This is a genomic window from Echinicola salinicaeni (genome assembly GCF_014280965.1).
Taxonomy (GTDB): domain Bacteria; phylum Bacteroidota; class Bacteroidia; order Cytophagales; family Cyclobacteriaceae; genus Echinicola; species Echinicola salinicaeni.
This window is the reverse complement of record NZ_JACODZ010000007.1, coordinates 288,356-346,026: the sequence shown is the minus strand read 5'-3', so window position 1 is coordinate 346,026 and position 57,671 is coordinate 288,356. Positions and strand designations below refer to the sequence as shown.

The window sequence follows — 57,671 nt, the reverse complement described above, 5'->3', positions numbered from 1 at the left end:
TGAGAACCTGATCTCAGGAGAGAATTTGAAAAACTTAAAATAAAAATCAAAGCCCATTCCCATTTCAATGGCAATATCCTGCCCATTGATGACCAGTGGGTCTGCGTTGGCTTCATCTTGGGATTTTGTTCTGAACATGGGATTAACACCTCCTGTAAAGAACATTCTGGTATTATTGAACCTTTGGGATTTATATTTCAATAATAGTGGGAGTTCGATCATAGTGGCCTCTGAAACCAATGTTTCTGTTCTAATTCCTAGGCCAGACTGCTGGAATTCATCATCTTCTAGGTAGTTGATGTCTGTGTGGTATTCGTAGAAGCCTACTTTGGGAGTTGCCAAAAAGTTGAGCTGGTCATGAAGCCTGAGTTTTAATAGAAAACCCAAGGAAAAGCCTGGAGAGAAAATAGGCATGATACTTTGAATCTGCCCAAATTGACTTTGGTTGGGGTCCATATAGGCATCACTGTATTTAAGACGGAGCGACGAAGTGTGCCCCGCCAAGAAGAAGCCATAGGTCATGAACTGCCCATCTTGCCCAGATTTGTTCAAAGGTCTAAAAGAAGATCCTTGTCCAAAACTCTGGAGCGTAAACAAGGTGATGAAAAACAGGGAAAACCCTATTTTTCTCCAATGTAAATTGAGCTGATGCCGAATGTAAGCGGTTTGCATTTCGTTTGGGTAAAGCCTACTTTTTTTAATACAGCCAGAAAGTCATCACCATCTGGGAAAGCCTGAACGGATTCAGGTAGATAGGTATAAGCTGATTGGTCTTTAGAAATCACTTTACCGATCTGCGGTAGAATATACTTGAAATAAAAATTATATGCTTGCTTAAAAGGAAACTTTTTTGGTTTGGAAAATTCTACAATGACTGTCTTTCCTCCGGGTTTGAGTACACGATGCATATCTGCAAGACCTTTTTCCAAATTTTCGAAGTTCCTTACGCCAAATGAAACGATGACTGCATCGAATTTATTATCTTCAAAAAGCAACTTTTCTGAGTCGCCCATTTGCAATTCAATGAGGTGGTCCAGCTTTTTGTTTTTGATTTTCTTTTTGCCTTCAGCCAACATGCCTTCAGAAATATCAACACCGATGACTTTGTCAGGATTCAGTGCCAATGCCTCAATGGCAAAATCCCCAGTACCTGTGGCAATGTCCAAAATTATTTTTGGCTGGTCTTTTTGGAGCATTTTGATGGCAGTCTTACGCCAAATAATATCAATTCCCAAACTCAGAACATGGTTCAGAAGGTCATATCGCTTACTGATATTATTGAACATATTAGCTACTTGAGCTTTTTTACCATCATTTTGATTTTTGTAGGGTACTACTGACATGGAGTTTCACTGTTTAGATGCGCAATATTACTAAGGAAACATGAGCAATGGAAAAATGTTAAAGATTAATTGGTGCAAGGGTTTTACTAGGAAAGGTTTACCTTTGTAAAAAATGAGAGAAAAATGATTAAAAAGGCTACATTTTTAACCAGTAATTCGGACTTTAGAAAATGTCCATCTGCTCATAAGCCAGAGTTTGCTTTTATTGGCCGATCTAATGTTGGCAAAAGCTCCTTGATCAATATGCTGACCAATAATAAAGGACTGGCCAAGATCTCCGGAAAGCCTGGTAAAACCCAGTTGATCAATCACTTTGAAATAAATGATAAATGGTATATCGTAGATTTACCTGGTTATGGTTTTGCTCAGGTGAGTAAAACACTTAAAGCAGATTGGGAGAAAATGATCAAGGGTTATCTTACCAACAGGGAGAATTTGGAGGCTACTTTTGTGTTGATTGATAGTCGGTTGGATCCCCAGAAAAAGGACCTCGACTTTATCCTATGGTGTGCTCAGAATGCTGTGCCGATCGTACTTGTGTTTACCAAAGCAGATAAACTTTCTGTAAGTAAGGTAAAGGGTAACGTGCAGAAGTTTCTTAAGGCATCCAATACTATATTTGAAGAAGCGCCACTTTATTTTGTGACCTCTTCATCCACGGCTGTTGGTAGGGAAGAGCTTTCAGGTTTTATGGAGGAGTTAAGTGAAGAATTTTACGCACAACAATGATTCATCTTGAGCTTTTGAGGTGAAATCATATATTTGCAACTTGATTAAAAAGAAGAGATATGGAATTTAATGAAATAGCTACCGTAGCAGGGAAACCAGGATTATATAAAGTGCTTAAGCCAAGCCGAAGTGGGGTGATTTTGGAATCTATGGATGCCAAAAAATCCAAGTTGGTGGTTGGTGCTAACCATAGGGTGTCTATCCTTAGCGAAATCTCCATCTATACCCTGACAGAGGAAGGATCTGAACCTTTGCAGGATGTGATGATTATTATCGAAAAGGAATTTGAAGGGGATACTGGTCTGGCAAAGGGTGCTGACAATGATGAGTACATGGCTTTTATGAAGCATATACTTCCTGAGTTTGATGAGGAAAGAGTATACCCTTCTGATATCAAGAAATTGATTTCTTGGTATAGGATAATCCGTGAACATGCGCCTGAGGTGCTTGAGGAGAAAGCCACAGAAAGTGAAGATGCAGCTAAAGAAGGAGAAGCATAAAAAAGGAATTCATTGACAAAAAATGTAGCTACCTAATGAGATAGAAATGCCTGACTCATTAGGTAGCTTTTTTTATTATGGAGCATCAATATATCCTAGAAAGTGTCAAGCTGCTGCAAAAGGACTTTGACCTACCCAGTCCACCAGAGGTAATAAGCAAGGAGGAGCTTATTGATTTATTGGAACCAGTAGTCCAGCAGCTGCTAAACCGTGATTTTGAACGTCTGCTCCAGATATGTTATCGGGTAGATCTGGGAGAGTCAAGGCTAAAGCAGATTCTCCATGAATCCAATCCTGAACAAATGTGCAGGGATCTCAGTGAAGCCTTGGTCAATCGTCAAATACAGAAAATTGAGATTAGGAAGAAATATCAATGAAAGAACTGAGTTTAAAAGGGTTTATTTCTGAAAGGGTGTTTCTATTTCTTCATTGATGTGCTGGTGTACTTCCTCTACCATTATTTTAGAACCAATATATAATGGGGTCCTTTCATGTAGAGAGGTAGGAATGATATCCAGAATTCTTTCTTTACCATTAGTGGCGACAGCGCCTGCTTGTTCTGCAATATAGGCCAGAGAGTTTGCCTCATATAACAGTCGAAGTTTTCCCTTTGGTGCTTTTTTAGTTTTAGGATAAATATAAATTCCCCCTTTAAGAAGATTTCGGTGAAAGTCGGCCACCAAACTGCCTATATATCTTGCGCTAAAGTTCCGCTCTTTGCAAGATGTAATATAGCTTTTATCTCCATCACTAATCTGGGAAGTTAAGCCTTCGTTGATGCTGTATATCTTTCCATCATTTGGGGCTTTCATATTTGGATGGGAAAGAAAAAACTCTCCTAGGGATTGTTCGTAGGTAAAGCCGTTTACGCCTTTCCCAGTTGTATAGACCAACATGGTTGAAGAACCATATAGTACATACCCTGCTGCCACCTGCTTATTACCTGGTTGCATAATGTCCTCAGGCTGAATAGGGCTTCCAATTGGGGTTACTCGTCTGTAGATGGAGAATATGGTGCCTATGGATATGTTTACATCAATATTAGAGCTGCCATCTAATGGATCCATAGCCACTACGTATTTGCCCTTACTGTTTTGGAGATCTATGACTTCATCATCTTCCTCTGAAACCACGGCACATACTTCGCCTCCCTTTGTCAAAGCACGAGTGAATCTGATATTGGCAATGACATCCAGTTTTTGTTGTTCTTCGCCCTGTACATTGGTGCTGCCAAATGCTCCGCCGATTTTTGAAAGCCCTGCCCTGTTAATCTCCCGATTTACTATCTTTGAAGCCAAGGCGATATCCCTAAGGATTTGTGATAATTCGCCGGAGGCAAAGGGGAAGTCGTCTTGTTTGATTTTGATAAAACGATCAAGTGTTACTCCTACAGAATAGCCCAGTGCTGAATGGTCTGGTTGATATGGTTTTGTTTTCATGTTTGTATTGGAAAAGTACAATTTATTATATAACCCACTGAAAAATACAACTTAAATTTTTATGACAAAAGCAATTGTATATAAATTTGGAGGCGCTTCGGTCAAAGATGCCTCTGCTATTAAAAACCTTCATAGGGTTTTGTTAAATCGATTGCAAAGTAAAATGGTGGTAATTATTTCTGCAATGGGGAAGACGACAAACTCATTGGAAGAAATCCTAAGGCTCAAATATGATCAAAAAGATTATTATTCGAATTGTGCAATTTTAAGAAAAAACCATTTAGCAATATGTTCTGAGCTTTTTGAGGAACAGAATCCAATATTTTCGATTGTTGAGAATTTGTTTTTACAATTAGAGAGAGATTTGGAACAAGCTCTTCATAAGGATAATTATGATCAATATTATGATCGTATTGTGAGTTATGGGGAAGTGTTATCCACAAAAATTATTCATGCTTATCTCTGTGAACAAAATTTTTTCTGTATTTGGCAAGATGCTAGGGAATTAATTGTGACAGATGAAAGTTTTCGGTCCGCCAAGGTAAACTGGTCGCTGACGGCTAAGGAGTGTAAGAGGCAGCTGGAAGAAAAGTTGAGGAAGTTTCCTGTCATCACTCAGGGGTTTATAGGAGCAAGTGCTTCAGGTAAGTGCACAACGCTGGGTAGAGAAGGATCAGATTTTTCTGCAGCTATTATTGCCCATAGCTTAAGGGCGAAATCTGTTACAATTTGGAAGGATGTTCCTGGTGTTTTAAATGCCGATCCAAAACGCTTTGCGGATACAGTTAAATTTGATAGGATAGATTATAGGGAAGCAGCTGAAATGACCTACTATGGAGCTTCGGTGATTCACCCCAAGACCATAAAGCCTCTAGCTAATTTAAAAATACCATTACATGTTCGGTCATTTATTGAGCCGGAAGGGAAGGGGACTATTATTGGAGATTTCCCAGAGGAAAGGCATGCTGTGCCTACTATTGTGGTCAAGGGCCAACAGGTTTTGGTGACCTTTGAGGTTACCGATTTCACCTTTATTAGTGAATCGCATATCCATCAAGTTTATGCGGAATTGGAACGGCTACGCTTAGGGGTAAATATGTTACAAACCTCCGCTATATCTATCTCAATCTGTGTAAATGAAGAGTTGTTTAAGTTAGAGCAACTTGTGGATGAAATGAGTGTTCATTTTAAAGTGAGATATAATGATGGTTTGCAATTGATGACGGTTAAGAATTATAATGAAAGCGCTAAAAATCAGTTTTTGGGTAGGGAAGGGATTCTAATGGAACAGACAACACGCAGCACTATACAGCTGGTGTATAAGGCTTAAGTTTAAAGGAATTTTTTGAGCACCTTCTTGATGCCTGGTAGATAGCTTTGACCAAATAGGTTGAGGTGAACCAGAAGGGGGTAAAGGTTGTGTATGTCAGCCCTGGTTTCAAAGTCAGGTTCAAGGGGAAAGATGTCGTTATATGCTTCGTAAAAACGACTTTGGAATCCGCCAAATAATTTCGAAAAAGATAGGTCTATTTCCCTATGGCCATAATAAACGGCAGGATCTATCAGGCAGGGATTTCCCTGTTGGTTGACGATGACATTCCCAGACCAAAGGTCGCCATGAAGTAGAGCGGGTTTTTCGTTAGGGATAAGATCTGGAAGCTTTGGGTATAATCTTTGAAATTTTTTATAAAAATCCTTAGTGATTGATCCTTCGTAATATGCTTTGCCCAACATGGGTTCTAGGCGCTGCTCGGCGTAAAATTGTGCCCAGTTATTACTATAGGTATTGCTTTGTGGGAGTATTGCAATATAGTTGTCTTCATCTAGCCCAAACTTAGGGGAGGTAGCCATATGTAGTTCTGCGAGGCCATGTCCTAAAGTTTCCCAATATTGAGGGTTGGGATATCCTCCATGGATCCATTCGATCAAGAGGTAGTTTTGGTCCTTTATTCTTCCTGACCCAATGGTTTTCGGAATTTGTAGAGGGGTGTGTTTGTGTAATAATGTCAGCCCTTTCAGTTCTTGATGGAAAATGTTAGCGGATTCAAAATGGTTGGATTTCAAAAAAAGCGCACCCTTGTCAGTATCCAAGAGTACGCTTTGATTCATGGTTCCGGCTGATATTAGTCGGACTGATTTTATTTTTGTAGGTTCAAGTATGGCATCGTATAAGACTTCTTCATAAAAAGAATTTGGCTTATTAAGCATACACTTGATGTTCTTTTTGTAGTTTGGCAATTAATTCTTTGATAGATTCATCCAAGATTTGATATACTTTTTCAAATCCGTCCTCACCTCCGTAATATGGGTCCGGTACCTCTTCAGATTCTGAATTATTGGGTTGGAAATCCCTCATCAAATGAATTTGATCATGAGTCTGGCTATAGGTGTCCATTAACTTGTAAATATTGGACCTATTGGATTTATCCATGGCGATGATATAATCAAAATCACGGATATCTGCATGGGAAAGTTGTCTTCCTCGGTGAGAAATTTTTATGCCATGGTCATTTGCGCACTTGATACTACGTTCATCAGGAAGTTCGCCAATATGATAATCAGAAGTGCCACAACTGTCACTTTTGAATTTATGTGGCAAATTCAATTTTTGGATTTGATGATTAAAAATGGCTTCCGCTAAAGGAGACCGGCAAATATTTCCTAAGCAAACGAATAATACTTTGATCATTTTTATCTGATTGATACTCCTAATCCTACATTGATGGTATTATATTCCTGGAAGGTATAGTCTCCATTTAGGAATATTGGTCCAAATTTAAACCTTAGCCCTAAGGTGCCCATTGCTCCAGCTATTTCATATTTCAAGTCTACAGGGTCAGTCAATGGTTCTGATACTCCTTCAACATAATAATCACCCAATACGCTATAAGCAGACTTGCCAGTATTATAACCAAATGCACCATAAAAGGTAATGATAGATAGCTTTTTACTGATAATCCCTTGGAAGGTCCAGGATTCTACATTCATTTTACCATGTTGATTTTCAGTCTCGTCAATAATATAGCTGGACTTTAGATGGTTATAGGCAGCAAGTGCCGAAAGATCAAAAGGTAATAATTTCAATCCTGGAATATGCTGTTTTATATCATGTTTTATGCCTAGTCCCCATTGGGAAACTTTGGCGTCATCTATTTTTAATTCTGGAATAAACCTTCCCACCAATTCAAATCCTGCTGGTAAACCCAAGGCAGCTTGGATGGTTGGGGCAGGAACATATTTTACTGGAATGTCTATTCCCGGAGGAACTTCTACCTCCGCAATTAATTCTCCATCCTCATAGATGCCGAGTGAGGAATTGGTTTCTGTGGCTCCAAAGAGCGTTGGGAGTTCTGTTGGTCCATTAGCATTTATAAGCCTAAGCTTATCATATTCATTTGGGTCAAAAGTGAAACTTTCATGTTTGCTAGGTACAGATGCAGCTCCTAAGCCGAATTTAATATCAAATCCTAAAGTACTGTGAGGTTTGGCCGTTTGAGCCCAGCCGCTTCCCATGCTGTAGATGAAACCTTTTGCAGCGGGTTCCACGTAATAGCCCATATAGGTGTTTAAGTCTTTCGCTCCAGCACGTAGTATTTGCTCAACATCTACATCGCCTTGTCCAAAAGCTTTGGAACTCATCAAGATGAGCCCAAATAAACAAAAATGTAATATTTTCTTCATTGATATTGGTGGTTTTAAAAGATAAAGGTAAGGAAATTTAGAGTAATCTTTTAGGGTAAAAAGTACCTGAAAAAAATAATTTTTGAAAAATTAAAGATCTTTTATAGTTTTGCGGAACTATTACTAAGTAAGAATGATTCTTAGTACGGAATGGATATTGAAGATATAAAAAATAAGATTTCAAGCGGTGGACTTAAGTTTACCCATCAGCGCATGGTGATATATGAAGCGGTTTCGCAGACACATAGTCACCCCACTGCTGAATGGGTTTATGAACAGGTCAAGGAAAATAACCCTAGCATATCCCTTGGTACGGTCTATAAGACATTGGATACTTTTGTAAATGCAAAGATCATCCAAAAGTTCATAGATACCAATGGTGTCATGCGCTTTGATGCGGTATTGGAAGCGCACAGTCATTTATATGACAAGGAAACCAATGAAATCAGGGATTATCATAATCACCAATTAGAAACCTTGATCAAAGAGTTCTTTGAGAAAAATAAAATCAAGGATTTTGAGGTTGAAGACATAGAAGTGGTTCTAAAAGGCCACAACAAACAGAAAATAAATTAAACATAACTAATCAATTAAAATTAAAAAGTATGTCATTAGTAGGAAAAAAAGCCCCTTTATTTAGTGCACCAGCAGTGGTTAACGGAGAGGAAATCGAAGAAAACTTCTCATTGGAGCAGTTTATCGGTAAGCAAGAAGTTATCTTCTATTTTTACCCAAAAGATTTCACTTTTGTTTGCCCTACTGAAATCTTGGCTTTCCAAGAAAAATTGGCTGAGTTTGAGAAAAGAGGTGTAGCTGTTGTAGGAGCTTCTTGCGACACTGAAGAAACTCACCTAGCATGGTTGGCTACTCCTAAGGCTCAAGGTGGAATTGAAGGTGTTACTTATCCATTGGTTGCTGATCCAGCAAAAACTATTGCCCATAACTTCGGTGTTTTGGCAGGTGAGTGGAACTATAATGAAGAAGGTGAGCTTACTTACGAAGGTGCTCCAGTAGCATTCAGAGGTTCTTTCTTGATTGATAAAGAAGGAGTAGTAAGACACGAAACTATCAATGACCTTCCTCTTGGAAGAAACATCGACGAGATGATCAGATTGGTAGATGCTCTTCAGCACGTAGAGAAGCATGGAGAAGTTTGTCCTGCTAACTGGGAAGAAGGAAAAGAAGCAATGAAAGCTACTAAAGAAAGTGTATCTGAATACCTTGCTAAAAACTAATTCTTAGAGAAGAATTTCAATAATGAAGCCCTGGAAATTTTCCGGGGCTTTTTTTGTAGCAATTTTTGAATTTATTGCGTCCTAGTAGAGCGTATATTTTTAACTAAACAATTTCAAGATGAATGCTTTCAAAATTACTACCTCCATTTTATTTGCCTTGTTTCTTCTTTCTTGTGATGGTAATGACCAGCAAAATCAATTTGAGAAAAGTGAAAGAAATTGGCAAGTTCTTAAAAATCAGAACGATGAATCCTATCGTTATCAAGTAAGTACTTCTTCATGGACAGGTTATAGTTCGATTACCACCATTACCGTAATAGATGGCTTGGTCACAAAAAGAGCGTTTGAAAGTTATAATTTAAAAGATGATGGCGGTAAGGAATTGGTGTATAGCTATGTGGAAGAAGGTGAAGAAATTGGGGCTGATGATAACGGAGCCGATCCACTTACCTTGGATATGCTTTATGATGTTTGTAAGGATGAGTACCTGACAGTAGATCAAAAATCAAATACAATTTATTTCACCGAATTTGATAATGGACTGGTTAAGAGCTGCGGGTATGTGCCAGAAAACTGTGTTGATGATTGCTTTTTTGGTTTTAACTTGAAAATCATCGAATGGTTAGAGTGATTTTGGAAGAATGATCAAAGAAGGAGCTTTACAGGATGGTTGTAAGGCTTTTTAATTGAGGGATAATGAAGGAGGTTTGTTCCGATCTTGTTAATTTTGGGCATGAAGGTGTTATATGATTTTTCTGTTTGGGCAATGTCCGGGATGTTGCGGTTGACTAAAGGAGGGAAGTCCAAGTTGGCTAGATTAGTAAAGGGAAGAGAGGGCGTTATTGATCAGCTCAAGACTTTTAGAGAGGGATTTTCGGGCAAGATAATATGGTTTCATGTGGCTTCTTTAGGGGAGTATGAGCAAGCAAAGCCTGTTATTGCTGCCGTGAAAAAAACATATTTCGATAGTGCTGTATTGGTGACTTTTTTTAGTCCCAGTGGCTATGAGAATGTAATAAAGAAGGCTCAGGCCAATGTAGATTTGATTACTTATTTGCCCTTTGATACCAAGTCAAATGTTCAGCAGTTTTTAGACATTGTGAAGCCCCAGATGATTTTCTTTGTAAAGTATGATTTATGGGCCAATTATATTCTGGAGGCTAAAAAGCGCAAGATTCCCCTGTTTTTATTTTCTGCTTCTATGCGAAAGGAGCAGGTTTATTTTCAGTCTTATGGCGGGTTTTTTAGGGAGGTATTGAATTCATTTGATCATATTTTTACCCAAAATCAGTATACATTAAGTTTGTTGAGAAAAATTGGAATAGAACAAGTTTCCATTGCTGGGGATACTAGGTTTGATAATGTTCAAGCAATCAGTGAAAGCCCCAAAAAGTTTCCTGAGCTGGAGGGATTTGTAAAGGGAACTCCTGTTATTGTCATAGGAAGTGCCTGGCAAGAAGATATGGAATTGATCATTCCATTTATCAATAAGTATTCTCAATATAAATACATCATAGCGCCTCATGATATTGATGAAAAAGTGGTCGATAAATGGTCAAAAGCGATTAATAAGTCAAGCATTAAGTATTCAAAGATTGATGAAGCTGGACAGGGAGAGCAAGCTGTGCTATTTATCGATAATGTCGGTATGCTATCTTCTCTTTATCAATTTGCCCATATCGCATATGTTGGTGGTGCCTTTGGAAAGGGCTTACATAATATTTTAGAGCCTTTGGCTTTTAGAGTTCCGGTAATTTTCGGAAAGTTGAGGAAGGTCAGTAAGTTTCCCGAGGCGGTTATCAGTCAAGGGGCAGGCTGTGGATTTGAAGTAGAGGATGCAGCCTCATTTGAGAAAATATTGGTAGATTTGGAAGCGGTTAATGCATATAAAAAAGCAGTAGAATCTGCTGATGTTTTGGTGATGGAAAATCTGGGAAGTGCTCAGAAAATCATCGATGGTGTGAAAAAATCATTCAATGAATAATAAAGGAAGGGTAATCCGATCGACGGGTAGCTGGTATACAGTTGAGCTGGATGGTGAATATATTCAGGCGAGGCTAAGGGGGAAATTTAAACAAAGTGATTTGAAGTTGACGAACCCAATTGCTGTGGGAGATTATGTCTCTTTGGAAAAAGAGGAAAATCAGGATACAGCAGTAATCGCAGAAATCCTGCCCCGAGAGAATTATATTATTAGGAAGTCCACAAGGAAAACTAATTTTTCCCATATTTTGGCTTCCAATATCGATCAAGCATTTCTGGTGATTACACTCATGCAACCTAGAACTTCTTTGGGGTTTATTGATCGATTTATAGTCAGTACAGAAAGTTTTAGGATTCCCACTACCATTGTTGTCAATAAGATGGATTTGATATCTAAGGCAAAGGATAAAGAGTTTTTGCAAGATATCCATGAAATTTATGAGCCATTGGGCTATCCTGTATTGGAAATTTCAGCTTTAAATGATGAGGAGTTGGAAAAGGAGTTTTTGGGGAAGCTTCAAGGTAAAACTACCTTGCTTTCCGGACATTCTGGTGTAGGCAAATCTACTATTTTGAATAGGCTAATTCCCAACGCTCAGCAATCCACCAAAGAAATTTCCAATTTTACTTCAAAGGGAGTCCATACCACCACATTTGCTGAAATGTTTCCTGTTAAAGGAGGCGGGTACTTGATAGATACTCCAGGGATTAAAGAGTTTGGAATTTTGGACATTGATGATGAAGAGCTTTCTCATTATTTTGTTGAAATGAGGAAATATTTAGGCCAGTGTAAGTACAATAACTGTAAGCACCTTACTGAGCCCGGCTGTAAAGTTTTGGAAGTGTTGGAGGAGGGATATATCCATCCATATCGTTATGATAGTTATGTGAAAATTATGCATGAGGAAGATTCTCATCGTTGATGAATATAAGGTATAAGTCGATAGTGAATTAATCATTTTGGATGAGATGAAATAGATTTTATCATATTCAAATCTTTGAATCCATTGGCATTTGAGCTAATTTTCGGCTATCAAACAGTTTGAAGATACAAACATGAGCGAAATCAAAACATTGGTACTGAACCATAAGCAAATCCAACAGAAAATTACAAGGATAGCTTTTGAAATATATGAGAGAAATGTGGGGGAGGAAGAAATTATTTTTGCAGGTATATCAGGAATGGGCTATGTATTTGCTGGTTTGCTAGCTGAAAAGGTAAAAGAGATCTCCACTATTAAAGTGAAGAAAATGATGATTACCATTGATAAGTTTACCAAGGTTCAGCCTCCTGTGGAACTGTCTGAGGAATTTGATTTTAAAAACAAGAGTCTAATCGTGGTGGATGATGTACTTAATTCTGCAAGGACATTGACTTATGCGATAGATCCGTTTTTGAAATACGAAGTCAAAAAAATAGAAGTAGCAGTCTTGGTAAACAGAAGTCATAAGCTTTTTCCTATTGCTGCTGATTATACTGGCTATGAATTGGCCACCACCCTTAGTGAAAATATTGTCGTGAACCTTTCTGAGGAGGGCTCTACCGTTTATTTACAATAACCCACTGTTATGTCTGTCCATCAGTCTTCGAATATTAAGAGAATCACCACTCATGTGCTTCAGGAAATGAAAAATCGTGGAGAGAAAATCTCCATGTTGACGGCATATGATTTTTCCATGGCGGGCATATTAGATGCTGCTGGAATCGATATTATCCTGGTTGGGGATTCCGCCTCCAATGTAATGGCGGGGCATGAAACCACCCTCCCGATCACGCTTGACCAAATGATTTATCATGCTTCTTCAGTGGTAAGGGCTGTTAAACGCTCGTTTGTGGTGGTGGATATACCTTTTGGCTCCTACCAAGGTAATTCCTCGGAGGCATTACGGTCAACCATCCGGATTATGAAGGAATCTGGAGCACATGCTGTGAAAGTAGAAGGTGGTGCCGAAATAAAAGAGTCTGTGGTAAGGATTTTGAGTGCTGGAGTGCCTGTGATGGGGCACTTGGGCTTGACTCCACAATCCATATACAAGTTTGGGACTTATACGGTGCGTGCCAAAGAGGAAGATGAGGCAGAAAAGCTGATTTCTGATGCAAAGGTTTTGGAGGAGTGTGGCTGCTTTGCCATCGTATTGGAGAAGATCCCCGCGGCTTTGGCGAAGCGAGTAGCGGAGACTGTGTCCATACCTGTCATAGGTATCGGTGCTGGTCCGTATGTGGATGGACAGGTGTTGGTAGTTCATGATATGTTGGGGATTACGCAGGAGTTTAAGCCCCGTTTTTTAAGGCAGTATGCCGATTTGCGAGGAATCATGACTGAGGCGGTGGGAAGTTTTATCCAAGATGTGAAGTCTGAAGATTTTCCCAATGATAAAGAGAGTTATTGACCCCTTAAAAGACAGGTTTTGTAGTTATAAATCAATATTTTAAGGGCTTGACCAATACTATTGTAGGTATAGGGAAACCTAATTTATTTTCTGAAAAAAACTTTATAGAAGAATTTTTGTTGGAATTGTCTTTGCTTGAATGGAATAAGCAAAGTATATATGTTCGAGCGACTGTTTTAGTATTTGGTTCAGTACAGTTCAATTCCGTTTTAAGCCTTTGAAAACGCGATATTTTGCGTAATTTAGCGGCAAATTCGAGTGCTCAGGCATTTAATCAAATTATTTAATTAATCAGTACAATACACCAAGGCCGGCTTTTGGCTGCGCTTTGTTGTGTAAAATTTTAATAAAATGACCACTACAAAAACACCGAAGATCCTCTATACGCTGACCGATGAGGCGCCAGCTTTGGCAACCTATTCTTTGTTGCCGATTATTAAATCTTTTACCGATTCAGCTGGTGTGGCAGTAGAGACAAGGGATATATCATTGTCAGGAAGAATCATTGCTAATTTTCCGGAATTTCTGAAGGAAGAGCAACGTATAGGTGATGCTTTGGCAGAGTTGGGTGAGATCGCCAAAACTCCAGAAGCCAATATCGTAAAGCTTCCAAATATCAGTGCATCCATTCCTCAGCTTAAAGCGGCCATTAAGGAGCTTCAAGGACAGGGGTATGCCTTGCCTGATTATCCTGATGAGCCAAAGACTGAGGAAGAAAAAGGCATTAAGGCAAAATACGATAAGATCAAGGGAAGCGCTGTAAACCCTGTTTTGAGAGAAGGGAACTCTGATAGAAGGGCTCCTCAGGCAGTAAAGCAATACGCAAGAAACAATCCTCATAGTATGGGTAAATGGAGTGCAGACTCTAAGTCCCATGTAGCCAGTATGAGTGAAGGGGATTTTTATGGTAGTGAGCAGTCTTTGACGATGGCAGCTGAAGGTACTATAAAAATTCAGTTAGAAGGAAAAGATGGTGAAGTAACTGTATTGAAAGAAGCATTGAAACTTCAGGAAGGTGAGGTAATCGACGCTTCTGTAATGAGTGTGAAGAAATTGGCTGAATTCCTTGCAGAACAGAAAGAGGATGCGAAAAAGCAAGGGATTTTGTTTTCACTTCACATGAAAGCGACTATGATGAAGGTTTCTGATCCTATCATCTTTGGTCATGCTGTTAAGGTGTTCTTCGCTCCCGTATTTGAAAAGCATGCAAAAACCATCGAAGAGATTGGTGTAGATGTCAATAATGGGTTTGGAGACTTGATTAGTGCCTTGGATAAGCTTCCAGCTGATAAGCGTAAGGAGATTGAAGCAGATATTGAGGCGTGTTATGCTGATAGCCCTGATTTAGCCATGGTGAATTCCCATAAAGGTATCACCAATCTTCATGTGCCAAGTGATGTGATCATCGATGCATCTATGCCAGCAATGATCAGGACTTCTGGTCAAATGTGGAATAAAAATGATGCTTTGCAGGATACAAAAGCAATTATTCCGGACCGTTCTTATGCAGGTGTTTATCAGGAGACCATTGACTTTTGCAAGAAAAATGGTGCTTTTGATCCAACTACTATGGGGAGTGTGCCTAATGTAGGTTTGATGGCTCAAAAAGCTGAGGAATATGGCTCTCATGATAAGACTTTTGAAATTCCTGCGGATGGTACTGTAAAAGTACTCAATGCTGCTGGGCAGACCTTGATGGAGCATGCTGTAGAAAAAGGTGATATCTGGAGAATGTGCCAGACCAAAGATGCCCCAATCCAGGACTGGGTGAAATTGGCTGTAAACCGTGCTAGAGCCACAGGAGTTCCTGCGGTATTCTGGTTGGACAGCAATCGGGCGCATGATGCTGAGTTGATCAAAAAAGTAAATAAATACCTGCCAGCGCACGATACTGAAGGATTGGATATCAAGATCCTTTCTCCTGTGGAGGCTACTCGCTTCTCTTTGGAGAGAATCAAGGAAGGCAAAGATACCATTTCTGTAACTGGGAATGTCCTTAGAGATTACTTGACCGATCTTTTCCCTATTTTGGAATTAGGTACCAGTGCCAAAATGCTTTCTATTGTTCCTTTGATGAATGGTGGAGGTTTGTTTGAGACAGGAGCTGGAGGTTCTGCTCCTAAGCACGTTCAGCAGTTTGTTGAGGAAGGTCACCTAAGATGGGATTCTTTGGGTGAGTTCTTGGCATTGGCTGTTTCCTTAGAGCACCTGGGCAATACTTTCAATAATGATAGAGCTATTGTTCTTGGAAAGACTTTGGATGAAGCTACCACTAAGTTCTTGTTAAATGGTAAGTCTCCATCTCGTAAGGTAAATGAACTGGATAACCGAGGTAGTCATTTCTATTTGGCTTTATACTGGGCAGAAGCATTGGCTGCACAGGATCAAGATGCCGCATTGAAAGAGGTTTTTGCTAAGATAGCCAAAGCTATGGAGGAGAAAGAAGAAGTGATTATTGCTGAGCTTAATGGAGCGCAGGGAAGTCCTGTTGATATCGGAGGTTATTATAAGCCAAATGAAGAAAAGACTTCAAATGCCATGAGACCAAGCAAAACTTTAAATGGTATATTGGAATTGGTAGTTGCAAGTGTTTAAGATATATTATCTAAATAGTAAAAGGCCATACGCTTCTGTGTATGGCCTTTTTTAATGATTGCATAATAGACAGGGTGAATAAAAAAAGCTGGCATTTGCCAGCTTTTCATAGGTTCTCGATCTTGTTATTACAATTCCTTGATCATTATGTTTTTAAAGAAAACATCATTCCCATGATCTTGAAGGGCGATTTTCCCTTTCTTATAGATACCGAAATGTTCTGCATTTTTAAATTTACTTCCTGCGATAAGCGCTTTCCAGCTTTCATCCCACATGGTGGTTTCCACAGTGGTTATCCCATTTAATTTGAACGTTAGCTTACCATCATTGACGATGATTTCCGTAGAGTTCCATTCTCCAACAGGATTGGAGGCTTCTTCTGTAGCTTGGATCATGTCATATAGGTCAGCAGTACGGTGTTTTAAGTTTTTGCCGTCCGGGTGACCTTCATCATCCAACAATTGGTATTCAGGACCTGTAACATAAGGGTGTCTGAATTGCTCATCTTCGTGTACCATGAACATGATTCCAGAGTTACCGTTGTCCGAGATTTTCCAGTCAAGCTTAAGGTGAAAATTACTGTATTCATCTTTTGTGACAAGGTCACCTCTGCCTTCTTTTACAGAAGAGTCGAGGTATAATACACCGTCTTTTGTTTTCCAGGCTTCACCGATTGTTGCTTTGTTATAGGTTTTCCAGCTGTCAGTATTGGAGCCATCAAAAAGAACGGTCCAGTCCCCTTCGCTTTTTTTATCAGAGGAGTTTTCTACTTTGACCTTCTCTTCTGTATTGGAAGTGCTTTTGTCGCTCTGGCCAGAACCGCATGCTGTGGTTGCTAGCATAGCAAGGGCTGATAGAGATAATAAGGTTTTTTTCATAGGGGTATTGGTAAAAAGGAGGGCGTTAAGCCCTCCTTTATGGGTTTATTTTTTTAATAATAAAATGTATTTTACCATTTGTTTGGCATCATCTTCTGATAGACCAGGGTGAGCAGGCATAGGTACTTCTCCCCAAACACCAGAGTTTCCTTTGATTACGTGTTCTGCCAAAGTAGCAATGTTTTCTTCTGTACTCTCATATTTGGCAGCTACATCTTTGTATGCCGGCCCAACGATTTTTCTTTCTACCATGTGGCAGCTAGGACAGTCAGATTGCTTAACCAAGGCTAATCCGTTTACATAATCAGGATTGTCCTTGTACATTTCGTCAAAACTCAATTCCTTTTCAGGTGCAGTCGCAGCTGGAGTGGAAGTAGTTTCTGTTTTTGTGTCTGATCCACCTCCACATGCGTAGGCAAATCCTGCAAGAGCTATTGCGCCTGCGCTAGCTAATTTGCTGATGTTCATTGATTCTATAGGTTTGATTTGGTATGTAATTAAATTCCTAATATTTTTTTGTTCAGCGCTTCGTCTGTGCCGGCAGATGCAAAATCATCAAAGGTTTTTTCTGTTACTCTGATGATCTTTTCACTGATAAATTTAGCGCCTTCGATGGCTCCAGCTTCTGGATGTTTGATGGCACATTCCCACTCTAGTACTGCCCATCCGTCAAAATCGTATTGAGACAGTTTGCTGAAAATGGCATTGAAGTCTACTTGTCCGTCTCCTAAAGAACGGAATCTTCCGGCTCTATTGATCCAGCTTTGGTACCCGCCGTATACACCTTGTTTTCCGGTTGGGTTGAATTCAGCGTCTTTAACATGGAACATTTTGATTCTATCGTGATAGAAGTCGATAAATTCTACATAATCCAAACACTGTAATAAGAAGTGGCTTGGATCATATAGGATATTTGCTCTAGGATGATGATTTACTTTTTCAAGGAACATTTCGAAAGTCACTCCATCATGCAAATCTTCACCTGGATGCAATTCATAGCATAAATCTACACCATTTTTATCAAATTCGTCTAATATTGGTAGCCACCTTTTTGCCAGTTCATCAAAACCCGCCTCAACAAGTCCTGCAGGACGTTGCGGCCAAGGGTAAACAGTGTGCCACATTAATGCACCGCTAAAAGTAGCATGCGCTGTTAGGCCAAGGTTTTTAGAAGCTTTGGCCGCATACATTAGTTGCTGACTTGCCCATGCGGATTTGCCCGCTAGGTCACCTTTCAATTCATCTGGAGCAAAGGCATCGAATAATTCATTATAAGCAGGGTTTACTGCTACTAGTTGTCCCTGTAGGTGTGTACTCAGTTCTGAAATCTCAAGTCCCGCATTTTCAACAGTGCTCTTGATCTCATCAGCGTAAGCTTGGTCTTCAGCGGCTTTTTGGAGATCGATGAACCGACTGTCCCAAGAAGGAATTTGTATGGCTTTGTATCCAATACTGCTGGCCCATTCACTGATGCTTTTTAAACTATTAAATGGGGCCTGATCATCTGCAAACTGTGCTATAAATAAGGCGGGGCCTTTGATGGTTTTCATATGGTAGGTTTTTATAAGTTTATATAATTAATCGTTTTAGCAAATGGCATTCCTGCAAATTAAGTCCTTTAGAATTTTTATTAAAGCTTTCTAAAATTTTTTGTCTTCAAAATGCAGAATTATACTGGAGTTGTTTTTGCCAAAAGCATTATAATTCAAATTTAGTCCATTTTTGCTCAGATTTGCCACTTTTTACCACATGTTCTATGAATGCCATTCCTCGTAGGCCATCTTCAGATCCTGGAAAATCTAACCATTCTTTTTCAGCTTCCTGTCCATTGGATTGGGCTAAAAGTGTTCTGGCGAAATTTCTGTAATGGTTGGCAAAGGCTTCAAGGTATCCTTCTGGGTGACCGGCAGGTGTTCTGCTGTTGGCTAAAGCATAGGAGGAAAGATAAGCATTATTGGCTCCTGTACGGTATATTTGGTCAGGTTGCTCAGGGTGTCTAATGATGAGGCTGTTGGCATCTTCTTGTTGCCATTCTAAGCCTGCCTTGTCCCCATATACCCTGATTTTAAGGTTGTTTTCCGCTCCGGTAGCAATTTGGCTAGCCATTAGTACCCCGGATGCTCCATTGTCAAACTTCAGTAATACAATTCCATCATCATCCAAGACACGTCCAGGAAGTGTGGTGTTTAAATCAGCGCAGAGCTTGTCCAGTTTAAGCCCACTCACATATTCCGCTAAGTTCATGGCATGGGTGCCAATGTCCCCCATACATCCTGCAACTCCACTTCTTTTAGGGTCAGTTCTCCAAGCAGCTTGTTTGTTTTCATCTTCCGAGAAATCCTTCCAAAGCCAGCCTTGTGGATATTCCACATATACTTTCCTGATATTGCCCAAGGTTCCATTGGCTACCAATTGTCTGGCTTCTTTTACCATTGGGTATCCTGTGTAGGTGTGTGTCAGGCAGAATAAAAGGCCTGTTTCTTCAATTACCCCATTGAGCTCTTTGGCTTCTTCATAAGTCAGTGTCATGGGTTTGTCAAGGACTACATGGAAACCATTTTTCAACGCTTTTATGCTTGGGTCGAAATGGACATGGTTGGGAGTGACGATGCTGACGAAATCTATTCTTTGATCTTCTGGAAGTTGCTTTTCCTTTTCGAACATTTCATCATAGGATTGGTAGATTCTGTGGTTTTCTAGGTTAAGTTCAGCACCTGCTTCAGCTGATTTTTCTGCATTGCTGCTAAAAGCTCCAGCTACCAATTCGATTTTACCATCCATATTTGCAGCTATTCGGTGAACTGCCCCGATAAAGGAACCGGGCCCTCCGCCGATCATGCCCATACGAAGTTTGCGTTGATTCATTTTTATTTTATTGATTATATGTTGGGATTAATTTTTATTAATTAAGGATTAATTTATCTAATTGTCAGCCTTTTTTCACACAAAAGTGACCAAAAGTAATATAGTATTACGAGTGGTGATGCTTTTAATTGATAGATAATTTATACTTACACCCTTGAAATGCAAAAACTAAAATTAAATTAAAAACGCTAAAATTTAAATTAATATTTAAGTAGTTTGGCTTTTCATTTCATAAATGAAATTATTACAACAATCAAAAACCCGTATTAAACCTTATGAATTTTACCACCAAGTTTAAGCTGTCCTTTATGATGTTCCTTGAATTTTTCATTTGGGGTGGTTGGTTTGTGACTTTAGGATTGTTCCTTGAGAAAAACCTTAGCACTACAGGGGCGCAAAGTGCTGCAGCATTTTCCACCCAATCATTTGGAGCCATTATCGCTCCTTTTATTATTGGTCTAATTGCCGATAAATATTTTAATGCAGAGAGAATTTTGGGCGTATTGCACATCATTGGAGCAGTGTTAATGTTTCAGATGTACAATGCAGAAGATTTTTCAACTTTTTATCCATATGTGTTTGCCTATATGGTAGCCTATATGCCGACTTTGGCCTTGGTCAATTCCGTTTCTTTCAACCAGATGAGCAATCCAGAAAAAGAATTTGGATCCATCAGGGTATGGGGAACCATTGGTTGGATTGTAGCAGGTTTAGTGATCAGTTTGGTTTTTGGCTGGGATTCAGCTGAAGGAGCAGGTCAAGGCTTGTTAAGGAATACCTTCTTGATGACTTGTATTGCTTCAGGTATCTTGGGTGTATATAGCTTTGCTCTTCCAAAAACACCGCCTAAGATTTCCAAAGGAGAAAAGAAGTCCATTTCTGAGATTTTGGGACTTGATGCCTTTGCGTTATTAAAAGATAAAAACTATCTGATATTTTTCATTGCTTCTATTATGATCTGTATTCCCTTGGCTTTTTATTATCAAAATGCCAGTTTGTTTTTAGGGGAAATAGAAATGACCAATTTGACTAGTAAAATGGCTCTGGGTCAGGTAAGTGAGGTATTGTTTATGTTGCTTCTACCAGTTTTCTTTAGTAAGTTCGGCATTAAGAAAACCTTACTTGTAGGGATGATAGCTTGGGTTGTCAGGTATGCATTGTTTGCATTTGGTAATGTGAATGAGCTTTCATTTATGCTTTTGATTGGTATAGCACTTCATGGAATTTGTTATGATTTTTTCTTTGTTTCAGGGCAAATTTATACAGATTCCAAAGCAGGTGAAAAATTCAAAAGTGCTGCTCAAGGTATGATTACTTTAGCTACTTACGGAGTAGGGATGTTGATAGGATTCTGGGTTGCTGGAATGATCACTGATGCATATACTGGAACTGATGGACTTCATAACTGGGAGACTATCTGGTTAATTCCATCTGGTATAGCCGTTTTGGTAGCTTTGATTTTTGCAATGGCATTTAAAGAAAAGAAACCTACTCCAGTTGCGGCATAATTAAGATATAAACATGTCAGAAAGAAGGACCGCATTAAAGAAAATGATAATGGGCACTGCTGCGATAAGCGGCATGCCCTATTTGAATTTAAACGCAAAGAATAACCAAAAAATGCTTAAAGGGAATATCAACCATTCTGTTTGTAGATGGACTTATGGTCATTTATCCTTAGATGAATTATGTGTATTGATTAAGGATATTGGATTTAATGCAATAGACTTAATGGGGCCAAAAGATTGGCCTACAGCCCAAAAACATGGCGTGTACAGCTCTATGTGTAATGGCGCTGAAATCAGTCTTGAGGAAGGTTTTAGTCATACTGAATTCCATGATGAGCTGATTAAGAATTATACTGAAATGATTCCTCTGGTTGCAAAAAATGGGTATAAAAACCTTATCTGTTTTAGTGGGAACAGAAACGGAATGGATGATGAGACTGGACTCCAAAACAGTGTGAAAGGGTTGCAGAAATTATTGCCTTTGGCAGAGAAGCATGGGGTAACCTTGGTGATGGAGTTATTGAACAGTAAAATTGATCACCCGGATTATATGTGTGATAAGAGTATCTGGGGTGTGGAGTTATGCAAGCGTCTTGACTCAGATAATTTTAAACTTCTTTATGATATATACCATATGCAAATTGATGAGGGGGATGTGATCAGGACAATAGGGGAGAATCATCAATACTATGGGCATTACCATACAGCTGGTAATCCAGGAAGAAATGAAATAGATGAAACCCAAGAGTTAAATTATCCTGCGATTATCAAGGCAATTGTCAAAACTGGTTTCAAAGGACATGTTGCCCAAGAATTTATTCCAAAGGCAAAAGACAAAGCGGCTTCCTTAAGGGAGGCTATTGCACTGTGTGATATTTAACATAACAAACAAAATAACCTTTAAATTTAATTATGGCTAATCAAGAGTACGATGCAATCGTAGTTGGTTCCGGGATCAGTGGTGGCTGGGCTGCCAAGGAATTGACTGAAAAAGGGTTGAAGGTTTTGCTCCTTGAAAGGGGGCAAAATGTAGAGCACATCAAAGACTATAAAAATGCTACCAAGGCACCTTGGGAAATTCCTCACAGAGGAAGAAGAACTACAGAGATGGTGGAAAACCACCCTAACCTGAAGAGAGACTATGTGCTTAATGAGCAAGTGCTGGATTGGTGGGCACATGAGGATGATAGCCCGTACGTGGAAGAGAAACCTTTTACCTGGTTCAGAGGATACCAAGTAGGTGGTCGTTCTTTGCTTTGGGGTAGACAGAGTTACAGGTGGTCTGACTTGGATTTTGAGGCCAACTTAAAAGAAGGCATCGCTGTTGATTGGCCGATTAGATATAAGGACATTGCGCCTTGGTATGATTATGTAGAAAAGCATGCTGGGATAGCAGGGAATAAAGATGGTTTGGATGTATTGCCTGATGGGCAATTTATGCCACCTATGGCTATGAACTGTGTGGAAAAGGATGTGAAAGAAAGGCTTGCAAAGAGCTTTGGAGGAAAACGGCATTTGATTAATTCCCGTATTGCGAATATTACACAGCCTCTTCCAGGTAGACCAGGTTGTCAATATCGTAATAAGTGCTGGTTAGGTTGCCCATTTGGAGGTTATTTTAGTACACAGTCTTCTACTTTGCCTGCAGCAATGGCTACAGGAAATCTAACCTTGAGGCCTTTTTCTATCGCTAACAGGGTGATCTACGACAAAGACACCAAAAAGGCTACGGGAGTAGAGGTTGTTGATGCTGAAACTTTGGAAACAATTGAATACAAATCTAAGATCGTTTTCTTGTGTGCATCAGCCTTTAATTCCACCCAAATATTGATGCGATCTGCCACCGATATATGGCCGGAAGGATTGGGCAGTAGTTCTGGTGAACTTGGACATAATGTGATGGATCACCACTTTAGACTAGGGGCCAATGGAACTGTGGAAGGATATGATGATAAATACTATTTCGGAAGAAGACCGGGAGGTGTTTATATTCCCAGGTTCCGAAATGTAGGTGATGATAAGCGAGATTATGTTCGTGGCTTTGGTTATCAAGGGGGTGCAAGTAGAAGTGGATGGAGTCGAAATGTAGGAGAAATGAATATTGGAGGTCCGCTAAAAGAGGCTTTGACGGAGCCAGGACCATGGAGTATGGGGATGATGGCATTTGGAGAAATTTTGCCTTATCATGATAATACCATTAAATTGAGTAAAGAAGTGAAAGATAAGTGGGGAATGTATGCTTTGGTGATGAATGCAGAGATCAAAGAGAATGAGGAGAAGATGAGGAAGGACATGATGAACGATGCTGCTGAAATGCTTGAAGCTGCCGGAGTTAAAAATGTTCATACTTATGACTCAGGCTATACATTTGGACAAGGAATTCACGAAATGGGTACTGCTAGAATGGGAAGGGATCCGAAAAGTTCAGTGCTAAATGGTAATAACCAAGTTTGGGATGCGAAAAATGTGTTCGTTACTGATGGTGCAGCCATGACTTCTGCCTCAGCAGTGAACCCTTCCTTGACCTATATGGCATTGACTGCGAGAGCAGCAAGCTTTGCAGTGGAAGAATTGAAGAAAGGTAACCTATAATCTAAAAAGACACGACTATGGCAATGAACAGAAGAGATGCATTAAAGAGTGTCGTCCTCATGATGGGAGGAACCATGGTGGGCGCTAATGCCATCCTGACAGGATGTACACCAGATAAGCAAATTGAAGGCTTGGATTTTACTCAAGAGGAAATCGCCTTTTTAGATGAGATAGGAGATACCATTATTCCGACGACCGATACTCCAGGTGCTAAGGCTACAGGAATTGGTGCGTTTATGGTGATGATGGTGAAGGATACCTATTGGGAGGATCAGCAAAAAGAATTTGTTGATGGCCTGAATGCACTTAGGACTGGTTTCAAAGAAGAAGCGGGGAAAGACTTTATGAATGCAAGTCAAGAAGAGCGAACCGAATACTTGAATAAGCTTAATGCTACTGCCAATGACGAAAATGGTCCTAAGTACTTTAAAATGCTGAAGGACCTTACTGTCCTAGGTTATTTTACTTCTGAAATTGGCGCTACGCAGGCTTTGAATTATGTGGAAGTTCCAGGTAGATGGGAGCCATGCATTGATTATAAAAAAGGCGATAAAGCTTACGCTATTTAATATTAATTTATAGGGACAAGGATAATTTGTCCCTTTTAAACCTTTACGAACCCCAAATGAAAGAAAGAAGAAAATTTATTAAGTTGGGCGCGGCATTTGCAGCAGGGGCCTTTTTACCTTTTCAGTTTTGCTCTTCTCCCAAAAAGGAGTCTGAGGTAGTTGAAGAAGCTGTTTCTGAGGCGGTGAAAGGTACTTTGGATAGCTTTGGTGTGCAGCTTTACTCGGTGAAGGAAGATATGGCTGAGAATGCCCAAGAAACTATCAAAAAGATTGCAGGATTTGGTTATAACCAAATCGAAGGCTATGATGGTGGAAAGGGGATTTTCTGGGGAATGAAAAACACCGAATTCAAATCTTTTACTTCTGATTTAGGATTGGACTTTATTTCATCCCATGCCAATGTATTCGATAATACTGAGCAGCTAGCTGAGGAGGCTGGCGCCATTGGAATGAAGCATTTGATTTGCCCTTATATTGGTCAGCAAGAATCTATTGAAGAATGGAAAAATGTGGCTGATCGTTTCAATAAAGTGGGTGAAATTTGTAAGCAAAACGGATTGAGATTTGCTTATCATAACCATGGATATACTTTTGAAGAAATGGAAGGTCAGTTGCCTCAGGATGTCCTGATGGAGTACACCGATCCGGATTTAGTAGACTTTGAATTGGATATTTATTGGGCGGTAACTGCTGGAGTGGATCCAGAAGCCTATTTTAAGAATTATAAGGATCGATACCGTCTTTGTCACGTGAAGGATAGGGAGAAGAGTGCGGCAAGTGATGAAAGCCATGCTTCCACTGTTTTAGGTACAGGAAGTATCGATTTTGCAAAGATTTTAAGAACAGCGAAGGACAATGGGATGGAATATTTTGTGGTGGAGCAGGAGAAGTTCGAAGGTACTACACCGCTAGAAGCTGCTAAAGAAAATGCCATGTACATGAATCAATTGGTGTTTTAAATATTATTAGTTGTTATGGTCCGGCTATAAGTTATTATAGCCGGATTTTTTTTGTCCATTTTTTTAAAGTCAGTCATTTCTATCTAGTCTCTTTTTCTTGGTCAATGGAGGCTTTTGTTCTTTAATATGGGATCCGAACATAAAAAATTAAAGAAGGGAGCTTTGTCTCGAAGATATCCTTGTCAGATAATTTACGTTTGTAGTACTGTGGTCTGGTAAACTGTAATGATAAATAAGGTGCTTATGAGCGTTATATTACCATTATTCCCCTTAAAACTTGTCGCTTTCCCTGGGGAGAGTTTGAACCTTCATATTTTTGAGCCTAGGTATAAACAATTGGTTAGAGACTGTTTAAAAGGTAATCTTGAATTTGGTGTTTGTGTGTATACGGATAGGTTGAGAACACATGGTACCATGGTCAAGCTGGTGGAAGTTTATAAGGAGTATGATGATGGTAGGATGGACGTTAAGACCATAGGTCAGCGTCCATTTAAGTTAATGAGCTTTGAAAACCCCATGACCGGGAGAATGTATGCAGGTGGAGAAGTAGAGTTTTTGGAGAATGATCAGCTTGTTCCAGAGGTCCTGTTTAATGAGTATGTCTTCTATTTACAGGAAGTGTTACGACTGTTGCACACAGGGGAAGAAATTGATTTGGGGAATTTAGATTCATTTACCTATGCACATAAAGTGGGCTTGAAGTTGGAAGAGGAATATCAATTGTTATTGATAGAAAAGGAAGCTGATAGGATAGTTTACCTCATCAAGCATTTGAAGCAAATAATTCCTGTAATTAGGGAGATTGAAAAAGCGAAGGAGAGAATTAAAATGAATGGACATTTTAAATCCCTCGATCCGCTAGATTTTTAATAGATACTAAAGCCTTGATATGCTACTTTTTTTTACAAAGGCATCTTTTCCTTCCCACTCAATTTGATACCAGATGTCTGTTGATGATTTTATGATTACCCTATGTCCTGGGTTTACCTTGGCTAATAGTTCTCCGGCAGCTGTTGGTTCCCTCATTATGATGGTAGGACTTTCTTTTATTACTCCTGTTTCTGGGGCTTTGAGAAAGTTGTTGCTAATAAAGGTGAGGGCAAGAAAGAGGACTATGGGGATATAGTATTGAAGCTTCTTTGTTTTATTGGAGGTAATAGATAGGATTAGACCTGTGATCAGCAATAGAGCAAATGCTCCGGTAATTTCTTGTTGGTAGTCCGTTAGGATTTTGAAGAATTGGGCCTTGTCAGAAATCTCATATCCCTTAAGATCTGTTTGGTCAGTTAAGGCTTTGATTTTACTAATGACTTTAGGGTTGGGATTGAGATCATAGTATTTAGATAGGTAAAGGGTCGTTTCCTCATGGTTTCCCATTCCTTCTGTAATATATGCCATTTTTAAGAGCATGGCAGGAGAGTAAGCGTCCTCGTTTTTTAGGATATCTACATATTGCTTATAGGCTTCTTGATAGCTTTTAGCATTGAATAAAGAGTCTGCTAAAAAAAGTGATTTTGTATCTGCTTGACAATTAATGCTTTGTATTGATATTAAAGGGAATATCAAAAATAATGCAATAAAGTTTTGTTTGATGTTTGGCATTTTCAAAATGGTCTCTTAAATTTGCAGTCCAATTACGACAAAGATATAACAAAAAACAAGTCGAAATTGACAAAAAAAGGAAGTTAAAAGGACTTCCAAAGCCAGTAAGTTAAGTTTTTTTAAGTTATTGGTTTTGAAGTAATGTATCAGAATATTCATTCAAATAGATTTTATGAACAATCATGGAGATATTCATTCCTTTTGGTTTAAATACATAGGATTGAAATTAATTGATTGTTTTTTTTCTGACAAAATTTAATGAGCTTTGTGCTCAGAAAAATAAATGATTCCGTAGCTCAGCTGGTAGAGCAATACACTTTTAATGTATGGGTCCTGGGTTCGAGCCCCAGCGGGATCACAAAATTGGAAATAAAATTGTGAATTCTTTTGAATAATTTGATCAGAAGGTTTTACCTTTGCAACTCCAATTCGGGAAGCATTTATTTTATTTAAATGTTCATTTCCCGGGGTGTAGCGTAGCCCGGTTATCGCGCCTCGTTTGGGACGAGGAGGTCGCAGGTTCGAATCCTGCCACCCCGACGATCAAATAGCTTTGTTAAATCAAAGTGAACGGTCCTGTAGCTCAACTGGATAGAGCAACTGCCTTCTAAGCAGTAGGTTAAAGGTTCGAGTCCTTTCAGGATCACAAAGTGGATGAATATTTCTACTTTCAATTTCTTATCGGTTTGGTAGATTAACTTTATCATTCGGAAAAAGAAACGATTCCGTAGCTCAGCTGGTAGAGCAATACACTTTTAATGTATGGGTCCTGGGTTCGAGCCCCAGCGGGATCACAAAAGCCTGTCTTTCGAGTCAGGCTTTTTGTTTTTAAAGTCATTTTATACTTGAAGTATTTAAAAGGAATATTTACCAGAGTGATCCAAATTTCTATGAGGATAATCAGTTAATGATTCTGAACAGCCCGTATTAGAAAGTGGAAAAGCTTCAGTTTGCCAATAATTGGTTTTCTTGGAGAGGAATGATGAGGGATTTTTTAATCCTTTGCAATGCGTTTTTTATAAAAAAAATGCATTGTTATTTTATTAGTTTGATTTTCAATATGTTGAAAGTTGTTATTTTTTTTGGCAGAGTTATTGAGATGCATAAAAAACAGTTTAAAAATGATATAAGTTTATGTAAATTGTAGGTAGTTAGATTTTCTTATGGGCAAAAGAGCTTAGCGGATTAGTAATTCCTGGTTAGTTTTGTCTTTATAAAAAAGAACTTTTCTACATTTGCGGCAGTCAAAACCTTTTTATAAGGTAAATCCAACATCAAAATGGTTAATAAATTGAGTAAAATATTGTTATCCTCATTGTTGGGCATTTATTTTTTGACCTATATAGACGTAATAGGATATGCCCAAGGTGAGAATATTAAGATTACAGAAAGTGAGATTAGAACGCATTTGGAATTTCTTACTTCTTCTAAAAATAAAGGGAGATATCCCGGGACCAGGGGGAATAGGAGAGTAGTAAAATATATTAGCTCTGAATTTGAAGACTATGGGTTGAAGTCATTTGAAAAGAAATATCTTCAGAAATTTAAAGCCACTTTAAGAGTTAAGGAAGGTGAGTCTCCCAAGTCTCCTGTAAAAACATGGAATGTCATTGGTTTCGTAGAAGGGACAGATCCTATTTTGAAAGATGAATATATTGTTGTAGGAGCTCATTATGATCATTTGGGTCATGGAGGTCCATCTTCAAAAAAGCCTGAGAGTGATGAAATCCATCCCGGGGCAGATGATAATGCCAGTGGAATATCAGCATTATTAGAGATTGCACAAAAGATGGCTGGCAATAGATTTATGCTCAGTAGAAGCGTGATTTTTGTTGCATTTGGTGCAGAAGAGCAAGGACTATTAGGGTCCAAGTACTTCGTTGAGCATCTACCTGTTCCTAAAGAAAAAGTCAGGCTGATGATCAATATGGATATGGTAGGTCGTTTAAACAGTGAGAAACAAGTTTATATGGGAGGTGCCGGTACTTTTCCTGGTGGAGTCGATTTGATGAAGGATTTAGGGCATGAGCTTGGATTAAATCCTGTTGTACATGCGGGTGAAGTTGGAGGTTCAGATCATGTTTCCTTTTACAGAGCAGGTATTTCTGCCATGGGCTTGCATACTGGGGGGCACTCGGAGTATCATAGGCCAGAGGATACTATTGATTTAATTAATATCGCCGGAGAAAAGGTAATTGCTGAATATGTTTATAGGACGGTTGTTAAGGTGGCCCAGTCAAACTATAAATTGGAATTTATCAATCAGGATTAGCTAAGATAATTATTGAAAATAAATGTACTGAAGGCCTGAACGATTTTTCGTTTAGGCTTTTTACTTTTTTTCTGATTTGTGATTATATTGGTTTTAGTTAAGTTGTTGGTTTTTAGTTTTATATGCTTGTATTCTTTTTTTGATTGGTGGTACGGCTTTTGAAGGTTCGAATTTTTCTGTAGTGGTTAAACAACAAGTTACTTTTTACGGCAATGATTATGTTTTGCAAAAAAAACAATAACTTGTCGGCCGATTTAAAACAATAAAAAACCATTAAACCTTAATTTTAAATGACCTTTAACTCATTAGACCTCGTCGTCTTTGTGGCTTATTGTCTTTTAATTATAACCATGGGCTTAGTAGTGTCCAGGGAAAAGAAAGGCCACGTCAAGGATTCCAAAGATTATTTCTTAGCAAGTAAAGCATTGCCCTGGTGGGCTGTTGGGGCTTCATTGATAGCTTCCAATATATCTGCAGAACAGTTTATCGGTATGTCTGGATCAGGCTTTGCCTTAGGGCTTGCAATATCCACCTATGAATGGATGGCTGCAGCAACGCTCATTGTAGTGGCTATTTTCTTTCTTCCTATATATCTGAAGGAGGGCATTTATACCATGCCGCAATTCCTGAATAGACGGTATGACGGCCGAGTAAGGACCGTTATGGCTGTGTTTTGGTTGCTGATTTATGTGTTTGTAAATCTTACTTCAGTCTTATATTTGGGTGCCTTAAGTTTGGAAACCATTATGGGGGTTCCGCTCCAATATGGTATAATGGGACTGGCTGCCTTTGCTATGATCTATTCTATCTACGGAGGACTCAAGGCCGTAGCTTGGACGGATGTGGTGCAAGTAGTGTTTCTGGTAGCTGGTGGCCTTGCTACTACCTATTTGGCCTTGTCAATAGTAGGGGATGGTAATGTTTGGGAAGGAATTGGTATTTTAAGAAAAGCAGCACCATCACACTTTTCAATGATCATTGAAAAAGGAGAAATGATGATTCCTGATGGAACAGGAGGAACCAAAGATGCTTATTTGGATCTTCCTGGACTGAGTGTACTGATTGGTGGAATGTGGATCATTAACCTTAATTACTGGGGATGTAACCAATATATTACCCAGCGTGCCTTGGCGGCAAAAAGCTTAAACGAAGCCCAGAGTGGGATGGTGTTTGCAGGATTCTTGAAATTATTGATGCCAATGATTGTAGTAATCCCTGGAATTGCGGCCTATGTAATCGTGCAACAAGGAGTGGATACTACCTTTATTGAATCCATGACTGATCCTGTTACTGGTTTGGCAAAATCAGATAGAGCTTATCCCACCTTGCTACACTTATTGCCTCCAGGTCTGAAAGGATTGGCTTTTGCGGCGCTTACTGCTGCGATCGTTTCCTCTTTGGCATCTATGGCCAATAGTACTTCTACGATCTTTACTATTGATATTTATAAGCAGTTTATCAATAAAGGAGTTTCTGAATCCAAGCAAGTGACAATAGGAAGGATCACTGCTGTTGTGGCTTTTATTGTAGCTGCGATCGTTGCTCCACAGTTACGACAGTTAGATCAGGCCTTTCAGTATATTCAGGAATATACCGGTTTTGTTTCACCTGGTGTTTTTGCCATCTTTATCTTTGGTTTCTTCTGGAAAAAGACTACTTCAAATGCTGCCCTTACTGCAGCAGTATTAACTATTCCTTTGTCTGCGGCATTTAAATTTATCACTCCAAACCTTCCTTTTATTGACAGGATGGGGGTAGTGTTTTTGGTGCTTTCAGTATTGATTATTGCGATCAGTTTGATCGAAGGCAAAGGTCAAGATAGTAATAAAGCTATTGTAGTGGATAAGGAATTGTTTGCTTCTAGTACTCGTTTTAAAATCGGGGCAATATTGATCTGCGGAATCCTAGCCGCCTTATATACCGTGTTCTGGTAAGAAGATAATATAGGTCCCATATTTTATGGGAAATGATACCTGAATAATGTTATGGAATATTTTTTCTCAGACATTGTTCAGGTATTTTTTTTAGCGTCTCCAAATTTGAGATCTATAAATTGATGGAGTGATTCCTTTTACTGCTTTAAACTGTCGATTGAAATTGGTGATATTTCTATAGCCACATTCATGAAAAATTTGTGAGATAAACAGATTTTTGTCCTTTAGTAATTTGCAGGCATGTGCGATACGAATTTCCTTTAAAAAGCCTGAGTAAGATTTTTTTGTGTTCAATTTGAAGAAGCGCCGAAAATTAGAAACGCTCATTTTTGCAATGGAAGCGACCTCTTCCAATTTGATGTTTTCATGGAAATGTTCGAAGGTGTATTCTAAAATTTCATCTATGATGCCTTTTGAATCGAAGGAATGGATATGCTCATTGGTTAGGATGGTATTTTGGGTTTTAAGACTTATAGTGTTTAAAAGGTTCATTAAAGTGCCAATATGTTCATATCCTTTGGCGTTTTCCAGCTTTTCAATGGAATCAATTAGATCTAATTGTTCAGAATAGTCGATGGATAATCCTTGGTTTAGATGAATTAACTGATTGATTTGGCTTAGCTCTGGGAGTTTTAGAAAGGTATGGCCAAAGATGTTTTTGTCAAATTGAATAACCACCACCGTACAAAAAACCTTTTCGTCCTCTTTTCTGAACCAATGTGGAACATTCGAGCCAATATAAAACAGGTCTCCAGCTGAAAATTCTCCAACAAAATCCCCGATTATGGCTGTTCCGTAACCTTCTTTGATATAAAGAATTTCATTTTCTACATGCCGATGCCAAGGCGTTTCGAAAAGGGGGGTGCTAAAAGTGGTGGATACAAAAGATTTAAATTCTTGTCTAGGAAGTTTTTGAACAATTGGTTTCATTGGGAAATCAATTTTAGGTGTGCTTCAAAGTTACTAAATGATACTCATTGATTATGTTTTTAATCAATGAGTATCATAAATTAATCAAATAATGTAAGTGAACCTTTGGTTTTTGATCGAAATTTGTTTTTGTCAATTAAGTATAGACTTATTACTAATTGTCTTAATGTTATCGATTATTGAAAAGCAACCCAAAATAATTCATGCGAAAATTATTGATAGGATATGATATTGGTAGTTCTTCTGTTAAGACTACTTTATTAGACTCAGATACTGGAAAGGTGGTCGCTTCAGTCGGTCAGCCAAAACTGGAAATGCCCATTGATTCACCGCAAAGCGACTGGGCTGAGCAGGATCCAATGATGTGGTGGAAGTACGTTATAGAAACAACCAAGGCTGTCCTGACCGAAGGGGGGGTGAAGTCTGGGGAAATTAAAGGTATAGGTATTTCTTATCAGATGCATGGATTGGTTTTGGTGGACAAGCACCTAGAAGTTATCCGTCCAGCCATAATCTGGTGCGATAGCCGTGCTGTGGAGATAGGAAATCAGGCCTTTGATGCCTTGGGAAGTGAATTTTGCCTTTCAAACCTATTGAATTCCCCCGGTAATTTCACTGCTTCAAAACTGAAGTGGGTCAAGGAAAAAGAGCCTGAGAATTATGAACAAATACATAAGGCCATGCTTCCGGGTGATTTTATTGCCATGAAGTTAAGTGGTGAGATTTTTACAACTGAATCTGGCCTCTCTGAAGGGGTCTATTGGGATTTCAAGAAGGACCAATTAAGTCAAGAACTTTTAAACTATTATGGGATTTCCAAGGACCTTTTGCCAAAAGCTGTTGGTTCCTTTTCGGAGACTGGAAAGGTGAGTTCAGAAGCTGCAGCGCTATTGGGGCTGGATGCTGGTATTCCAATTACTTATAGGGCAGGAGATCAGCCCAATAATGCATTTTCCCTTAATGTATTGGAAAAAGGTGAGCTTGCTACGACTGCAGGAACCTCTGGGACAGTTTATGGGGTGAGTGATTTGCCTGTATATGATTCACAGTCAAGGGTGAATACTTTTCTTCATGTCAATCATGAGGCTTCTAATCCGCACTACGGGGTTTTATTGTGCATTAATGGGACAGGAATACTTAATAGCTGGTTGAAAAAAATGCTAGGAGGGGAATCCATATCCTATGAAGAAATGAACGCTTTGGCTGCAGATGTACCTTTAGGATCAGAAGGATTGAGGTTTGTCCCATTTGGAAATGGGGTTGAGCGTATTATGGAGAACAAATCAGTGGGAGCTCATCTGAGTGGTTTAAATCTACTGAAGCACGATAAGCGTCATCTGCTTAGGGCTGGGCAAGAAGGCATCGTTAGCGCTTTGACCTTTGGCTTCAATATTATGAAAAACATGGGGCTAAGTCTAAATACTGTGAAGGCCGGTAGGGCCAATATGTTCTTGAGTCCGCTTTTTAGAGAGGCCTTTGTCAATATGAATGAGGTAAACTTAGAGTTTTATGATACTGATGGTGCCCAGGGAGCCGCCAGAGGTGCTGGTATAGGTGCTGGTATATATGCCAGTGCAAATGAAGCTTTTATTGGTTTGGAAAAAGTAGCCTCTTTTGAGCCCAAAGCCAAATTGGTTGAAGCTTATAAATCGGTTTATCAGAACTGGGAGGAAGCCTTGGCAAAGGTAAAATGATAAGTGAGGGAAAATGATTGCTTGTATCCCCATTTTGAGAATTATCAATTTAGAAAAAATTCAGAAGGAGTTATTTACTCCTGTCTCAGAGAAACAAAATAAATAACATAAACGAACAAAATAATGTCTAAAACCTATTTCCCTAGTGTAGATAAAGTAAAGTTTGAAGGGAAGGATTCCAAGAATCCATTTGCCTTTAAGTACTATGATGAGCATAAAGTAGTGGCCGGCAAGACCATGAAAGAGCATTTTAAATTTGCCATTGCCTATTGGCATAGCTTCAATGCAACAGGTGATGATCCTTTTGGTCCTGGAACAAGAAGTTATGAGTGGGAACAGTCTTCAGATGCCCTCCAAAGGGCAAAAGATAAAATGGATGCTGCGTTCGAATTTATTACTAAAATTGGTGCTCCATATTACTGTTTTCACGATGTTGATCTCATAGACGAGGGAGCTACGATTGAGGAGTATGAGAGTAGAATGAAGGCAATTACCGAATATGCCAAGCAAAAGCAGGAAGAGACTGGTATTAAATTGCTTTGGGGAACAGCCAATGTTTTTAGCAATCCTCGGTATATGAATGGTGCAAGCACCAACCCTGATTTTAATGTGGTTTCTTGGGCTGCTACACAGGTGAAAAATTCTATTGATGCCACTATTGCTCTTGGGGGTGAGAATTATGTGTTTTGGGGTGGACGTGAAGGATATATGTCCCTCTTGAATACGGATATGAAAAGAGAAACAGAGCATCTTGCCCAGTTCCTGACCATGGCTAGGGATTATGGTCGTAAGCAGGGCTTCAAGGGTAATTTTCTTATTGAGCCTAAGCCGATGGAGCCTACGAAACATCAATATGACTATGATGCAGCCACTGTAACTGGTTTCTTGAGACAATATGGTTTGGATAAGGACTTTAAGCTTAATATTGAAGTAAACCATGCGACATTGGCAGGTCATACTTTCCAGCATGAATTGCAAGTGGCTGCTGATGCGGGGCTTTTGGGTAGTATTGATGCTAACCGCGGGGATTATCAAAATGGCTGGGATACTGATCAGTTTGCCTTGAACCTTCAAGAGTTGGCAGAATCCCTATTGGTGATTCTTGAGGCAGGAGGCTTGCAAGGTGGAGGTGTAAACTTTGATGCCAAATTAAGAAGGAATTCTACAGATTTAGAGGACTTGTTTCATGCACATATTGGTAGTATGGATGCTTTTGCAAGAGCCTTGTTAATCGCAAATGATATTCTTGAAAATTCTGATTATAAAGCTTGGAGAAAGGCTAGATATGCTTCTTTTGATGAAGGTAAAGGTAAAGATTTTGAATCAGGAAAGCTTTCATTAGAAGATCTTAGGGCACATGCCTTGGCTGCTGGCGAGCCAAAAATGATCAGTGGAAGACAAGAAATGTTTGAAAATCTGATCAATCAATATATTTAAGAAGGGATTATTTTCGATAATTATCCTAGACTTTTTTTGGCGATTCGGGAGGTGAAAATAAGAAAAGCGAACTATATGGTTCGCTTTTCTTATTTAAGTTAGCTAGTGGTTTTTATTATTTCTTATTGAAATGGTAATAGGCATCACTCCATTTCAATTCATTTTGAATTCCTCTAATAGTGGTTTCCTTATCGATATTAACGGTTTCTATACCCGCCATGGTAGCAAAATCATATAAATGATCACTGGTAAGGTTTTGACTAAAACATGTATGGTGGGCACCTCCAGCTAATATCCAAGCTGCACAACCTGTTTTCATATCTGGCATAGGTTTCCACATCACCCTCGCAACAGGAAGTTTTGGAAGGTCTTTAAGTGGTTTTACCGCTTCCACTTCATTGATAATTAACCTAAATCTATTGCCCATATCCACTATGGATGCATTTAATCCGTCTCCACCAGTTCCATTGAATACTAGTCGGACAGGATCTTCTTTTCCTCCGATACCTAAAGGGTGTACTTCACAATTAGGTTTGTCATTGGTTAACGTCGGATCTACTTCTAGCATATGGGAACCTAACACAAGACTGTTGTTTGGATCAAAATGATAGGTATAATCCTCCATAAAGGCATTTCCTCCTTCAAGTCCAGAACCCATTACTTTCATCGCCCTGACCAAAGCGGCAGTCTTCCAGTCTCCTTCTCCAGCATAACCATAGCCATCAGCCATTAACCTTTGGGTGGCGATACCGGGAAGTTGTTTCATGCCATGAAGGTCTTCAAAGGTATTGGAGAAACCCTTAAATCCTCCTTCTTCAAGGAAGGTCCTCATACCAATTTCTATTTTAGCGGCATCCAATAAGGATTGTCTTTTTGAACCATTGGTTTTGAGGTCATCTGATAGCGTATATGTCTCCTCATACTCATCTATCAGGGCTTTGAGTTGTGCATCAGTGACGGCATCTATTTTTTCTACCAAGTCACCGACAGCGTAGGTGTTGACAGAGAAACCAAATTTAAGTTCAGCCTCCACCTTATCTCCATCGGTTACGGCCACAAAGCGCATATTATCACCAAAGCGTGCGAATTTGGCTCCTTGCCAATCGTGCCATCCGCTGGCTGCTCTTGCCCAAACATCAATCTCTCCATGCAGTTCTTCATCTTTCCAATGGCCTACCACTACCTTCCTGTTTACTTTCATTCGGGAAGTGATAAAACCAAACTCACGGTCTCCATGGGCACTTTGGTTGAGGTTCATGAAATCCATGTCGATAGAATTCCAAGGGATGTCCTGATTGAACTGGGTGTGTAGATGGAGCATTGGCTTCTGAAGAATCTTCAGTCCATTGATCCACATTTTTGCTGGAGAAAAGGTGTGCATCCAAGTGATCAGGCCAATACAATTGGTTGCTTGATTGGATTCTTGGATGATAGCATAGATTTCTTCCGTGGTTTTTACTATGGGCTTGAATACGATGCTTACAGCAATCTTTTTGGAATTGTTTAACTCCTGGGCTATGATTTGGGCATGTTCGGCCACTTGGCGCAATGTCTCATCACCATACAGGTGCTGACTGCCAGTGATAAACCAAACTTCGTTTTCTTTTAAATTTTTCATTTATTCGCTACTTGTTGATTTCGTGATAATGCTTGTTTACATCCAGAAGAAATAGTACAATAATGACACTATTAGGATGATGCCAGCTGCTCCCACATTGAATGGGGTTGCTGTATTGAACAATGCAGGATTAATATTGAATGATTTTTTATCTGCATGTTCCATTTTGACATTGGTATAGAGTATAATGCCCAGCATAAGGAAGAGGGCGGCCAGCATAAATATGGATTCAATGCCTAGGTATTCATAACTGTCAAATAGTGCAAACCCCACAATGGCAGCGACCAATCCTATGAAGATGAAGAAATAGCTGGAAGCTACGGCTTTGACAGCTTCTTTTCCGGATTTAAAGTCAGGGTTGGCAAAAGCTTTCTTCTCAGCAAAGCTAATCACCGATGCTATTAGGCATAGGATGATAAATACATAGCCCATTCTTAGAAGGAAAGGCATTTCCGGATAAAATACTTTGAATATTATACCTGCTGGAATTGTGGCAATGGCTGTCCAAAGGGCTGCATTGGCTGTGGCCTGTCTCCATAATAAGCCCATTCCAAAAACAACTACCACTCCCGGATAAATATATCCTGTATATTCCTGGATGTATTGGAATACTTGATCAAGGGAGGCTAACTGAGGAGCTACAAACATCGCTATCAGTAGGGCTACTACAGCGACTATTCTACCAGTTTTTACCATTTCATGGTTATTGGCATTTGGTTTAAAATAAACCTTGTAAATATCCATGGTGAAAATAGTCGAAGTACTATTGATCATAGAGGCAAGAGAAGATACAATGGCTGCAGCAAGTGCCGCAAAGGCCAATCCCCTGATGCCATCAGGAACAAAGTTTTTCAGTAACCAAGGGTAGGCTTCATCAGATTTCTGGATTTCTCCAATATTTTCTATAGGCATATTGAGTAATGCAGAAAGTTGCTCAGGACTATAATCATGTATAAGTACATAGGCTGCGATGCCTGGAATTACTACAATAATCGGCATTAAAATTTTCAGGTATCCTGCGAAAATCAAACCTTTCTTGGCTTCTTGGATGCTTTTCGCAGCCAATCCTTTTTGGATGATATACTGGTTGAATCCCCAATAACCTAAATTGGTTAACCACATTCCGCCTAGAATAACAGCCAAGCCTGGTAAATCCTGAAAGGCATCTCTTTCTCCCCCTGCTCCATCGGGTACCATGGTGGCACCTTGGGGCATGATCATGATAAAATGGTCTTTGGCATCATGGTAAAGGTTGCCCATGCCGGCAATGATTCCATCTCCCATTCCGACAGCATCCAAGGCCAGAAAAGTGGTAATCAAGCCTCCGCCTACCAATACCACCACCTGCACGACATCAGTCCATGCAACGGCTTCTAATCCTCCATAAATGGAGTAGATACCAGAAAATATCAATAGGCCAATGATACCATAGTGTAATGGAATTCCCATTATTTTATCCATGGCCAAGGCGCCTAAATAACTCACAGAGGTAAGATTCACAAAGACATATACCAAAAGCCAGAATACAGCAAAGGCGGTACTTACTCCTTTATTGAACCTTTCACTAAGAAATTGAGGCATGGTGTAAATGCCATGCTCTAGGAAAATTGGAAGAAAGTATTTGGCTACTAAAATCAATGCCAGGGCAGCAATCCACTCATAGGCAGCTATGCCCAGTCCGATGGCAAAACCTGAACCTGAGGTTCCTATAAAATGCTCTGCAGAGATATTGGCGGCGATAAGGGACGCCCCAACAGCCCACCAAGTAAGCGATTTATCAGCCAAAAAGTATTCTTGGGCTGTTTTTTCCAATCCTTTTTTTGATCTGGATACCCAAAGGCCTACCGATACAATAGCTAGGGCGTAAAGGATGAAAATAACATAATCTAGGGTAGAAAATCCTACTGACATAATAGTGATATTGAGGGTTTATGTTATACTTTGTTATTATTTATTTTTATTTAAGTGTCATATTTACACCTAAAAAATCAGAAAAAAAAATAATGAGCAAAAAATTACTCATTAACACCCGGCATTTCATTTCTGGGAATGAAATTTAGGACGGTTTGAAATTGATCATTGTACTTGGATCTGTCGATTCGATAAAAGAATGCGCCTTTTTTAGAGCTGGTTTTATCTTTATCTTTTTCCTTGATCAGCATATGGGTAGATAACACTTTCCTTGTGAAATTTCGCTTATCGATTTTTGTCTCATAAAGGTTTTCGTACATGGCCTGAAGATGAGGGAGAGTGAATTTCTTTGGTAGTAATTCAAATAAAATAGGATGCAAGGCAGCCTTGTATCTCAGGCGGGATTTGGCCATTTCCACCATTTCATTATGGTCAAAAATCAAATCTGGCAACTCGTTCATAGAAAACCAATGAGCATGAAAGTCATCGTTGATTTGTTTTTGGTATTTCTGGATATCGATAAGAGCAAAATAGGTGACCGCGATAGTTCTTTCTACTGGGTCCCTATCAGGTTTACTGAAAGTATGTAATTGTTCCATATATACATCTTCCAAGCCTGTTAGTTTTTTAAGAATCCTATTTGCTGCACCATCTAGAGATTCTTTGGGCTGCAAAAAACCTCCCATAAGGCTCCATTTTTCTTTTTCCGGCGCGAAGCCTCTTTGAATTAAAAGTAGTTTATAGTCAGAACCATCAAAGCCAAAAATAATACAGTCAATGGCTGTTAGGATTCTTGTTTGATTAGAGTATTTCATCATGATTTTTTGTGATAAAAGGTCGGTTTGGGTTCTAAAATTAAAGTTGGAAAATGTTTGTTAGTATTTGTCATTATGACACATAAAATTAGCTATATTTTTTATTAAATACCAGAAACCATCAATAAGGGCTGTATTGTATGGTGAACTTAACTAATGTTCGTCGTTCACTTCTACCCAGTAACCGTTAGGGTCTTGGATGTAAATCTGTCTGATACCGTCAGGGCGAATGTTTACCTTGCCTTTTTCTCCTGGCCAATCTTCAAATGAAATATTGTTTTCTTTTAGCTTGGCAATGAAGCCATCCAAGTCTTCCATACTAAAGCAAAGATGATTGATTTTATTGATGGTCGGAGGAGTCCATGGGAGTTGTTCTATCAGGTGAAGTTGACTGCTGCCGATATTGTACCAAGTATGTAAGCCGTCTTTAAAAGGTTCTTCTATTTCTTCCAAACCGAGAAAGTCTTTGTAAAATTTATTGCTGGCTTCCAAGTCTTCAACATATACTGCGATATGGTTCAGTTTGGTTTGACTGTAAGTACTCATACTTATTACTGATAATAATAAAATTGCTAATACTTTGAAATGATTTTTCATCGCTCCGGGCTAAAACAGATTTAAAGCTTATAAAATTAGCTCACAATATAGGTTAAAAAATAAAAAAAGCGGGAGAGCTTCCCGCTTTTTATCTTATTGATTTTCCTGAGCTTCAGGACTAAAAGCTAGTGATTCAGCCTCATCAAACAATTTTAAGCCTTGCTGGTAGATTTCGTTTATATCGTTGATGACTTTGTAGAAAGCATCATCATCATATATGTTCCTACTCATATGTGCTTTTAATAATGTTTTGAGATATGATTTTGACTTGTTAAAGCTTTTTTCGTCAAACTCAAGTTTGTTTCTTTCACCAATGGCAACCAGTTGCTGAAGCATCTTGTCACTAACTTCGAAGTTGTTATAGTATTCTTCAAAGCTCATGTTCTCAAATTTACTCTTGTTTTTTTCCAGATAGTCTAATATTAATTCCCTGTGGGAATCTGTACCAAATAACCTGTTTACATATGCGCTGCTCATCGAAGTGTCCATTGGCACAAAATAATCAGGCATGATGCCTCCTCCTCCATATACAGTTCTGCCTTTGGTTGTCTGGTATTTCAAGGTGTCATTAAATTCTATGCTGTCAGCACTGAAAAACTCACCATGCTCAAATCTATTGATCCAATCCATGCTGTATTCCTCGGAGTTTTCTCCATAGGGTTTTTGTATAGATCTTCCAGAAGGGGTATAATATCTGGCAATGGTCAACCTAAGTTCCGCCCCATCGGCAAGGTCAATTGGCATTTGTACCAAGCCTTTTCCAAATGATCTGCGTCCAACAATTAGTCCTCTGTCATTATCCTGTAGGGCGCCTGCCACGATTTCAGAAGCTGAGGCACTTCCTTCATTGATCAATACTACAACGGAACCATCTTCAAATAAGCCAGGTCTCATGGCAAAAGCCTTTTGATTATAACGGCTGACTTTACCTTTTTGAGAAACAATCAAAGCATTGTCAGCTAAGATCTCATCAGCGATGTTGATCGCCGCACCCATATATCCTCCTGGATTACCCTGAAGATCTAGTACCAGTTTGGTCATTCCTTGGGCTTTTAAGTCCATAAGGGATTCTTTGAACTCATCGTAGGTAGTGGCCGCAAAACGGGTGATTTTTACATAACCAATCTCATCATTAATCATATAGGAGGCGTTGATGCTGTATTGGGGGATTTTGTCCCTTGTAATGGCGTAATCAATCAGGTCCTTATTATTTTTTCTTTTTATGGCTACATTTACCACGCTTCCTTTTGGTCCTCTCAAAAGATCAAATACATCTCTATTGGTAACGCCGGTACCTGCTACAGTTTCTCCATCTACCTTGATGATTTGGTCACCTGACTGAATGCCCAGTTTTTCGGAAGGTCCACCTGTAAGTGGGGCAACTACATAGATGGTGTCCCTTAAAATACCAAATTCCACTCCAATTCCATCAAATTCTCCATCCAGTTGGGATTGAGCGAGTTCAGCATCTTTGGCAGGAATATAACTGGAATGTGGATCCAGTTCTTCCAGCATCTTTTCAATGCCGTGCTCTACAAGTTGAGTAGTATTTACAGTATCGACATAGTCCCTATCTATATAAGTGATGATTTCCTGCAGCTTATATAGAGCAGCCTTCAGATCGTTTCCGTCTGACTGTGGTTCAGCAAAAGTCGCTCCTATCCATATGCCCGCAGAGATGGCCAATGCCAGTATGATGGGTAGTCTGATCTGTGCTTTGGTGTTTTTTGGGGTATTCACATTTGGGCGTGAAGTATTGTTTTCTTCGCTCACGATAATCCTCAGTTTATTTAATTTTGGTACAGTTCTTATTTAAAGATAATCTTCAAATATACAATTTAACATGATTTTACACTATTTCGTTTAAACTATCTCAATAAAATCAATTTAGGTGATTAAAACGCATCATAATTACCTGAAAAAATTTTACTTTTGTCTTTACCATGCCTCATATTTCTCATATAAAGAAACGATCCATTGGAGACTTAGTTCAGGAGAATTATGTCTTTGCAGGTGTGCTGCATTATTTTGGGATTAGTTTTTTTGAATACGAAAAACAATCCTTGGAGGATGTTTGTCAGGTTTTTAAAATAAATCCCCGACAGTTGATCAATGAATTAGAAGCCTGGGCATGGCGAAAAGACCCTAGCAGGGAGGAGCTTTTTCTAAGGCCTATTGAGGTTTTGGTGGAGTATTTAAAAAAGAAACACCATTATTTTTTGAGACATGAACTTCCTTTTCTATCCAATATAATCAGTGGTGTTCATCTGCAAGGGGAATATGCGAGTTTATTAGGTGATTTGCGTTTGATGTTTCCACTTTTTGTGGATGACTTTATTCATCATATTCATGAAGAAGAAAATACCCTATTTAATAGGATCAAGACCTTGCAAGAAGTTGAGAACAACCACTATAGGTTAGAGGAATCCCTTAAGGTGCTAAATATGCCATCAATAGCCGGTTTGGCAGAGGAGCATGAGGCGCATGATGATGAGATGGAAGGTATTCGGAAGTTGACAAAGGGGTATGCACTTGAGCAGGAGGCTCCTACTTCCATTAAGGTGCTTTACCATGAACTGCAGAGTTTCGAAAAGGAACTGATTATCCATGCTACCATAGAAAATGAATTATTATTTCCCAAAGCTGTTGAATTAGAGAAAGAGGTGAAAAGGAAAATTATCAAAAAAATAAAATCAAACTAGATGGGAAGGGTATTAGCGATAGATTTGGGAACAAAAAGAACTGGAATAGCCGTTACAGACATACTGAAGATCACTGCCAATCCATTAGAAACTATCAGGACAATTGATCTGGATAAATTCCTTAAGGATTATTTCCAAAAGGAAGATGTGGAGGCAATTGTCGTGGGTTATCCAAAGTCCATGGATGGCACGGATACACAAATGACAAAGCCAGCGATTAAGCTTAAAGATAAATTGTCAAAAGCCTATTCGGAAAAGAAGGTAGTCTTGGTAGATGAGCGTTTCACCTCAAAGATGGCTATGCAAAGTATGATTGCTATGGGCAGTAAAAAGAAAGACAGAAAAGAAAAATCAGGCAACCTGGACAAAATCAGTGCTGCCATAATATTACAAACCTATTTAGATCAAATATGATATATCCGATTGTAGCTTACGGAAATCCGATATTAAAGAAAGAAGCAGAGGAAATTAATGAGGGAGAAGATATCAGCGGTCTGATCTCGGATATGTATGATACCATGGATCATGCCAGTGGAGTCGGATTGGCTGCACCACAAATCAATAAAGGCATTCGTCTTTTTGTTATTGATAGTACTTTAATGTTGGATGAGGAAAGCGAAGAGAAGGGGATAAGAAGAGCTTTTATCAACCCTATTATCTTGGATGAATATGGAGATGATTATGGCTTTGAGGAAGGCTGTTTAAGTATCCCTGATGTTAGGGCCGAAGTGATTCGCCCAGAAACATTGACTATTGAGTATTTTGATGAGAACTGGAACCTAAAAGAAGAGGAGTTTTCTGGTATGACTGCAAGAGTGATCCAACATGAGTATGATCATTTGGAAGGAATACTTTTTGTGGATTATATCAAAGGCATCAAAAAGAGAATGGTCAAAAGTAAGTTGATTGATGTCAGCAAAGGAAAGGTCCCTACCGATTATAGGATGATCTATCCAGTAAAATAATATTCATAATATCTTTAAATCAAAAGTTGACCAGAAGCCTATCCGGTCAACTTTTTTGTTAAAAGGAATATCCATGCAAAACCTCAAAGTAGCACTTATACAAACTGACCTTTATTGGCAAGACAGAGCGGCTAATTTGGCCATGTTGGAAGAGAAAATCTGGCCTTTACAGGCAAAGGTGGATTTGATCATTTTGCCAGAAATGTTTCCAACGGGCTTTTCCATGGAAACGGAGAAATTGGCAGAGCCCATGAATTTCACTACCACCAAATGGCTAAAACAAATGGCTGCTCAAAGTAATGCTGTAGTGACCGGGAGTGTGATCATTAAGGATGGAGAAGAGTTTTTTAATAGATTGCTTTGGGTCAGTCCAGAAGGAGAGGTAAAACATTATGACAAACGCCACCTTTTCAGAATGGCCAATGAGGATGATTATTTTAGCATGGGGGAGAACAACTTGGTTTTTGAAGTGAAGGGATGGAAAATTCTGCCCCAGGTATGTTATGATCTGCGTTTTCCTGTATGGTCTAGAAACAATACAGATGACGAGGGGAATATGGATTATGATGTGGCTTTTTATATTGCTTCCTGGCCTGCAGCAAGAGAAACTGCCTGGGATATATTATTAAAAGCCAGGGCTGTTGAAAACCTATGTTACACTATAGGAGTGAATAGACTTGGTGAGGATGGTAATGGAATTGACTATTCAGGACATTCTGGAGCTTACGATTATAAGGGGAATACATTGGCCTATTCCGAAAAAGAGGAAGAGTTGGTAGTTGAGTTGGATGCTGAAAGTCTGTTGGGATATAGAGAAAAATTTCCTGCCTGGAAGGATGCAGATCAATTTTATATGTTATAAAAAAGGACTTGAGCTATGCTATTCGGGATTGGAAATCCCGAATAGCATAGAGGATAAGTAATTCCGAGCAACCCTTCTGAGCAGTTTTAATTACTCAGCATTTTATTGTACTATCAGCTTTCTGGTTATTCTTCCCCCTTTATTGCTAATAAACTCTATTAGATAAAGACCGTTTGGGAAAGTGCTGAGATCAATGTTCTGTATGATGTTGGCTTCAATGTTAAAACCTTCCTTTAATACCTGGCCAATGGAATTGATCAACCTGGCTTTTCCTGCCTGACTTGCAATCAGCTTTACAGGTCCACTAACCGGATTTGGATAGATTTTTACCAGTAGTTGCTCCTCTCCAGGAGTAATGGTTCCTGTACTGATGTCTTCCAAATATTGTAAACCACCGGCCCTGTTACCAAGGATTAAATTTGTTTTGTTTCCAAATGCTTCAGGAATGGTGCTGATCCAAGCGTTTCGACCAAATTTAGTTTCTTCAAGGCTTCCGTCAGGCATTTTTAACAATTGTGTGTTTTGGTCACTGTTAAGATTTGGAAAATCTGGAGTAAAAGCCAAAATCCCACTTTGGTCTACAGAATAAAGGTCCAATCGGCCATTATTATTACTGACCTTTACAATCAAATTCCTACTTGCAGGACTATCGGAAAAACCCAAATAATTATTGTCCAATAATTCGAATTTTGGAGCGTCTTGAAAAGTAACTTTGTAACGCTGCAGCTCTCCTGTTTGCTTGGCCAGCAACAAATAATCCTCCCCTTGATATTGGTAAAACTCAAAATGGTCATTAGGACGAAGAGTGGTATTGGGAATGCGGATCTCTTGCAGGTCCTGGATGTTTTGATCTTTTGAATAATATAGTTTTCTTACCAGAAGGAAGTCTATAATTTCAGTGCCTGAAATAAAAAGATAATTATCCTGTTCAGTGTTGGTGTATTCCAAATACTGTAAATCATTCAATCCCAATTCCGATAAATCCAGATAATCGGTTTCAATTAATTCCAGCGCTTCATTTGACAAGTCATAAAGGAAGGCTTGCCCTGTCGCTTCACCATCCATGACGGTATTGGCAGTTAAGATAAGCGTTCCAGAGCTGGCATTACCCTTGAAGAAAGGCCTGGTATTTTCTCCTAGATCCAACATGTTCTTCTGTAAAAAGTCCTGGTTTATTGGAGAAAGGTCTCGATCTAAAAGGTATAGACTTTTGGAAAAGTCAATGCCTGCGGTCAAGCTTGTTTCCGAACTGTTTGAGGTAACCAAAAGCTGGTCATCCAAAATTTGAGGAACGTGGAATAAAGGGAATTGGGGGAAGTCTCCTTTGCCGGGTAAATTGGTGCTAAAACTATTAAAATCGGGATCAGTATTACTGCCTTCATTTTCTAAATAATAAAGCGTATTGCATTCATCCTGTCCCATCAACATGTCCACTATGCCATCTCCGTTGACATCCCTTAATAAAATGGCATGCCCACCAGCATGTTTAATGGCCTTATTTTCATCTTCTGGGATTTTTCTCGAAATTGGATCTCCATCACAGGTTTGACCGAAGGCAAAATTGCCACATTCGCAAAACTCAAAATTCCCCCACCGTATCTCAGGAGAAGCGAAGGCATCAATATCGCTGTTTCCTGTTCTTTCAATGCTGGTGTTTTTATAATATTCCAAATAATCTCCAGCAGCATAATTGAAAATTACAATGTCCAAATCCCCATCGCCATCCAAGTCTTGGATAGCGGGAATATCAAGGTTGTTGGCTTGGAAATTGGAACCATTTTCGAGTTTCAGATAGGTCTCTGCTACTTCCCATTCAGGTCTTGTATTGCCCGGGCTGGTAATGTTTTTATATGCTTTGATGCCAAAAGCCGTACTAGTAAATAAATCTTTTTTTCCATCACCATCATAATCTGCCAAGACCAGGAATCCGCTCACATCATTTGGAAAAAAATAAGGCATATAAGGAAGTGCTTTATATTGTCCATTAGTATTTTGGAATACCTTGATAGATCTGGAATTGATATCCCAAATGACCAATTCCTCTTTTCCATCTCCATTGGTGTCCATGCTCTGCACCTGAGCGGCATTGATCCCTCCTGCAAAAGGCATGGATAGCACTTCTCCATTTTGTTGGATGGACATTTCTGAAAATTGATATGCCTTTTGGGCAAAACTGGAGTAGAATGCAAATATCAAAAAGAAGGAAAAAAGGTATCTCATGTTCACAAAGATGAAGAAACTTTATTTTTCATTTAAAATTAAACGAACAATCTTGCTCAAAGATGTAAGGGAATCATTTATTTTGGAAGAAAGTTTGACTGATTAGTTTTTTGCAAGGCAGGCAATAGACAATAAGACAGATGAGGACCAAAAAAATGCAATTTCACTTCATGGCAACAATTACTTCACTTTACGAAATTTATAAACAATCCACCGGGGTAAGTACCGATTCGAGAAAGATAGGGGCTGGCAACCTGTTTTTTGCCTTAAAAGGCCCAAATTTCAATGCGAACAACTTTGCCTCAAAGGCATTGGAAGCAGGTGCTTCTGCGGTAGTAATTGATGAAGGACAATATAAGGTTGAAGGGGATGATCGATATTTTTTGGTGGATGATGTGCTTCAGACGCTGCAACAACTGGCCAATTTCCATAGAAACCAACTGGATATTCCATTTCTGGCCATTACAGGATCAAATGGTAAAACCACCACCAAAGAATTGGTCAATGCGGTGTTGAGCAAAAAGTATAAAACTTATGCAACTGTAGGGAACTTGAACAACCATATTGGGGTACCATTGACCTTATTGTCCATGGATGAAAATACAGAGTTGGGAATAGTGGAAATGGGGGCCAATAAAATCGGGGATATTGCGGAGCTCTGTGAGATAGCTGAGCCTACCCATGGTTTGATTACCAATATAGGTCGCGCCCACTTGGAAGGCTTCGGGGGATTTGAGGGAGTATTAAGGGCCAAGACGGAATTATACCAGTTTTTGATCAGTCATAAGGGACAGATTTTCGTCAATAGCCAAAATTCGGTTTTGGCCAATATGATCAAACGAATGGATCATCCAGTGACCTATCCAGCTAAAGGGGATGATTACCATTGTGAAATGGTGGAAGCCAATCCCCTTGTGAAATTCAGGACAGCTGATGGGGCGGAGTACCAAACAAAAATGTTGGGGGCATATAATTTTGAAAATATAGCTACTGCATTGACCGTGGGAACTTACTTTGGTGTGGAGGAAAAGCAAGCTGTAGCAGCCGTTAGTGAATATACTCCCGGAAATATGCGTTCTCAGTTGGTCGAAAAGAGAAGCAATCTGATTGTGCTGGATGCCTATAATGCCAATCCAAGTAGTATGGAACAGGCTATCAGGACTTTTGGTAAGATGACTGGCAAGCCACATAAAATGGTGATTTTGGGTGATATGTATGAGTTGGGAGAAAGTGCAGCTGAGGAGCATCAAAAACTAGGAGAATGGGTAAGTGAATATGATATTGACAAGGTTTGTTTTACCGGTGAATTGGTTCAGAATGCTTTGTTGAAAGCTCCTAGGTCCCTGTATTTTCCAGATCCATTTAGTCTAAGAAACTGGCTGGCAGACTCCAAATTTGAAGATCACCTGATCCTGATCAAGGGCAGTAGGGGAATGAAGCTAGAGGGCTTGGTGGAGTTTATTTAGAGGGAAATACATATATAGCTCATCCGCTTTTGCAACGCGTATTTTTAAGTACTGGCATTTCTAATGTTCTTCTATTATTTAGTCATCAAATGGTGTTCATCAACCTCATCAAGATTTTAATTATCGTCAATTAACAATACCTAGAATGAACGGAAAAAAATTATTGATTAGACTTTTTATCTGGGTACTTTTTATGGTAAGTCCAGTTTTAGCCATTTGCCAAGAGTTGGATAATGTGCCCAAAGCTTTTGAATCTCTGGGGAAGGAACCGGAAATTATCATTTTTGAAAGTGGTGTCGAGGTGCCTACTGAGGGAGGGCATTTTCAAGGGGTGCAATTGGTGGAAATAGCAGGAAAGGAAAAGTTGTTTGTTTCAGGGAGCTCTAGTCATCAATCCTATATTTTGCAGTTGGATATGGAGTCCCAAAAGGCAGAAAAGTTAATTCCCTTGATGAATGATCCATTCAGGCATGCTGGAGGAATTCAGACTTCTGAGGACTATTTAATTGTGGGCATCGAGGACAATCATATCAGAACTTCAGCAAAAGTTTGCCTTTATGATTTTCAAAAGGATAACCTTAGAAATGCCAAGCCTAATATTATGATCACAAGGAATGGAGAAGAAAAGCGCCCAACTGCAGGAGCCACTGGGCTATTGGCAATGGATCAGGACTTTTTGATGGTGGTCGGCAACTGGGATGCGAGGAACTGGGATTTTTATTGGCTGAAATCTGGGGGGAAGACACCTACTTTAATTAGTAGCATTGAGGCTCCAGAGGACTGGGGCAGTTATCAGTCGATCAACTTGCTCAAGGACCGGGAAGCCATTTATGCCATTGGTTTTTACCAAAAGGAAAGCATTGATTATGCGGATTTGATCTTGGTCAGTAAAGTAGAGCGATTTGAGCCTATCATGAAGAAGTTGAGCAGTAAACCCTTCCACTGCAAAGAAGGTGTTGATTTTTCAGGGGGAGCAGGACTTCAGGTGGATAAAGCTAGGGGTTTGGTTTTTTGGGGAACCCAGAAAAATGCCGGAAAGAAAATTGTTGTTAATAGGTTTTCTGAAATGTAATTGTTTTACGGATTACTATTTAGTTGTATGAGTATAAAGATTTGAATAGGAAATTTAATAAAAAGTAATTTTTAAGATAATAATAAAATTCAAGGCTTTTTTGAATAGAAATATGAAATTTATGAAAGAGATAAAATTGATTATAGTGTTTATATTTTTGGCCACTTTGGAATGCTTTAGCCAACAATCAGGAATAAATGAAATAAAAAGTTCTGCACTTCAAGGCGGAATTGGATTAGGTAGTGTTTTGGCTGTTGTAGTTTCTTGGGAAAGGAATAAATCTGTTTTGCTGGCGGTTTTACATGGGGTTTTCAGTTGGTTGTATGTCATATATTTTGTGCTAACACGAAAACAAGGAGAAAGACATGTTTAATAAAAATATTTAGATTTTTACTTCTAATGAAGACTTCTAAAAGTTTTGGTTCAAGTCTCAGACTTGAACCATTCAAATACTACCGAACCGCAATAAACGGAAACCTTTCCCCTTTACTGTAATCTCCCTCTCTTTGGGGCAGTAGTAGAAAACCATCTGTATGGGCAAGGCTGAACAAATCACCGGAACCGTTATGATTTATGGGAAATGCTTTGCCATTTTCATGGTCTAGATTCACTGAGATAAATCTGGCCAAATTGGGGTTCCCTGGTATTCCTTCTCCCAGTTCCTTTGTCTCAAATCTCCAGCCAATTCTTAGCGAGGCATGCAGCCACTGTTTAAAATAGAAAAGATGGTTGACATAGGTCGAAACAGGATTGCCGGGATAGGCAAATATCTTGGTGTTGAATTCCTCATGATGGCCAAACCAAAAGGGCTTTCCAGGTCTCTGGGCAATACGGTGAAATAATTTTTGCACGCCCAATTCTTCCAAGATTTCCGGAATATGGTCGAACTTTCCCTTGGAAACGCCACCACTCAAAAGTAAAATATCGAAATCCTTTACCAAACTGCTAAGTTTTTCCCTAAGCGCTTCCTTATCATCAAGGATATGGTGCATTTCGGCTTGAATGCCATCTTGATGAAGAGATGCCCAAAGTGAATAGACATTGGATTTGCGAATTTGATGGGGCAGCGGGCTTTGGTCTACATCGACCAACTCATCTCCCGTGGAGATGATGGCTGCTTTGGGAAGTTTAGCTACTTTTACTTTTGCTTGTCCAACTGTAGCTAGGATGCCTATATCCCCTGTATTGATTTGCTTTCCCTTTCCTAAGACCTTTTCTCCCTTTTTTGAATCGCTGCCTTGGTAGTGGATGAATCGCTTGGCTACTTTTTCGATATTTAGGTGGGCCTTTCCACCTTTGATCTCGATTTCCTCATAGGGGATTATGGTATTGGTATTGATGGGCAAAATAGCCCCTGTCATCACTTCCAAGCAGTGTGAAGTGTCTATTAAGTTCATCTGCGGGGAGCCTGCAGCTTGTATCCCTTGGATGGGGTAATTGGGTTTTAGGGAATCTTGTAGATCAGCCAGATGAATGGCTATTCCATCCATCATCACCCTGTCAAAAGGCGGTGCATCACGGTCGGTGAAAATGTCTTCCGCTAAAAATCTCCCAACAGCCTCAGTCAAAGGAATCTCTTCGATTCCATAGGATTGTTTTTGGCTAAGAACTAAGTCAAGTGCTTCCTGGATAGTGATCATGATTAATATGAAATTCTTTCGAGTTTAATTTTTTCAGAAGGATATTATATCCTTCGTAATTATAAAGTCTTGATTTCAAATCAAGCCTAGCGTAAACTGTCTCAAAATTTGTCATGCTGACGATAGGAAGCATCTCTTCCATCAATTTAATTCTGCTAATAGAGATGCTTCGTTTGTAAGTATGACGTGAAAATCGATTTTTTTAGACAGCCTCTAGCGTAATCGTAATAAGAGGACAAATCCTGACCAGCAAAATTTACCTTCCTACTTCCCTTTCTAACCTCTATCTTCTTACTTTCCTCCTCCAGCTTCTACCTTGGTGCTTCTCACAGCATTCATTCCGCCCTGGACATTGAAAATATTGGCAGTGGGAAAAAGCTCTTTTAGCATTAGAGCTGCCTGCTGACTCCTTTTTCCTGATTGGCAAATAATGATAAATTCCTTTTCCGGCCTGAGCTCTTCTGTTTTTTTATTTATTTCCTGAAGGGGAATATTGATAGCCTGTTCCAAGCAATCCTGCTCAAATTCTGCATTGCTGCGTACATCTATCAATTGGAATGATGTTCTGGCATTTATTTTTTCTAATAAATCTTCAGGGCTTAATTCAAAGTAACCCATATTGGTGGCACAAACATCCTGACCATAATCGGTTTTTAATTTGTCTATGGCCTTGTTTTTAGCTATGCATGGAACACCAATTTTTAAATGGCTTTGCCCTAAGGTATCCACGATTAATAACTTTCCTACCAATGGCTCTCCGATGCCAGCAATGACCTTTATGGCTTCTAGTGCTTGATATGTGCCGATAAGTCCTGGCAATACGCCCAATACACCGTTTTCATCACAGTTGGGAATTATTTGGTTTTGGCTTGATTCAGGAAATAGGCAGCGGTAGGTAGGGCCATCCTGGTGATTCAGCACCGATACTTGCCCTTCAAAATCATGAATGGCACCATAAATAAATGGTTTGTCTAATATTACACAGGCATCATTGACCAAATAGCGGGTCCCGAAATTATCAGAAGCATCCACTACCAAATCAAATCTGGCAATAGTTTTTAGTGCATTTTCCGGACTAATAAATTCTTTAAGATTAATAAGCTTGGTTTCGGGATTTTGCAGATGTAGCCATGAAATAAGAGCGTCTGTTTTGGCCTTTCCTATGTCCTTTGGACAAAACAATGTTTGACGGGCAAGGTTACTTTCCTCGATTAGGTCTTGGTCCATGATGGCAATGGTGCCCACTCCCACGGCATTAAGATATTGGGCAGCAGGTGTTCCAAGACCTCCAGCTCCTATGATCAAGACTTTGGCTTTGGACAGTTTGTCTTGGGCTACTTTACCGAAGCCTTTAAGTTTAATATGCTTTTGATAGCGCGAAGCTGACATTACTTTTCAATTCTCGATTTAGCCAGTTTATAATCTTCCGGATAATTGGCATTAAAAAGCTCTAGATCTTTTTCTGGATAGATCAATGCTGTATCGCTATTGATTAGGAATTTCCTAGGACAGCTTTTTCCAGATTCTTGCATGAACTTTTCAGCTTCTTTTAGCCCTTCCGGTTCCCATATGCCGATCAGCGGTTCTGGAAGCTGGGATTCATGGGTGGCATAAACAGTGGCCATTTTTTTTGGCTGTCGCTGTTTAATCAGGGATCGTAGGGTGATTTCGTGAATGTGAGGTAGGTCCACCGCCACTACTAACCATGCTTTGTCAGGATAGGCATGGTGTGCAGAAAGGATTCCATTGAGAGGTCCTCTGTAAAGGTCCTCATCCAATATATAATTGAGACCTGATTTAGTGATGTTTTCTTGGTCAGTCCTACAGCTGATAAAGGTCTTTGGGCATAGCTCCCTTAAGGTATGATATAGATAGGTCCTATGGTTTGTACGGTAATATTGAAGCTCTCCTTTATCCTGGCCCATGCGGCTACTTTTTCCACCTGCCAATACCAGTCCGTAAAGATTATCTGTTGAAATCATTTTTTCCTCCTTCTTTTGCCATTAATTTGGTTTCGCTGATAATAATATCATGGCTAAGGGCTTTGCACATATCATAAATGGTCAAAGCTGTCACACTTGCTGCTGTTAAGGCTTCCATTTCCACACCTGTTTTTCCTTCGCATTTGACACTTGCATGGATGGTCAGCTGATTGTCCCCAGGAATAATGTCGATATGGATTTTACTCAATGCCAAAGGATGGCACAGAGGGATCAAGTCAGCAGTCTTTTTGGCTGCCATGGTGCCGGCAATGATGGCCGTTTGGATAATACTGCCCTTTTTGCCCAGAAAATTATCAGCACTTAAGCTCTTAAAAACTGTTTCTGGGAATTTAACGCTGGAGTGGGCTGTGGCAGTGCGTTGGGTAATGGCTTTTTCAGATACATCCACCATTTTTGCATTGCCTTCCTTGTCCACATGGGACAATTGGGTATTCTTATTTTTCATCCTCCGATTAGTGTCATTGACTTTTTGGTAACGGATTGTTTTTCGGCTTCAAATCCATCCTTATGACGAGTTTGCAAAGCAGTATGTATGCTGAATTTCAATCCGCTGATATTTTCATAATTTCTCAAGAGAGCTTTGAGGTCAATGGTTTCTGTAGCATAAAGGCAGGTTTGCATTTCGCCTTTAGCTGAAACCCTGACACGGTTACAAGTGCCACAAAATGTCCTGGAATAACTAGGGATAATGCCAAATGTCCCCCTTGCCCCTTTGATTTTATAGTTAAGTGAGGTGGAGCTTGGTGGAGCAGGCAGTTTTTCCACTTTGTCAAAGTGTTTTTTGATATGTTCAATGATAGCGATATAATCCCATTTCAATATCTGCTTTCCCTTGGATTGGCCATTGAAGGGCATTTCTTCGAGAAACCTTACAGCAATGGAATGGTCTTGAACAAAATTGATGAAAGGAATGATGTCATCAGTGTTTTTGCCTTCCATGACCACGCAGTTGAGCTTGACATTGAAACCTTGCTCCATCATCTGAAGAATATTGGCCATGACCGTGTCATATTGGTCTCTTCTAGTAATATGATTAAAACGGTCTTTGTCCAAGCTATCGAAGCTCACGTTGATGGTTGTAATACCCAACGCTTTGAGTTTGGGGATATGAGGGCCGATCAATGTGGCATTGGTAGTAATGGAAATTTCATCCAATCCTTCGATTTGGCTCAGTCTTTCTAGAAAATCCATCAGCCCCTTGCGGACAAAGGGTTCTCCTCCCGTGATCCTGATTTTATTTACGCCCATCTCTATAAAAGCTTCGGCCATGATGAACATTTCCTCCCAGCTTAGCAACTCATGTTTGTGGGCAAATTGAACTCCTTCCTCGGGCATACAGTATTGACAGCGCAGATTACAGTTATCTGTGACAGAAAGTCTCAAGTAATTTATTTTTCTTCCGTGATTGTCAATAATCGATGGCATAGAACTCTTTTATGGATGTGCGTTTATCCAAGTACTGTGATCTTGGTAAGTTTCTTTTTTCCAAATAGGAACGACCTCTTTCAATCGATCAATCAAGTACCTTGAAGATTGAAAGGCAGCATCTCGATGAACTGATGATGTGCCTATGAAAACGACAGGTTCTGTGATTTCTTTTTTCCCAATGGCATGAATGATTACAATTTTATTCAAAGGCCATTTTTGTGCAGCCTCTTCTGCCAATACCTCCATTTTTAATAAGGCCATCTTTTCATAAGCTTCAAAGAAAAGATTATTCACCTCCTTGCTGTTGTTGAGATCCCTTACGGTTCCAATGAAAGTGCAAATGCCCCCGCTTTTCGGGTCCACTAACATTTGGTAGGCATCTGCAATATTAATGTCAGTTGTTATGGCTATATGGCTTTCCATGCTTTGTATTATTAGCCACCGCTTACTGGTGGAATAAGAGCAACTTCATCATGCTTATTGATCACTGTTTCCTCACTCGCATAGAAAAGATTGACTGATATGGCGAGAGAGGGAAGATTGATCAAGTCAGGATACTTTTGGTAAAGCAGGTCCTTGAAATCCTTTACTTTAACAAAGGTTTCTTCCATTGGGAAGTCTATCATAGCTGCTCCGGTAATGTCCTTGGCAACTCCAAATGCGTGTACTTTCATAACGAATTTAATTACTTCAATTGAATGGTCTACAGCATCTTGTTGATGTTTTCAGATCATTTTACCAAGGTACTAATTAATTCTTAAAATACGTAAAAATACGTATAAAATTAAATGGTCTAAGTCACTTGGCCAGTGAAGTAGGGATAAGGTAATAAGAATAGTAGGAACAACCAATAGCTACTTATATCTATGGTGGTTTATGTGTTTTCTATGTGTTGCTTCAGACCTGGTTCTTCTTCTAATTTCTTCAATAGCTCCACAACATTGCTCACTTTGAGTTTTTTCATGATATTAAATCGATGGGTTTCTATCGTTCTGATACTTTTGCCCAGCTGTTCAGCTATTTCTTTGTTCCCAATTCCATCGGATATCATTTTCAGGATTTGTTTTTCCCGCTTGGTGATATCATAGGTGTTTGTGGGAGCGATATTTTTGGTGACTTTTCTGTCCTTGACATTGAGGTAGCTTTTGACCAATACCTGACTGATATCTCCACTGAAATATTGGCCTCCATGATAAATGGTACGAATGGCTTTCATAAACTCATCCTTGCTAGTGTCTTTTAGCAAATAGCCTGAGGCTCCACATTCTATGGATTGAAGGATATAATCTTCGTCGTCATGCATGGATAGTATCAGTACCTTGGTGGGGTCTTTGAGCTGATTCAGCTTTTTGGTAGCGTCCAGTCCGTTCATTACTGGCATCCTGATGTCAATGATGAGCAGGTCTGGGGTGACATTTTTGACCAATTGAATGGCTTCTTCCCCATTGGCTGCTTCCCCGATAACTTCCACTTCTCCTTCATTTTCCAATAGGTTTTTGATACCGCTCCTGACTACAACGTGATCATCTGCCAATACTACTTTTATTTTTTCCATCCTTTCTTAATTTACTTATTAATCCAAAGGTACATTGATACTTATTTTGGTGCCTTTTCCCCGTTCGGAAAAGATCGTGCATTGCCCATTGATAAAATTAGCTCTTTCTCTGATATTAAATAAACCGTGCCCAGAAGCAGAGAAATGACCTTTTTCTTCTAGTTTTTTCATATCAAAGCCTTTGCCATCATCACTGATTTCTAGGTTTAAATATTGGGAATTGTGTGAAAGAGTGATTCTGACCTCTGTGGCTTCTGCATATTTAATAGCATTATTCACTGCTTCCTGACAGATTCGATAAAGATTGTTTTCCACTTTTCCTTCTAAGCGAGTAAGAAAACCTGTTTGGTTTTCGAAGTTTACCTGTAAGTCTGAGAGCTTGGATATTTCCCTACAGAATTTATTTAGCACTGGTACAATACCATAGTCTGAAAGTGCACTTGGCGTAAGGTTAAAGGAAATTCTTCTTACTTCCTTAATTACATTTTTCAGGAGATCCTTGCTCGTTTTTAGTTTGTTTCTTTCAATATCCGTATTTACTGAATGAATGCCTTCGAGATTGAATTTCATAGCCGATAACAACTGGCCGATTCCATCATGCATATCTCTGGAAATGCGCTTTCTTTCTTCCTCTTGTCCTTCGAGGATGAGGGCTGATCGAAATTGCTGTTCTTTGACTTTTTTCTCGATTCTTTCCCTGTTGATTTCCTGTGAAATGGCTTCTGCCTCCTTTTTTTCCGTTTCATCGGTGGCAATGATCATCAGGGTTTCCAGCTTACCACTATCTCCCATGGTAGGGGTAATGTTGACCTTCAGCCAGACGAAATCCCCTATTTCATTAGTGACTTTGATTTCTCCTGACCAAGTCTTTCCATAGGGCATCATGTCTTGAATTTTTTTCAAATAAGCGCCTTCATAGCCTTGATTTTGTAACCAGTTGAATAGGTTTTTTGGAGGATTATCCTCAAATTCCATTAGTCTGGAAAATTTATCGGCAAAGTAAGTAAAGTCCCCATTGGCATTGCATTTGGCAAAAATGGTGAAATCTTCAACATCCACGTCTACTTCCAATAGGTCCTGGTAGGCCTGCTCAAGTGAACTGTAGAGTGAACTGAGCTCTAAAGTCATTTTCTTTGATTTTTGTTCTGACTGAAGGAGTTGTTTGAAAGTTTTTTTGATGGTTTTTGCTGATGGGATAAAAATGAAGAATATTTCAAACATGATTACACCAAGGGAAATCACCAATAGAAATATTTCAATTCCTTGGAGATTGGTAACCTTTGTTTTGGCCTCGTCATCATATTGAAAGACAATCATGTCCATGCCCTTTAAAAATGCAGCTTCATGATTGATGATTTGGTGAATGTCTTTTTTGAGGCTGTCAGTGGGGAGCTGGATATTTTGATTCAGCTTATATACCATATTTTCCGCAGCTTTGACAATAGTGCGGTGGTCTTTTTCAATATTATGAAATAGGAACTGAATAGTTTTGCTATTTCTGCTTATGATATCAAGGTTTCCATCGCCATTTTTTAATCCAAGATGCGTGTCTTTCCAATCATTTAGAGCGAGGCTAAATTCCTGCAAATATTGAGCTCTTTGGTCAGACTGCGTAGAATCGCCTAGAAGTAAGGCACATTTACTGATCTTTTGGCTTAACATCCTTTGCCTACCTGAAAGG

Annotated in this window: 56 protein-coding genes and 4 tRNA genes (2 of these 60 running past the window's edge); 33 read left to right on the top strand and 27 right to left on the bottom strand. The window is 39.3% G+C overall.

All coding sequences use genetic code 11. The features are described from left to right. Positions 1-672: the 5' portion of a type IX secretion/gliding motility protein PorT/SprT gene (porT, locus tag H7U17_RS15605; RefSeq protein ID WP_186757674.1), read on the bottom strand. Its footprint begins 108 nt before the window's first position; 672 of the gene's 780 nt are visible here — the first part of the coding sequence; the start codon lies at positions 670-672; its stop codon lies beyond the left edge, outside the window. Next, complete coding sequence (gene ubiE, locus H7U17_RS15600; protein WP_186757673.1) at positions 621-1,343, bottom strand: bifunctional demethylmenaquinone methyltransferase/2-methoxy-6-polyprenyl-1,4-benzoquinol methylase UbiE; 723 nt, start codon at positions 1,341-1,343, stop codon at positions 621-623. The genes porT and ubiE overlap by 52 nt, the downstream gene beginning before the upstream one ends. Positions 1,344-1,466: 123 nt before the next feature. Here ubiE and yihA point away from each other — a divergent pair, with 123 nt between their 5' ends. From yihA to H7U17_RS15585, 3 genes are all read left to right on the top strand, one after another. Continuing rightward, a complete protein-coding gene (gene yihA, locus H7U17_RS15595) occupies positions 1,467-2,072 on the top strand; it encodes a ribosome biogenesis GTP-binding protein YihA/YsxC (RefSeq protein ID WP_186757672.1) in 606 nt (201 codons plus the stop codon). Positions 2,073-2,131: 59 nt separating this feature from the next. Further along, on the top strand, positions 2,132-2,572 hold the full coding sequence (locus H7U17_RS15590; RefSeq protein WP_186757671.1) for a DUF5606 family protein: 441 nt from the start codon (positions 2,132-2,134) through the stop codon (positions 2,570-2,572). 77 nt (positions 2,573-2,649) lie between these two features. Further along, complete coding sequence (locus H7U17_RS15585; RefSeq protein ID WP_186757670.1) at positions 2,650-2,949, top strand: hypothetical protein; 300 nt, start codon at positions 2,650-2,652, stop codon at positions 2,947-2,949. 21 nt (positions 2,950-2,970) lie between these two features. On the opposite strand, the gene fbp is transcribed toward H7U17_RS15585, so the two are convergent. After that, entirely contained in the window at positions 2,971-4,011 is a 1,041-nt protein-coding gene (gene fbp, locus H7U17_RS15580; RefSeq protein ID WP_186757669.1) for a class 1 fructose-bisphosphatase, read from the bottom strand. Between the two features lie 61 nt (positions 4,012-4,072). Between fbp and H7U17_RS15575 the strand changes: the two genes are divergently transcribed. Further along, entirely contained in the window at positions 4,073-5,341 is a 1,269-nt protein-coding gene (locus H7U17_RS15575) for an aspartate kinase (RefSeq protein WP_186757668.1), read from the top strand. Between the two features lie 2 nt (positions 5,342-5,343). Here the strand turns inward: H7U17_RS15575 and H7U17_RS15570 are convergent, their stop codons facing one another. From H7U17_RS15570 to H7U17_RS15560, 3 genes are read right to left on the bottom strand one after another with little or no spacing between them, the layout of a single operon-like run. Continuing rightward, a complete protein-coding gene (locus H7U17_RS15570) occupies positions 5,344-6,219 on the bottom strand; it encodes a fructosamine kinase family protein (protein ID WP_186757667.1) in 876 nt (291 codons plus the stop codon). Continuing rightward, complete coding sequence (locus H7U17_RS15565; RefSeq protein ID WP_186757666.1) at positions 6,212-6,700, bottom strand: low molecular weight protein-tyrosine-phosphatase; 489 nt, start codon at positions 6,698-6,700, stop codon at positions 6,212-6,214. Before H7U17_RS15565 ends, H7U17_RS15570 begins: the two co-directional genes overlap by 8 nt. 2 nt (positions 6,701-6,702) lie before the next feature. Next, on the bottom strand, positions 6,703-7,692 hold the full coding sequence (locus H7U17_RS15560) for a DUF6588 family protein (protein WP_186757665.1): 990 nt from the start codon (positions 7,690-7,692) through the stop codon (positions 6,703-6,705). Positions 7,693-7,842: 150 nt separating this feature from the next. Between H7U17_RS15560 and H7U17_RS15555 the strand changes: the two genes are divergently transcribed. The 8 genes from H7U17_RS15555 (at position 7,843) to H7U17_RS15520 (ending at position 15,896) form a co-directional block, all read left to right on the top strand. Continuing rightward, positions 7,843-8,268, top strand: coding sequence for a Fur family transcriptional regulator (locus H7U17_RS15555; RefSeq protein ID WP_186757664.1), 426 nt, complete (start codon positions 7,843-7,845; stop codon positions 8,266-8,268). A 29-nt stretch (positions 8,269-8,297) separates the two neighbouring features. Then, positions 8,298-8,927: a peroxiredoxin gene (locus tag H7U17_RS15550; protein ID WP_186757663.1), complete on the top strand. Its 630-nt coding sequence runs from the start codon at positions 8,298-8,300 to the stop codon at positions 8,925-8,927. Positions 8,928-9,045: 118 nt separating this feature from the next. Further along, positions 9,046-9,558: a hypothetical protein gene (locus H7U17_RS15545; RefSeq protein WP_186757662.1), complete on the top strand. Its 513-nt coding sequence runs from the start codon at positions 9,046-9,048 to the stop codon at positions 9,556-9,558. 102 nt (positions 9,559-9,660) lie between these two features. Further along, positions 9,661-10,911, top strand: coding sequence for a 3-deoxy-D-manno-octulosonic acid transferase (locus H7U17_RS15540; RefSeq protein WP_186757661.1), 1,251 nt, complete (start codon positions 9,661-9,663; stop codon positions 10,909-10,911). Then, positions 10,904-11,833, top strand: coding sequence for a ribosome small subunit-dependent GTPase A (gene rsgA / locus H7U17_RS15535; RefSeq protein ID WP_186757660.1), 930 nt, complete (start codon positions 10,904-10,906; stop codon positions 11,831-11,833). The genes H7U17_RS15540 and rsgA overlap by 8 nt, the downstream gene beginning before the upstream one ends. Before the next feature lie 133 nt (positions 11,834-11,966). Further along, positions 11,967-12,470, top strand: coding sequence for a phosphoribosyltransferase family protein (locus H7U17_RS15530; protein ID WP_186757659.1), 504 nt, complete (start codon positions 11,967-11,969; stop codon positions 12,468-12,470). A 9-nt stretch (positions 12,471-12,479) separates the two neighbouring features. Continuing rightward, the gene (gene panB, locus H7U17_RS15525; RefSeq protein ID WP_186757658.1) at positions 12,480-13,301 is read left to right on the top strand and encodes a 3-methyl-2-oxobutanoate hydroxymethyltransferase; all 822 of its coding nucleotides are present in this window, start codon (positions 12,480-12,482) and stop codon (positions 13,299-13,301) included. Between the two features lie 351 nt (positions 13,302-13,652). Continuing rightward, the gene (locus H7U17_RS15520; protein ID WP_186757657.1) at positions 13,653-15,896 is read left to right on the top strand and encodes an NADP-dependent isocitrate dehydrogenase; all 2,244 of its coding nucleotides are present in this window, start codon (positions 13,653-13,655) and stop codon (positions 15,894-15,896) included. 128 nt (positions 15,897-16,024) lie between these two features. Here H7U17_RS15520 and H7U17_RS15515 read toward each other — a convergent pair whose 3' ends face one another. The 4 genes from H7U17_RS15515 to H7U17_RS15500 all read right to left on the bottom strand — a co-directional run bounded on the left by H7U17_RS15515 (position 16,025) and on the right by H7U17_RS15500 (position 19,639). Continuing rightward, entirely contained in the window at positions 16,025-16,774 is a 750-nt protein-coding gene (locus H7U17_RS15515; protein WP_186757656.1) for a 3-keto-disaccharide hydrolase, read from the bottom strand. A 45-nt stretch (positions 16,775-16,819) separates the two neighbouring features. Beyond that, positions 16,820-17,242 (bottom strand): c-type cytochrome, encoded by a 423-nt coding sequence (locus H7U17_RS15510; protein WP_186757655.1) that lies wholly within the window; start codon positions 17,240-17,242, stop codon positions 16,820-16,822. A 29-nt stretch (positions 17,243-17,271) separates the two neighbouring features. Continuing rightward, entirely contained in the window at positions 17,272-18,324 is a 1,053-nt protein-coding gene (locus tag H7U17_RS15505; protein WP_186757654.1) for a sugar phosphate isomerase/epimerase family protein, read from the bottom strand. Positions 18,325-18,472: 148 nt separating this feature from the next. Further along, a complete protein-coding gene (locus tag H7U17_RS15500; protein WP_186757653.1) occupies positions 18,473-19,639 on the bottom strand; it encodes a Gfo/Idh/MocA family protein in 1,167 nt (388 codons plus the stop codon). Positions 19,640-19,914: 275 nt separating this feature from the next. Between H7U17_RS15500 and H7U17_RS15495 the strand changes: the two genes are divergently transcribed. The 6 genes from H7U17_RS15495 (at position 19,915) to H7U17_RS15470 (ending at position 26,137) form a co-directional block, all read left to right on the top strand. After that, positions 19,915-21,147 (top strand): nucleoside permease, encoded by a 1,233-nt coding sequence (locus H7U17_RS15495; protein ID WP_186757652.1) that lies wholly within the window; start codon positions 19,915-19,917, stop codon positions 21,145-21,147. A gap of 13 nt (positions 21,148-21,160) precedes the next feature. Continuing rightward, entirely contained in the window at positions 21,161-22,027 is an 867-nt protein-coding gene (locus H7U17_RS15490; protein ID WP_230981446.1) for a hydroxypyruvate isomerase family protein, read from the top strand. Between the two features lie 32 nt (positions 22,028-22,059). Beyond that, positions 22,060-23,739 carry a GMC oxidoreductase gene (locus H7U17_RS15485; protein ID WP_186757651.1) on the top strand — a complete coding sequence of 560 codons (1,680 nt, stop codon included), beginning with the start codon at positions 22,060-22,062 and terminating at the stop codon, positions 23,737-23,739. Positions 23,740-23,756: 17 nt separating this feature from the next. After that, positions 23,757-24,308 (top strand): gluconate 2-dehydrogenase subunit 3 family protein, encoded by a 552-nt coding sequence (locus H7U17_RS15480; RefSeq protein WP_186757650.1) that lies wholly within the window; start codon positions 23,757-23,759, stop codon positions 24,306-24,308. Between the two features lie 56 nt (positions 24,309-24,364). Beyond that, positions 24,365-25,267 carry a sugar phosphate isomerase/epimerase family protein gene (locus H7U17_RS15475; protein WP_186757649.1) on the top strand — a complete coding sequence of 301 codons (903 nt, stop codon included), beginning with the start codon at positions 24,365-24,367 and terminating at the stop codon, positions 25,265-25,267. Positions 25,268-25,510: 243 nt separating this feature from the next. Continuing rightward, positions 25,511-26,137: an LON peptidase substrate-binding domain-containing protein gene (locus H7U17_RS15470; RefSeq protein ID WP_186757648.1), complete on the top strand. Its 627-nt coding sequence runs from the start codon at positions 25,511-25,513 to the stop codon at positions 26,135-26,137. 6 nt (positions 26,138-26,143) lie between these two features. Here H7U17_RS15470 and H7U17_RS15465 read toward each other — a convergent pair whose 3' ends face one another. Further along, on the bottom strand, positions 26,144-26,869 hold the full coding sequence (locus H7U17_RS15465; protein WP_186757647.1) for an SH3 domain-containing protein: 726 nt from the start codon (positions 26,867-26,869) through the stop codon (positions 26,144-26,146). Between the two features lie 285 nt (positions 26,870-27,154). Here H7U17_RS15465 and H7U17_RS15460 point away from each other — a divergent pair. The 6 genes from H7U17_RS15460 to H7U17_RS15435 all read left to right on the top strand — a co-directional run bounded on the left by H7U17_RS15460 (position 27,155) and on the right by H7U17_RS15435 (position 31,075). Then, positions 27,155-27,227, top strand: a tRNA-Lys gene (locus H7U17_RS15460). 107 nt (positions 27,228-27,334) lie between these two features. Next, positions 27,335-27,409: transfer RNA gene (locus tag H7U17_RS15455), tRNA-Pro, on the top strand. A gap of 32 nt (positions 27,410-27,441) precedes the next feature. Beyond that, positions 27,442-27,515 (top strand) — tRNA-Arg (locus tag H7U17_RS15450). Positions 27,516-27,590: 75 nt separating this feature from the next. Continuing rightward, positions 27,591-27,663: transfer RNA gene (locus H7U17_RS15445), tRNA-Lys, on the top strand. Between the two features lie 485 nt (positions 27,664-28,148). Next, positions 28,149-29,141: a M20/M25/M40 family metallo-hydrolase gene (locus H7U17_RS15440; RefSeq protein WP_186757646.1), complete on the top strand. Its 993-nt coding sequence runs from the start codon at positions 28,149-28,151 to the stop codon at positions 29,139-29,141. A 290-nt stretch (positions 29,142-29,431) separates the two neighbouring features. Continuing rightward, a complete protein-coding gene (locus H7U17_RS15435) occupies positions 29,432-31,075 on the top strand; it encodes a sodium/sugar symporter (RefSeq protein ID WP_186757645.1) in 1,644 nt (547 codons plus the stop codon). A 90-nt stretch (positions 31,076-31,165) separates the two neighbouring features. Here the strand turns inward: H7U17_RS15435 and H7U17_RS15430 are convergent, their stop codons facing one another. After that, positions 31,166-32,005, bottom strand: a complete 840-nt coding sequence (locus H7U17_RS15430) for an AraC family transcriptional regulator (protein WP_186757644.1) — start codon at positions 32,003-32,005, stop codon at positions 31,166-31,168. Positions 32,006-32,208: 203 nt separating this feature from the next. On the opposite strand from H7U17_RS15430, the gene H7U17_RS15425 reads away from it, so the two are divergent. Beyond that, positions 32,209-33,699 carry a xylulokinase gene (locus H7U17_RS15425; protein ID WP_186757643.1) on the top strand — a complete coding sequence of 497 codons (1,491 nt, stop codon included), beginning with the start codon at positions 32,209-32,211 and terminating at the stop codon, positions 33,697-33,699. Positions 33,700-33,822: 123 nt separating this feature from the next. Beyond that, a complete protein-coding gene (gene xylA, locus H7U17_RS15420; RefSeq protein ID WP_186757642.1) occupies positions 33,823-35,136 on the top strand; it encodes a xylose isomerase in 1,314 nt (437 codons plus the stop codon). Between the two features lie 115 nt (positions 35,137-35,251). On the opposite strand, the gene araA is transcribed toward xylA, so the two are convergent. From araA to H7U17_RS15395, 5 genes are all read right to left on the bottom strand, one after another. Then, positions 35,252-36,754: an L-arabinose isomerase gene (gene araA, locus H7U17_RS15415; RefSeq protein ID WP_186757641.1), complete on the bottom strand. Its 1,503-nt coding sequence runs from the start codon at positions 36,752-36,754 to the stop codon at positions 35,252-35,254. Positions 36,755-36,790: 36 nt separating this feature from the next. Continuing rightward, positions 36,791-38,665 carry a sodium:solute symporter family transporter gene (locus H7U17_RS15410; RefSeq protein WP_186757640.1) on the bottom strand — a complete coding sequence of 625 codons (1,875 nt, stop codon included), beginning with the start codon at positions 38,663-38,665 and terminating at the stop codon, positions 36,791-36,793. Positions 38,666-38,769: 104 nt separating this feature from the next. Next, complete coding sequence (locus tag H7U17_RS15405; protein ID WP_186757639.1) at positions 38,770-39,483, bottom strand: NUDIX hydrolase; 714 nt, start codon at positions 39,481-39,483, stop codon at positions 38,770-38,772. Positions 39,484-39,633: 150 nt separating this feature from the next. After that, on the bottom strand, positions 39,634-40,026 hold the full coding sequence (locus H7U17_RS15400) for a VOC family protein (protein WP_230981445.1): 393 nt from the start codon (positions 40,024-40,026) through the stop codon (positions 39,634-39,636). Between the two features lie 144 nt (positions 40,027-40,170). Further along, positions 40,171-41,817 (bottom strand): S41 family peptidase, encoded by a 1,647-nt coding sequence (locus H7U17_RS15395; protein WP_186757720.1) that lies wholly within the window; start codon positions 41,815-41,817, stop codon positions 40,171-40,173. Positions 41,818-42,020: 203 nt separating this feature from the next. Between H7U17_RS15395 and H7U17_RS15390 the strand changes: the two genes are divergently transcribed. The 4 genes from H7U17_RS15390 (at position 42,021) to H7U17_RS15375 (ending at position 44,606) form a co-directional block, all read left to right on the top strand. Beyond that, the gene (locus tag H7U17_RS15390; protein ID WP_186757637.1) at positions 42,021-42,779 is read left to right on the top strand and encodes a hemerythrin domain-containing protein; all 759 of its coding nucleotides are present in this window, start codon (positions 42,021-42,023) and stop codon (positions 42,777-42,779) included. Beyond that, the gene (ruvX, locus tag H7U17_RS15385) at positions 42,780-43,193 is read left to right on the top strand and encodes a Holliday junction resolvase RuvX (RefSeq protein ID WP_186757636.1); all 414 of its coding nucleotides are present in this window, start codon (positions 42,780-42,782) and stop codon (positions 43,191-43,193) included. After that, complete coding sequence (def, locus tag H7U17_RS15380) at positions 43,190-43,744, top strand: peptide deformylase (RefSeq protein ID WP_186757635.1); 555 nt, start codon at positions 43,190-43,192, stop codon at positions 43,742-43,744. Before ruvX ends, def begins: the two co-directional genes overlap by 4 nt. Positions 43,745-43,817: 73 nt before the next feature. Continuing rightward, positions 43,818-44,606: an amidohydrolase gene (locus H7U17_RS15375; RefSeq protein ID WP_186757634.1), complete on the top strand. Its 789-nt coding sequence runs from the start codon at positions 43,818-43,820 to the stop codon at positions 44,604-44,606. 102 nt (positions 44,607-44,708) lie between these two features. Here H7U17_RS15375 and H7U17_RS15370 read toward each other — a convergent pair whose 3' ends face one another. Continuing rightward, positions 44,709-46,826, bottom strand: coding sequence for an FG-GAP-like repeat-containing protein (locus tag H7U17_RS15370; protein ID WP_186757633.1), 2,118 nt, complete (start codon positions 46,824-46,826; stop codon positions 44,709-44,711). Between the two features lie 170 nt (positions 46,827-46,996). Between H7U17_RS15370 and H7U17_RS15365 the strand changes: the two genes are divergently transcribed. The 3 genes from H7U17_RS15365 (at position 46,997) to H7U17_RS15355 (ending at position 49,737) form a co-directional block, all read left to right on the top strand. Then, on the top strand, positions 46,997-48,292 hold the full coding sequence (locus tag H7U17_RS15365; RefSeq protein WP_186757632.1) for a UDP-N-acetylmuramoyl-tripeptide--D-alanyl-D-alanine ligase: 1,296 nt from the start codon (positions 46,997-46,999) through the stop codon (positions 48,290-48,292). A 145-nt stretch (positions 48,293-48,437) separates the two neighbouring features. Beyond that, positions 48,438-49,364 (top strand): hypothetical protein, encoded by a 927-nt coding sequence (locus tag H7U17_RS15360; RefSeq protein WP_186757631.1) that lies wholly within the window; start codon positions 48,438-48,440, stop codon positions 49,362-49,364. A 121-nt stretch (positions 49,365-49,485) separates the two neighbouring features. Next, positions 49,486-49,737, top strand: coding sequence for a hypothetical protein (locus H7U17_RS15355; protein WP_222439217.1), 252 nt, complete (start codon positions 49,486-49,488; stop codon positions 49,735-49,737). Between the two features lie 79 nt (positions 49,738-49,816). On the opposite strand, the gene H7U17_RS15350 is transcribed toward H7U17_RS15355, so the two are convergent. The 9 genes from H7U17_RS15350 to H7U17_RS15310 form a co-directional block, all read right to left on the bottom strand. After that, the gene (locus tag H7U17_RS15350; protein ID WP_186757630.1) at positions 49,817-51,004 is read right to left on the bottom strand and encodes a molybdopterin molybdotransferase MoeA; all 1,188 of its coding nucleotides are present in this window, start codon (positions 51,002-51,004) and stop codon (positions 49,817-49,819) included. 291 nt (positions 51,005-51,295) lie between these two features. Beyond that, a complete protein-coding gene (locus H7U17_RS15345; RefSeq protein WP_186757629.1) occupies positions 51,296-52,393 on the bottom strand; it encodes a HesA/MoeB/ThiF family protein in 1,098 nt (365 codons plus the stop codon). Then, positions 52,393-52,986 (bottom strand): NTP transferase domain-containing protein, encoded by a 594-nt coding sequence (locus H7U17_RS15340; RefSeq protein WP_186757628.1) that lies wholly within the window; start codon positions 52,984-52,986, stop codon positions 52,393-52,395. The genes H7U17_RS15345 and H7U17_RS15340 overlap by 1 nt, the downstream gene beginning before the upstream one ends. Next, positions 52,970-53,452: a cyclic pyranopterin monophosphate synthase MoaC gene (gene moaC, locus H7U17_RS15335; RefSeq protein WP_186757627.1), complete on the bottom strand. Its 483-nt coding sequence runs from the start codon at positions 53,450-53,452 to the stop codon at positions 52,970-52,972. The genes H7U17_RS15340 and moaC overlap by 17 nt, the downstream gene beginning before the upstream one ends. Beyond that, positions 53,449-54,432 carry a GTP 3',8-cyclase MoaA gene (gene moaA, locus H7U17_RS15330; RefSeq protein ID WP_186757626.1) on the bottom strand — a complete coding sequence of 328 codons (984 nt, stop codon included), beginning with the start codon at positions 54,430-54,432 and terminating at the stop codon, positions 53,449-53,451. Before moaA ends, moaC begins: the two co-directional genes overlap by 4 nt. 9 nt (positions 54,433-54,441) lie before the next feature. Next, positions 54,442-54,858: a molybdenum cofactor biosynthesis protein MoaE gene (locus tag H7U17_RS15325; protein WP_186757625.1), complete on the bottom strand. Its 417-nt coding sequence runs from the start codon at positions 54,856-54,858 to the stop codon at positions 54,442-54,444. An 11-nt stretch (positions 54,859-54,869) separates the two neighbouring features. After that, a complete protein-coding gene (locus tag H7U17_RS15320; protein WP_186757624.1) occupies positions 54,870-55,109 on the bottom strand; it encodes a MoaD/ThiS family protein in 240 nt (79 codons plus the stop codon). Between the two features lie 200 nt (positions 55,110-55,309). Beyond that, positions 55,310-55,990: a response regulator transcription factor gene (locus H7U17_RS15315; RefSeq protein ID WP_186757623.1), complete on the bottom strand. Its 681-nt coding sequence runs from the start codon at positions 55,988-55,990 to the stop codon at positions 55,310-55,312. Between the two features lie 18 nt (positions 55,991-56,008). Beyond that, positions 56,009-57,671: the 3' portion of a sensor histidine kinase gene (locus H7U17_RS15310; protein ID WP_186757622.1), read on the bottom strand. Its footprint extends 140 nt past the window's final position; 1,663 of the gene's 1,803 nt are visible here — the last part of the coding sequence; the start codon falls outside the window, past its right edge; it ends in the stop codon at positions 56,009-56,011.

Coding starts and splice junctions, on each gene's coding strand:
- ubiE (WP_186757673.1), bottom strand. CDS start 1,343: ATGTCAGTAGTACCCTACAAAAATCAAAATGATGGTAAAAAAGCTCAA.
- yihA (WP_186757672.1), top strand. CDS start 1,467: ATGATTAAAAAGGCTACATTTTTAACCAGTAATTCGGACTTTAGAAAA.
- H7U17_RS15590 (WP_186757671.1), top strand. CDS start 2,132: ATGGAATTTAATGAAATAGCTACCGTAGCAGGGAAACCAGGATTATAT.
- H7U17_RS15585 (WP_186757670.1), top strand. CDS start 2,650: ATGGAGCATCAATATATCCTAGAAAGTGTCAAGCTGCTGCAAAAGGAC.
- fbp (WP_186757669.1), bottom strand. CDS start 4,011: ATGAAAACAAAACCATATCAACCAGACCATTCAGCACTGGGCTATTCT.
- H7U17_RS15575 (WP_186757668.1), top strand. CDS start 4,073: ATGACAAAAGCAATTGTATATAAATTTGGAGGCGCTTCGGTCAAAGAT.
- H7U17_RS15570 (WP_186757667.1), bottom strand. CDS start 6,219: ATGCTTAATAAGCCAAATTCTTTTTATGAAGAAGTCTTATACGATGCC.
- H7U17_RS15565 (WP_186757666.1), bottom strand. CDS start 6,700: ATGATCAAAGTATTATTCGTTTGCTTAGGAAATATTTGCCGGTCTCCT.
- H7U17_RS15560 (WP_186757665.1), bottom strand. CDS start 7,692: ATGAAGAAAATATTACATTTTTGTTTATTTGGGCTCATCTTGATGAGT.
- H7U17_RS15555 (WP_186757664.1), top strand. CDS start 7,843: ATGGATATTGAAGATATAAAAAATAAGATTTCAAGCGGTGGACTTAAG.
- H7U17_RS15550 (WP_186757663.1), top strand. CDS start 8,298: ATGTCATTAGTAGGAAAAAAAGCCCCTTTATTTAGTGCACCAGCAGTG.
- H7U17_RS15545 (WP_186757662.1), top strand. CDS start 9,046: ATGAATGCTTTCAAAATTACTACCTCCATTTTATTTGCCTTGTTTCTT.
- H7U17_RS15540 (WP_186757661.1), top strand. CDS start 9,661: ATGAAGGTGTTATATGATTTTTCTGTTTGGGCAATGTCCGGGATGTTG.
- rsgA (WP_186757660.1), top strand. CDS start 10,904: ATGAATAATAAAGGAAGGGTAATCCGATCGACGGGTAGCTGGTATACA.
- H7U17_RS15530 (WP_186757659.1), top strand. CDS start 11,967: ATGAGCGAAATCAAAACATTGGTACTGAACCATAAGCAAATCCAACAG.
- panB (WP_186757658.1), top strand. CDS start 12,480: ATGTCTGTCCATCAGTCTTCGAATATTAAGAGAATCACCACTCATGTG.
- H7U17_RS15520 (WP_186757657.1), top strand. CDS start 13,653: ATGACCACTACAAAAACACCGAAGATCCTCTATACGCTGACCGATGAG.
- H7U17_RS15515 (WP_186757656.1), bottom strand. CDS start 16,774: ATGAAAAAAACCTTATTATCTCTATCAGCCCTTGCTATGCTAGCAACC.
- H7U17_RS15510 (WP_186757655.1), bottom strand. CDS start 17,242: ATGAACATCAGCAAATTAGCTAGCGCAGGCGCAATAGCTCTTGCAGGA.
- H7U17_RS15505 (WP_186757654.1), bottom strand. CDS start 18,324: ATGAAAACCATCAAAGGCCCCGCCTTATTTATAGCACAGTTTGCAGAT.
- H7U17_RS15500 (WP_186757653.1), bottom strand. CDS start 19,639: ATGAATCAACGCAAACTTCGTATGGGCATGATCGGCGGAGGGCCCGGT.
- H7U17_RS15495 (WP_186757652.1), top strand. CDS start 19,915: ATGAATTTTACCACCAAGTTTAAGCTGTCCTTTATGATGTTCCTTGAA.
- H7U17_RS15490 (WP_230981446.1), top strand. CDS start 21,161: ATGTCAGAAAGAAGGACCGCATTAAAGAAAATGATAATGGGCACTGCT.
- H7U17_RS15485 (WP_186757651.1), top strand. CDS start 22,060: ATGGCTAATCAAGAGTACGATGCAATCGTAGTTGGTTCCGGGATCAGT.
- H7U17_RS15480 (WP_186757650.1), top strand. CDS start 23,757: ATGGCAATGAACAGAAGAGATGCATTAAAGAGTGTCGTCCTCATGATG.
- H7U17_RS15475 (WP_186757649.1), top strand. CDS start 24,365: ATGAAAGAAAGAAGAAAATTTATTAAGTTGGGCGCGGCATTTGCAGCA.
- H7U17_RS15470 (WP_186757648.1), top strand. CDS start 25,511: ATGAGCGTTATATTACCATTATTCCCCTTAAAACTTGTCGCTTTCCCT.
- H7U17_RS15465 (WP_186757647.1), bottom strand. CDS start 26,869: ATGCCAAACATCAAACAAAACTTTATTGCATTATTTTTGATATTCCCT.
- H7U17_RS15440 (WP_186757646.1), top strand. CDS start 28,149: ATGGTTAATAAATTGAGTAAAATATTGTTATCCTCATTGTTGGGCATT.
- H7U17_RS15435 (WP_186757645.1), top strand. CDS start 29,432: ATGACCTTTAACTCATTAGACCTCGTCGTCTTTGTGGCTTATTGTCTT.
- H7U17_RS15430 (WP_186757644.1), bottom strand. CDS start 32,005: ATGAAACCAATTGTTCAAAAACTTCCTAGACAAGAATTTAAATCTTTT.
- H7U17_RS15425 (WP_186757643.1), top strand. CDS start 32,209: ATGCGAAAATTATTGATAGGATATGATATTGGTAGTTCTTCTGTTAAG.
- xylA (WP_186757642.1), top strand. CDS start 33,823: ATGTCTAAAACCTATTTCCCTAGTGTAGATAAAGTAAAGTTTGAAGGG.
- araA (WP_186757641.1), bottom strand. CDS start 36,754: ATGAAAAATTTAAAAGAAAACGAAGTTTGGTTTATCACTGGCAGTCAG.
- H7U17_RS15410 (WP_186757640.1), bottom strand. CDS start 38,665: ATGTCAGTAGGATTTTCTACCCTAGATTATGTTATTTTCATCCTTTAC.
- H7U17_RS15405 (WP_186757639.1), bottom strand. CDS start 39,483: ATGATGAAATACTCTAATCAAACAAGAATCCTAACAGCCATTGACTGT.
- H7U17_RS15400 (WP_230981445.1), bottom strand. CDS start 40,026: ATGAGTACTTACAGTCAAACCAAACTGAACCATATCGCAGTATATGTT.
- H7U17_RS15390 (WP_186757637.1), top strand. CDS start 42,021: ATGCCTCATATTTCTCATATAAAGAAACGATCCATTGGAGACTTAGTT.
- ruvX (WP_186757636.1), top strand. CDS start 42,780: ATGGGAAGGGTATTAGCGATAGATTTGGGAACAAAAAGAACTGGAATA.
- def (WP_186757635.1), top strand. CDS start 43,190: ATGATATATCCGATTGTAGCTTACGGAAATCCGATATTAAAGAAAGAA.
- H7U17_RS15375 (WP_186757634.1), top strand. CDS start 43,818: ATGCAAAACCTCAAAGTAGCACTTATACAAACTGACCTTTATTGGCAA.
- H7U17_RS15370 (WP_186757633.1), bottom strand. CDS start 46,826: ATGAGATACCTTTTTTCCTTCTTTTTGATATTTGCATTCTACTCCAGT.
- H7U17_RS15365 (WP_186757632.1), top strand. CDS start 46,997: ATGGCAACAATTACTTCACTTTACGAAATTTATAAACAATCCACCGGG.
- H7U17_RS15360 (WP_186757631.1), top strand. CDS start 48,438: ATGAACGGAAAAAAATTATTGATTAGACTTTTTATCTGGGTACTTTTT.
- H7U17_RS15355 (WP_222439217.1), top strand. CDS start 49,486: ATGAAAGAGATAAAATTGATTATAGTGTTTATATTTTTGGCCACTTTG.
- H7U17_RS15350 (WP_186757630.1), bottom strand. CDS start 51,004: ATGATCACTATCCAGGAAGCACTTGACTTAGTTCTTAGCCAAAAACAA.
- H7U17_RS15345 (WP_186757629.1), bottom strand. CDS start 52,393: ATGTCAGCTTCGCGCTATCAAAAGCATATTAAACTTAAAGGCTTCGGT.
- H7U17_RS15340 (WP_186757628.1), bottom strand. CDS start 52,986: ATGATTTCAACAGATAATCTTTACGGACTGGTATTGGCAGGTGGAAAA.
- moaC (WP_186757627.1), bottom strand. CDS start 53,452: ATGAAAAATAAGAATACCCAATTGTCCCATGTGGACAAGGAAGGCAAT.
- moaA (WP_186757626.1), bottom strand. CDS start 54,432: ATGCCATCGATTATTGACAATCACGGAAGAAAAATAAATTACTTGAGA.
- H7U17_RS15325 (WP_186757625.1), bottom strand. CDS start 54,858: ATGGAAAGCCATATAGCCATAACAACTGACATTAATATTGCAGATGCC.
- H7U17_RS15320 (WP_186757624.1), bottom strand. CDS start 55,109: ATGAAAGTACACGCATTTGGAGTTGCCAAGGACATTACCGGAGCAGCT.
- H7U17_RS15315 (WP_186757623.1), bottom strand. CDS start 55,990: ATGGAAAAAATAAAAGTAGTATTGGCAGATGATCACGTTGTAGTCAGG.